The organism is Aliigemmobacter aestuarii (assembly GCF_004799285.1).
GTDB classification, from domain to species: Bacteria; Pseudomonadota; Alphaproteobacteria; order Rhodobacterales; family Rhodobacteraceae; genus Aliigemmobacter; species Aliigemmobacter aestuarii.
The window spans coordinates 673741-729569 of the sequence record NZ_SSND01000001.1 but is presented as its reverse complement, the minus strand read 5'-3'; the positions used below and the strand labels follow the sequence as shown (position 1 = coordinate 729569).

Below are 55829 nucleotides of genomic sequence, written 5' to 3'. Positions count from 1 at the left end.
GGCCCGGTGATCTTGTCCACCGGGCGGATCGTTTCGGTGCCATAGGCTAGCGCCGCGATCGCCTGCGCGCCGCCGATGCGATAGACCTCGTCCACCCCGGCCAGTTCCGCGGCCAGAAGCACCAGCGGATTGACCGCCCCGCCCGGCGTCGGGCAGGCAATGGCCAGCCGTTCAACCCCGGCGACCTTCGCGGGAATGGCGTTCATCAGCACCGACGACGGGTACGAGGCCAGCCCGCCGGGCACGTAAAGCCCCGCCGCCGAAACCGCGCCCCACCGCCAGCCGAGGGATTCGCCATGCGGCCCGGTCCAGCGTTCCTCGCGCGGGGGCATCTGGCGGTCGTGATAGGCGCGGATTCGTTCGGCAGCCAGTTCCAGCGCGGCGCGGTCCTCGGGGGAAACGCGCGCCACCTCGGCCGCTATTTCCGCCGGCGTGAAGGCCAGGGTTTCGGGCGTCAGTTCCAGCCGGTCGAAACGCGCGGTCAGTTCGATCACCGCAGCGTCGCCGCGGGCGCGGACATCGGCGATGATCGCCGCCACGGCGGCATCCACATCGGGCGCATCCTCGCGCTTCATGCCCAGAAGGGCCGCGAAGGCGGCTTCGAAATCCCGGTCGGCGGCATTGAGGAACTGGGGCATGGTGCACTCCTTGTCTGCCCGCCCAATTAGCCTGCGCGGAACCGGGCGGCAACCCGCGCGCGTCATCTGCCGACCCCCGTCCGCCCCGCTCCCTCCCCGGTCCCGCCCCGGTACCTCCCCGGTCAGGCGTTCAGATCCTTGCGCATCGGATGGCCCACGATCCAGCGGCCCTGACGCGGCGGCGCGGCAACCTGCCAGCCGTGGGCAAGGTAGAAGTCGCGCGCGGTCGCTGTGGCGGTCAGGCTGGCCTCAGGGCGGCCAAGGCCCCGCAGGTCCGCCTCCATCGCGGCCAGAAGGGCCCGGCTGATGCCCTGACCGCGAAAGGCAGGGGCGACGTAGTTCAGCGTGATCTTGCCGGTGCCGGGCGGATGTGGATCGGCCTCGACCTCGCCCACGCCGACCACGGCGCCCCGGCACTCGGCCACAAAGACCCGCCCCGGCCCGGCGATCCGGGAGACGAGATGTTCGGGCGTCTTGTCGGCCAGCCAGCGCGACAGGATCGCCGGATCGCGGTGATGGTCTGCCTCGCACAGCATGCGGATCGAGGCGGCGACGGTTTCGGCGCAGGCGGCGGCATCGTCGGGCAGGGCGCGGCGGATCGTGAACGGGTCCATCCCCATCCCCGCCCCGTCAGTCCCGGTGTTGGGGCGCCTTGCGCGACGGCGCGGCATAGGGGCGGGTGACGTCCTTGAGCGTGACCTCGAGCGCCTCGACATCCACGGCGATCGCCCCGTCGCCCGCGAAGGTCAGGACGATCCGCCCGGTGCCGTCCTCGCCCGGTTGCCAGTCCAGCGCCAGAAGCGACAGCACGGTGTCCTTGTCGCCGGGCGCGATCCCCATCGACCGGACGGCCAGCACATCGCCGATCACCAGCAGCGCGCGGACCCGCTCATAACGGCGCCCTTCGCGTTCGGCGGCGCTGCGGTCCTCCCAGCGGAACCGGTTCAAAAGCATGGCGAACTGGCGCTTGCGGCGGCGGTAATCCATGTCGGCTGCCGTCAGGACCGCATCCTGAAGCAGCGCCGAAATCACCTTCAGGTCGTCGGCATCCTCGGCCCCCAGGTTGACCGGGCGTTCGCCGCCGTCTTCGAACCGCGCGTCGGTCATCGGCCTCTCCCGCTTTCCTACTGCCCCGAGATCCGTTCGATGCGGGCCCCGCAGGCGCCCAGCTTGGCCTCGACATGTTCATATCCGCGGTCAAGGTGATAGACCCGGCTGACCACGGTTTCGCCCTCGGCGGCCAAACCCGCAAGGATCAGGCTGACCGAAGCGCGCAGATCGGTGGCCATCACCGGCGCGCCGCGCAGCCGGTCCACACCGGTCACGGTCGCATGCCCGCCGTGCACGTCGATCCGCGCCCCCATGCGCATCAGTTCGGGCGCGTGCATGAAACGGTTCTCGAAGATGGTTTCCTCAAGCACGCTGACTCCGTCGGCAGTGCACAACAGCGCCATCATCTGCGCCTGAAGGTCGGTGGGAAAACCGGGGAAGGGTTCGGTGCGCACGTTGACGCCCCGGACCCGACCGTTCTTGCGTGCCACCTTGAGGCCGCGATCGGTTTCGGTGACCGAGATGCCCGCCTCGTCCAGCTTTTCGCAGAAGGCGCCGACAAGGTCGATGCGCCCGCCCAGGCAGGTCACCTCGCCGCCGCAGATCGCCGGGGCCAGCATGTAGGTACCCAGTTCGATCCGGTCGGTGACGACGGGATGGGTCGCCCCGCCCAGCCGGTCCACGCCCTCGACGGTGATCGTGCCGCTGCCTTCGCCTTCGATATGCGCTCCCATCCGGCGCAGGCATTGCGCCAGATCGACGATCTCGGGTTCGCGCGCGGCGTTCTGCAGGACGGTCGTGCCCTTCGCCAGCGTCGCCGCCAGAAGCGCGTTCTCAGTGGCTCCGACCGACACGAAGGGGAAATCCACCACCGCGCCCTTCAGCCGCCCGCCGGGGGCCTTGGCATGGACATAGCCATCGCGCAGGTCAAGTTCCGCCCCCATCGCCTCAAGCGCCTTCAGATGCAGGTCGACAGGGCGCGCGCCGATCGCGCAGCCTCCGGGAAGCGAGACCACCGCATGCCCGTCGCGCGCCAGCATCGGCCCGAGGACAAGGATCGAGGCGCGCATCTTGCGCACGATGTCATAATCGGCGGTGTGGTTGGTGATCCGGTGCGAGGACATCGCCAGCACCTGCCCACCCTGAAGCGAGGCGACCTCGGCCCCCAGAGATTGCAGAAGCTGCGTCATCGTGCGGATGTCGGAAAGCCGCGGCGCATTGGTCAGCGTCAGCGGTTCCTCCGACAGAAGCGTGGCGGGCATCAGCGTCAGGCAGGCGTTCTTTGCCCCTGCGATCGGGATATCCCCGTGCAGTTCACCGCCACCCCTGACCATAATCGAATCCATGCGCCTGCCTCACTCGTCCTCAGTTTTCGTTGTCGGTCCGGCCGCTGTCCGAGGCGCGCGCCCGCGCCTGGGCCTTGCGGCGGGCCATGTTCGCCTTGAGCGCGGCCTTGAGCCTGTCCTCGCGCGTGTCGCGCCCACCCTCGGGCGCGGGGTTCGCGCGCTTCGGGGGGCGATCGGGGGAAGGAGGGGCTGCCGGATCCTTGCTCATGGCCCCCTTCCTAACGCAGCCGCGAAAAAGGGTCCAGATTGCGCTTGCACGCCGCCGCGATTGCGTCTATCTCCCCGCCACACTGCGGATGACGACCCGTCCGCACAGCGGTTTGCTGCAGTAGCTCAGTGGTAGAGCACTCCCTTGGTAAGGGAGAGGTCGAGAGTTCAATCCTCTCCTGCAGCACCATACCTTCTTGTTGATTTGCAAGATCTTCCTGTCTTATCAGGGAGATGGCCCGCCCATCTGGTGCACAGGACGGGTGCACGTGGGTTTGAAAATGGCGACCCCTTGGAAGCATCCCAATTCGGGAATCTACTACCTTCTCGAACGTGTCCCTTCCAAGCTGGTAGACAACGCCAAATGCAGAACGGTCATCGTTCCCCTTGATGGTAAGCCTCATCCGATCAAGCGGGGGCATTGGGCCAAGCTGTCCGTGCGGACGAAAGACGCAACCGAGGCGAAGGGGCGCTACAAGGAAGCTGCAGCAGCCTTGCTGGAGCATTGGCGACTGATCGAACATGCCGGCATCGCCGGCAGGCCGATCCGCCGGATCAGTCGCATCGCGACCGGTTCCGGCAACAACCGCAAGATCCGTTTTGCACGGCGAAAAGTCGCGCTAGGATCATCGGAACTGACTGGAGCCGAAGATGCCCTTGATCCCGCCGCCACGCCCCTTTCTGGACTGGGCCGTCGATACCCGCCCCGATGACTGGGACATGGTGGAAACCGCGATCATCGGTCTGCCCCTCAGCGAACATTATCCGGGCGAGCCGCGCCCGAACGATCAGGCCGCCGCGCCCGATGCGATCCGCGCGCAATCCGGCCAGTTCTGCGACGGCCCGGCGCATTGGGATTTCGACATCGGCGCGCCCCTGTCGCGTCTGCTGCCGTCGGGCGGGCGCGATGCCGGCAACCTGATCGAGGGGGATGCCGCGTTCGACGCGCATTTCGCCGAAAGCATTGCCGTGATGAAACGGCACATCGCCACCTCGCGATTTTCGGCCGTTCTTGGCGGGGATCACGGCGTCACAATCCCGACCCTGCACGCGCTCGAGGTTCTGGGAAGACCGGTCCATCTGGTGCAGATCGACGCGCATATCGACTGGCGCGACGATGTCGGCGGCGTGCGGCGCGGCTATTCCAGCCCGATCCGGCGGGCCTCGGAACTGCCGTGGATCTCGGGGATCACCCAGATCGGCATTCGGGGAACCGGCAGCGCCCGCAGCACAGAGTTGGAGGCCGCGCGCGATCATGGCGCGACAATCTTCACCGCCCATGCGATTCACGACGAAGGGCTTGCCCCGGTGCTGGCGCATCTGGCCGGGCGCGGCCCGTTTTTCCTGACGGTCGATGCCGACGGGCTTGACCCGTCGGTCATGCCCGCGGTGCTTGGCCCGGTGCCGGGGGGCTTGCGGTTCGAACAGGTGCGGCGCATCCTTTGCCACCTTGCGGCTGAAGGCGGGCTCAGGGCCATGGATGTGGTCGAGGTCGCGCCGTCGGTCGATCTGCCCAACGCGATCACCTCGGTCACGGCGGGTCGCCTTCTGATCAACGGGATCGGCGCGGCGCTTGGCGGCACGGCCTGACGGGGCGACGGGGCGCGCCAGGGCCGCAACATCGGAGATGTGGATGCGACGCTTGTCCTGTCTTTTCCTTGCCGTGCTGCTGGCCGCATCCTTCGATGTGCCTTCCGCGGCCCAAACCTTGGTGATCGAGGATTTCCGGATGCAGCCCGAAACCCGCTGGCGTTTCTTCACCGATCAGGTCATGGGCGGGGTCTCCACCGGCAGGGTCGAGTTCCTGCAAGAGGACGGACGCCCCCATGCGCGCATGACCGGGCGTGTCAGCACCGAAAACCGGGGCGGGTTCATCCAGATGCGGATGGACCTTGCCAGCTCGCCCCCCGAAGGTACCACCGGATTGCGCCTTGTGGTGCGCGGAAACGGGCAGCGGTATTTCGCGCATCTTCGCACCAGCGGCACGATCCTGCCCTGGCAATACTATCAGGCCGGGTTCGACGTGACCGGAACCTGGGCCGAGGTGCGCCTACCCCTTGAGGCCTTCAAGCCCTCGGGCAGCCTTCTGCGCCGCGTTCCGTCGGCACCGGCCCTGACCTCGGTCGCGGTCGTGGCCTTCGGGCGCGATCACGACGCGGAAATCGAGGTGCGCGAGGTCGGGTTCTACTGACCGGCCCGGCGCGATGCGGTGCGGTGCGGCTCAACGGGCCTGCAGCCTGTGAACCAGCAGCCGGTCGATCCGCCGCCCGTCAAGGTCGATCACCTCGATCCGCCATCCCGCGATGTCCACATGGTCGCCAAGCCGGGGCAGCATGCCCATCCGGTCGATTACGAGGCCGGCGACAGTTTCGTAGTCGCGGCCCTCTTCCAGTGCAAAACCAAGCTGTTCGGCGAATTCGTCGACCGGCATCCAGCCTGCCACCAGCAGGCTGCCATCCGCGCGTTCGGCGATCTTGGCCTCGGCCTCCTCGCCCTCGATGAAGTCGCCCGCGATACCCTGAAGCACGTCCATCGGCGTGATGATCCCTTCGAAATGGCCGTATTCGTCATAGACCAGAACCATATGGGCGGGGGCCTTGCGCAGGGTGTCCAGCACGTCCAGCGCGGCCATTCCGTCACGTACGACCGGCGCCTCGACGACCAGTGCCCGCGGGTCGGGCGCGGATCCTGACCGTCCGGCGTTCAGGAAATCGCGCGACTTCAGCACCCCGATGATGGTGTCCGGCCCGCCATCCCGGACCGGAAGCCGGGAATGGCCGGTTTCCCGGAATCGCCGGATGATCGCGGCGGGCGGATCGGTCACTTCGACCGTCTCGACCTCGTGGCGTGGCACCATCAGTCCCCGGGCACTGCGGTCGGCGATTCGCATGACGCCCGCGATCATCTCGCCCTCGGCCTTTTCCATCACCCCGGCGGATTGCGCTTCGGACAGCACCAGCCTGACCTCTTCATCGGTGACGCTGCGGTCGGCCGCGCCGGACTGGCCCAGCAGGGCCAGCACCACGCGACCGGACCGGTCCAGCACCCAGACGACCGGCGCCGCCACGATCGAGATCATGTTCAGAAGCGGGGCGATGCGGGTCGCGGCGGCTTCGGGCGCGCGCAACGCGATCTGCTTCGGCACGAGTTCCCCGAAGACAAGCGACAGGTAGGTGATCCCGACGACCACGCCACCCACCCCCAGCGTCTGCGCAAGTCCGGTGCCCATCCCTGCCGCGGCCAGCGCCTCGGCCAGCCTGACCCCCAGCGTCGCCCCGGAGAACGCCCCTGAAAGGACGCCCACCAGCGTGATCCCGATCTGGACGCTGGACAGGAACCGGCCCGGATCGGCCGCCAGTTGCATCGCGATGGCCGCGCCCCGGCTGCCGTTGTCGGCCATCACCTTCAGTCGTGCCGTGCGGGATGAGACGATGGCCAGTTCGGACATCGCCAGCACGCCGTTCACAAGCGTGAGGGAAAGGACGATCAGAAGTTCGGCAAACATGGGTTCAGGTTCCGGTGCGGTTGGGCGTTGGCGATCGGACGATCAGGCGGGCAGGCGGGCAGGGCGCGGGTGCGGCGGGTTTGGCCGGCGTGCGGGGGCGGGTCGTCAGGCGGCCACCGGGAAGGTTGGCGCGCCTTCCAGCGCACAGGTCGCCCGCCGAAATCCGGCGCAACTTCGCGTCGCCGCGTCGGTCGTCGTCGCCATGATCACCGCCCTCACCAGCCTCACCAGCCTGCGGGCCGTCATCGGGAAGGGCCGGGCGCGCGGCGCGGGGGATGCTTTCGGGGGCCATGACACTGTTTCTGCACTCGTCCCGAAGATAGGATGACAAGGCCCGGTCGCCAATCTTTTGCGTCCGGAAAATGTGAACGGCTGCGCGGGGGGCTTCCATCCGCCGCGTGTCAGCCGCGCAGCACCCGCAAGACCGAAAGCGCCGCGTCCCACAGGTCGAAGACTCGGACCAGCAGATGTTCCCTGGCGACGAAGGGTCCGTCCCGGCGCCCGCCGGTTTCGGCCTCCAGCGTCTCCATCAGGCGGATCAGACGCCGCCGATGGATGCCCAGCCGTGCCTGGACCGGATCGGCAAGGATGCCCGCGAAGGCCGCGACCACCGCCCCGGCCATCACGAGGCAAAGAACCGTTGCGGCGACCATCCAGGGTTCGGGACCCACCGGAAAGACCCCATACCATGCGCTTCCCAGGGTCCGCCCCAGCGGAAAGCCCTCGATCGCCGCGCTATGCGACAACGCCCCGGCCACGCCCGGCGCCATCGAGATGACGCCCGGCGTGAGCGCCTGAAAGGCGATGGCCCCGACCGCAAGGGTGAAAAGCGCCGTGGTGAATTCGGAGATGGCCGAACGCGTTCCGGCGTAATCCCCGATCGCAGCGACGATCCGGTCCGACAGGGCGCGCGCCGCTTCGGGGCTGCCCTGCCGGCGAAAGACGTCACGGTATCGGGGCGCGGCCAGGATCGCAATGGACAGCGCCTCGCGGTCCGGGGCCGCTGCATGCGGCGGCAGGGGAACGCGCAGAAGATCGGTGACAACCAGCGCCTCGACCCTGGCCGCGACCGAAGTGCGCAGGATGATCTGCCTGCGCCCAAGCCAGTCGGCTGCCCCGCGCAGGCGCATGCGCCTGAAAAGCCACGCCGCAAGCCGGGTCAGCAGGAAAACCGGCGACAGGATGACGTTCACGGGTGCTCTGAGGATATCCCAGCCAAGCGCGTGCCGGTGCAGGCGGATCGTGCCGGGCCAGGTCAGGTGGCGCGAAACGAAGGTGTCGGCCGCGGCCCTCTGCTGATCGCCCGCGCCCTTTTCCATCGTCTCCGTCGCGGTGATCCGCACCTGTCTGCACCCCCCCGGTCGCGCCGGTCCCGCGCCCGTGGCGGGTTGGCCCGATCCATCGCACATGCACCCTGACCCGAAGATGTGGATGCCCCGACACGGTGCAACCCCCTGGCCGAAAGATTCGCGGTAAACCTGTCTTTTCTGCGCCCTGCGTCTTTGCAACGGCGCGAAACTACCCATCTGGGCGACAGGCGATGCGGCATCCGCATCCGGGCTGGCAGGGGACGTGGCGTGCAGGATCTGGTGTTCGATCTGGTGGAGCGGGGCGGTTATGCCGGGGTCGCGTTCCTGATGTTCCTTGAAACCGTGTTCCCGCCGATCCCGTCCGAAGTGATCATGCCCGTCGCCGGAATCGTCGCAGCCTCGGGCGGGATGACCCTGACCGGCGTGATTCTTGCGGGGACCCTGGGCGCGATGCTGGGCAACACTGCCTGGTATTTTCTGGCGCGGATCACCGGGATCGACAGGTTCCAGCCCCTGATCCTGCGGCATGGCCGCTGGCTGACGATCGACTGGCCCGATGTGGAACGCGCGCAGGCGGCCTTCGGGCGGTTCGGCGGCGCGATCGTGTTCCTTGGCCGGATGATCCCGACGATCCGCTCGGTGATCTCGATCCCGGCCGGAATCCTCAGGATGGAACTCGGGCGTTTCCTGATCTGGTCGACGGTCGGAACCGCGATCTGGAGCGCGGGCCTTGCCGCTGCGGGATGGGCGGCGGGCCTGCACTTCGACCGGATCGAGGCGGTGATGGGGCCTGTGTCGCTTGCCGTGATCCTGGCCATCGCGGCGCTTTATGTCTGGCGGCAGCTGACCTGGACCCGAAAGCGGACGCAGGGGCGCCCCTGACATCGCCAAACGCACCGAAGGATCGGGCAGCGGCCCCCGGTCGGGGCGATCCGTGGCGAAATCCTGCGCGGCACTATGCGCCGCCTTGCCAAGAGATTGGGCGCCCGAAGGCTGCAAGTGCTGGCATTTTGCGCACTTGGGCATAGCGTTCCGTCTGCACGCGGGGACCGGACGACCGGCAACCCCGTGGCCGATTTCGGCGCGGGACCACCCCGCGCCCGTCTTTCCGGAGGAGGAAACCATGACGAAACTTGCGACGACCCGCCGGGCGTTCTGCCTTGGCACCGTGGCGGCGGCGGCCCTGTCGGCGGCCCCGATGGCGGCAGAGGCCGAGGAATTCATCAACATCCTGACCGGCGGCACCTCGGGTGTCTATTATCCGGTGGGGGTGGCCCTGTCGAAGATCTACGGCGACAACATCCCCGGCGCGCGCACCCAGGTGCAGTCCACCAAGGCCAGCGTCGAGAACCTGAACCTGCTGCAGCAGGGCAAGGGCGAGCTGGCCATCGCCCTTGGCGACAGTGTGAAATATGCATGGGAAGGCAATGCCGATGCCGGTTTCTCGGCGCCCCTGGGCAAGCTGCGCGGGATCGGCGCCGCCTACCCGAACTTCATCCAGATCGCGGCCTCGGCCGACAGCGGCGCGGCCACGCTGGCCGATCTCGCAGGCAAGTCGATGTCGGTGGGCGCGGCCAAGTCGGGCACCGAACTGAACGCCCGCGCCATCCTGTCGGCGGCCGGCATGACCTATGACGACCTCGGCAAGACCGAATACCTGCCCTTCGCGGAATCGGTCGAACTGATGAAGAACCGCCAGCTCGATTCCACGCTGCAATCCGCGGGTCTGGGCGTCGCCTCGCTGAAGGATCTGTCGACCTCGATGCCGACGACGATGGTCGCCATTCCCGCCGAAATCGCCGAAAAGCTGGGCGCGCCCTATATCGCGGCCACGATTCCCGCCGGCACCTACGAAGGCCAGACCGCCGACGTGCCGACGGTCGCCGTGATGAACTATTTCGTCACGCATGAGGATGTTTCCGAGGAAACCGCCTATCAGATGACGAAGCTTCTGTACGAAAGCCTTCCCGACCTTGCCGCCGCTCACAATGCCGCCGCCGCGATCACGCTGGAAAATGCCCTGTCGGGCATGCCGATCCCGCTGCATCCTGGCGCCGAGCGCTATTTCAAGGAAAAAGGCCTGATGTAAGGCCTTCTGCGGGTCTGACCCGAGGGGCGGAGCCTGTCTCCGCCCCCGTTTTCGTATAACATGACGGGGAAGGGGAGGGGGCCATGCAAAAGCCCGGAGATCATCACGACATGCCCGAAGGCGCGGCCGACCTCGGCCTGCATGATCCTTTGGCCGACAGCTTTCCGGGCGGGCGCGAGGGGCGCATCCTGTTCTGGATCGCGGTGGCCTTCTCGACGTTCCAGATCGTCACCGCCGCGCATCTGGTCGACATGACAAGCCAGGTCGCGCGCGCCTTCCACGTGGGCTTTCTGGGGCTTCTGGGCTTTCCGCTGCTGGCGATCGCGAAGAAGAAGACCGGGGCGGTGAAATGGGCCGCCTGGGGCGCTGCCGTGCTGGCGGTGTCCGTCGCGGCCTACCAGTGGTGGGAATATGTGCCGCTGCTGATGCGGGCGGGCGACCCGCTTTTCCGCGACATCGTCATGGGGGTGATCGCGCTGGCGCTGGTCTTTGCGGCCGCCTGGGCGCTGATGGGGCCGGCCCTGCCGATCATCGCGGGGATGTTCCTGGCCTACTGCCTGTTCGGCCAGCACCTGCCAAGCCCGCTGAACCATCGCGGCTATGACTTTGCGCAGGTGATCGACCACATGGCCTATGGGACCGAAGGCATCTACGGCATCCCGACCTATGTCTCGTCGACCTTCATCTTTCTGTTCATCCTGTTCGGGGCCTTTCTGGAAAAGGCCGGGATGATCAAGCTGTTCACCGATGTCTCGCTGGGGCTTGTCGGCCACCGGATGGGGGGGCCTGCCAAGGTTTCGGTCCTGTCCTCGGGGCTGATGGGCACGATCTCGGGGTCGGGGGTGGCCAATGTGGTGACGACCGGGCAATTCACCATCCCGCTGATGAAATCCTTCGGCTACCGCCCGGCCTTCGCCGGCGGGGTCGAGGCGACGGCCAGCATGGGCGGCCAGATCATGCCCCCCGTCATGGGCGCGGTCGCCTTCATCATGGCCGAAACCCTGGGGGTCGATTACGTCGAGGTGGTCAAGGCCGCGCTGATCCCGGCGATCCTCTATTTCGCCTCGGCCTTCTGGATGGTCCACCTGGAAGCCGGGCGCATGGGCCTGCGCGGCATGGCGCGCGAAGACCTGCCCTCGCCGCGCCGCGCGATCCGCGAGGGATGGCACCTTGTCCTGCCGCTGGCGGTCCTCGTGTGGCTGCTGTTTTCCGGCTACACGCCCCTGTTCGCGGGCACCGTCGGGCTGGCGCTGACCGCGCTTCTGATTCTTGGCGCATCGGTGGCCCTGGGGCTGCCCGACGGCGCGATCCGCTACATCTTCTGGATCGGGCTGGGGCTGGTGGCGGCATCCTTCCTGCAGTTCGGGATCATGGTGGTCGTGGTGGCGCTGGCGGTGCTGATCGGCTGGAACGCGCTGTCGAAGGGCGGACGCGAAACGCTTGTGCTGTGCCGCGACAGCCTGGCCGACGGGGCCAAGACGGCGCTTCCGGTCGGCATCGCCTGTGCGCTGGTGGGCGTGATCATCGGCACGATGACCCTGACCGGGGCCGCCAATACCTTTGGCCAGTTCATCGTGGGCGTGGGCGAAAGCAGCCTGTTCCTGTCGCTGGTGCTGACCATGCTGACCTGCATCGTCCTGGGCATGGGGATTCCCACGATCCCCAACTACATCATCACCTCGTCGATCGCGGGGCCCGCGCTTCTGGAACTGGGCGTGCCGCTGATCGTCAGCCACATGTTCGTCTTCTACTTCGGCATCCTCGCCGACCTGACGCCGCCGGTCGCGCTGGCCTGTTTCGCGGCCGCCCCGATCGCGAAGGAGCGCGGGCTGACGATCAGCCTGAACGCGGTCAAGATCGCGGCAGCCGGGTTTGTCATCCCGTTCATGGCGGTCTATTCGCCCGCGCTGATGCTGCAGCCCGGTGGGCCGGTGGCCGAAGCGATCGGCCTTGTTCCGGCGGTGGCCTATGTGGTGGTCAAGGCCGCGCTGTCGATCGGGCTTTGGGGTGTGGCGGTGATCGGATGGCTGGGCAGGCCGCTGGCCCTGTGGGAACGCGGGCTGGCGATGGCCGCTGCCTTCACCCTGGTCGCCGCACTGCCCCTGACCGACGAGATCGGCTTTGCCCTGGTCGCGGTCTTTGCCGGGCTGATGTGGTTCACCCGGCGCAAGGGGGCCGTGGCTTGAGCCTGTGCCTTTTCTCCGGTGCGGCGGTCCTGTTGACGCTGGCCGCGCCGGAGATCACGCTGTCCTGGCGCCATTCGGTCGAGCATGTCGAGTGGCGCGAGGATTGGCGCGCGGTTCCCGGCGGGCTGCGTCTGATCCGCGCGGCGGTCAGGGGATCGGGCGCGGGGATGGAACCGGGCGAGGGCGCGCGGATCGAGGACGGCTGGTGGGTCTGGGCCCCGGATGGGCCGGAGGTGCCCGAACTGTGGCTGGCCTCGTCGGGGGCGACGGGTGCCGGTTGGACCTTGTGCAGCGCGGGCGAATGCCATGAAGTGGGGAAGGCGCCGGGTCAGGCCCTGCGCCTTGCCCCCTGCGGAGAGTAGGATGGAACGGACGGCGGATGTCATCATTCTGGGCGGCGGCATCGTCGGGCTTGCCACGGCGCTGGAACTGCAACGCCGCATGGGCCGCGCCCGCCTGATCCTGATCGAGAAGGAGGCCGCCGTCGCCCTGCATCAGTCCGGGCGCAACTCGGGCGTGATCCATGCGGGCGTCTACTATGCGCCGGGCAGCCTGAAGGCACGGTTCTGCCGGGCCGGCGTGGCGGCGACGCGTGATTTCTGCGACGAACACGCCATCCCCCACCAGACCTGCGGCAAGCTGATCGTGGCGACCGACGCGAACGAGGTGGTGCGGATGCGCGCGCTTCAGGACCGGGCCGAGGCGAACGGCATCCCGATCGAGCCCCTGACGGGGGCCGAGGCGCGGGCGCTGGAACCCAACATCCGGGCCGAGGCGGCGCTGCTGTCACCCAGCACCGGCATTGTCGATTATGCCGCCGTGGCCCGGCGGATGGCCGAGCTTTTCACAGCCCGTGGCGGACAGATCCGCACCGGCCTGCGCGTCACGGGGGGCGGCGACCTGCCGGGCGGGGTGATCCTGCGCACCGATCAGGGGGCGCTGACGGCGGGCAAGGCGGTGATCTGCGCGGGGCTTCACGCCGACCGCCTGGCCCTGGCCTTCGGCGCGCAGACGGATACCGGCGCAGCCTTCCGCATCATCCCCTTCCGGGGCGAATACTTCCGCATCCTGCATCAGCCTGACAATCTGGTGAACCACCTGATCTATCCCGTTCCCGATCCTGACCGTCCCTTCCTTGGCGTCCATCTGACGCGCAAGATGGATGGCGGGTTCACCGTGGGGCCGAACGCCGTGCTGGCCGGCGGGCGCGAGGCCTATTCGCGGCTTGCCGTCGCGCCGCGCGACCTTGCGGGGTCGCTTGTCTGGCCGGGCTTCTGGCGGCTGGTGGCGCGCAATTTCACCCCCGCGATGGGTGAACTTGCTGCCAGCGCCTCGACCCGGCTCTATCTGGCCCGCGTGCGCAAGTATTGCGACCGGATCGCGTTGGCCGACCTCGCACCCTATCGCGCGGGCGTCCGGGCGCAGGCGGTGGCGCGCGACGGGCGGCTGATCGACGATTTCCTGTTCGCGCGCACGGCCAATTCGCTGCATGTCTGCAACGCGCCCTCGCCCGCGGCGACCGCCGCCATCCCGATTGCCGCCCATGTGGCCGACCGGCTTCTGGGGGATGCGGCGTGACCGGGATCCGTGCCCTTGCGCTTCTGGCCCTGGTCGGGCTGGCCGCCGCGCTCTTGGCGCATTTCGTGGCGCTGCGGGTCCTGCTGTCGGACCTCGACGCGCAGCTTGACCGGTCGCTGATCCTGTCGTCGCGCGCCGTCGAGGCCGAGATCGAACGCTTTCGCGCGCTGCCGGATGTCGCCGCCGAGGATGCCCGCATCAAGGCCGCCGTGGCGCGCCCGGCGGACCCCGATGCCATCGACACCGCGAACCGCTATCTGGAAACCGTGGTGCGCCATTCCGGTGCGGCGCAACTGTTCCTGCTGGATCAGACGGGCCTGGCGATCGCCGCGTCGAACTATGCCGCGCCTGACAGTTTCGTGGGCGAGGTTTATGCCTTCCGCCCCTATTTCCGGCAGGCGCTGGAGGCGGGTCGCGGCACCTATTTCGCGATCGGGGTGACGACCGGGCGGCCGGGCTATTTCCATTCGGTCCGCATCCCGGACGCGGGGGCGGGGCCGGGCGTTCTGGTCGTCAAGATCGAACTGGAGGCGCTTCAGGGCGCCTGGCAATCGGCCGAACAGGCGACCGCCGTGGCCGACCGTGACGGGGTCGTGTTCCTATCCGGGGCCGAGGAATGGCTTTACCGCCCGCTGGCGCCTCTGGCGACCGAGGCGCTGGTGCGCCTTGCGTCGGAACGCACCTATGACGGCGTGGCGCTGGAACAGGCCGCGCCGCTTCTGGCCGATGGCCGGCTGACGCTGGCGGGGGCTGGTGCGATGCGCCACCGGCTTGCGCCCCTGCCGCGCGAGAACTGGCAGCTCATCGCCGCTGCGCCCCTGGCTCCGGTCCAAGGGGCGGCGCAGCTCTGGGCGTTGGGGGCCGCGCTGCTGGCGGCCCTTCTGACCGGGATCGCCAAGATCCGCCACCAGCGCCACGAACTGATCCAGCTGCGGCTGCGCCAGTCGGCCGAGCTTGAGGCGCGGGTCGCGGAACGCACCGCCGATCTGGCGCGCGAGGTCGAGGCGCGGCGGCGCACCGAGGCCGATCTGCGCGCCGCGCAGGACAATCTTGTCCAGTCCGAGAAGATGGCCGCCCTTGGCCGGATGTCGGCCGCCATCGTGCACGAGATCAGCCAGCCCCTGGCCGCGATGGAGGCGACGCTGGCCGCCGCCGAAATCGGCCTGCCCCCGGCGGATGCGCCGACGGCTGGGAGGATCGAAAAGGCGCGCGGGCTGGTGCGCCGGATGCAGCGGACGACAAAGCACCTGAAAAGCTTCGCCCGGCCCGATCGCGGCCAGCTTGACGTGATCGACCTGCGCGACGTCGCGACGAACGCGCTGGAACTGGTCGCGCCGCGCGCCCGCGCGGTGGGGGTCGCCCCGGCCTTTGCGCTGCCACCCCATGCCTTGCCTGCCCGTGTGGGTCCTGTGCGGATGGAACAGGTCTGCGTCAACCTTCTCTTGAACGCACTCGATGCGGTCGAGGGCCGGACGGCGGGCGAGGTGCGCCTGACGCTTGGGCCGGGTCCGGTTCTGGCAGTGTCCGACAATGGCCCCGGCATCGCCGAGGCCGACCTGCCCCGCGTGACCGAACCGTTCTTTTCCACCAAGGTCTCGGGCGAGGGGCTTGGGCTTGGCCTGTCGATCAGCCGCGCCATCGTCGAGGAATTCGGCGGCCGGATGGACATCGCCTCACGCCCCGGCGCGGGGACGACGGTGACGGTGCGCCTTCCCGACGTGGCTGAAAGCCGCGAGGCCGCCGAATGACCGCACCCGCCACCACCCCCGCCGCTACCACTCCCGCCGCCGCCCCGCCTGCTGCTGTCTTTGTCGTGGACGATGACGCCGATCATCTGGCGGCGCTGGCCGATCTGATCGGCGCGGCCGGATATCGCGCTACCGCCTTCACCGATGCCGAAAGCGCGCTTCAGGCTGCGCGCGCCACCCCGCCCGATGCGGTGATCACCGACCTCAGGATGCCGGGGATGGACGGGCTGGCCCTGACCTCGGCCCTGGGCGAGGCGGGGCTGGCCGTGCCGGTCATCATGCTGACCGGGCATGGCGACGTGGCCCATGCGGTGCGCGCGATGCGGGCGGGGGCCGAGGATTTCCTGGAAAAGCCCTATGACGCCGCGCATCTCCTGGCGGTGCTGGCCCGGACCCTGCGGGCGAAGGCGGCGCAATCGGAACTGACGCGGCTGCAAGCGCTGGTGCAGGCGCAAGAGGCGCACCGGCTTCTGGGGGAAAGCAGCGGCATGGAACGGCTGCGCGCGCGCATCGCGGCCTTGGCACCCCTGGATGTCGATGTGGTGGTGACGGGTGAGACCGGCACCGGCAAGGAACTGGTCGCCCGGGCCCTGCACGACCAAAGCCCGCGCGCGGCGGCGCCTTATGTGGCGGTCAACTGCGCGGCCCTGCCCGAGGCGATGGTCGAAAGCCTGATGTTCGGCCATGCCGATGGCGCCTTTCCCGGGGCAGGGGCCGCCAAGCCGGGAAAGATCGAAGCCGCCCACGGCGGCACGCTGGTTCTGGACGAGGTCGAGGCGATGGCCCCCGCGGTGCAGGCCAAGCTTTTGCGCGCGCTTCAGGAACGGCAGGTCGAACGGCTGGGCGAAAACCGGCTGCGGTCGGTCGATATCCGGGTGATCGCCACTTCGAAGGCCGATCTGGCCACGCTGGTGCGGCAGGGCGATTTCCGGGCCGATCTCTACTGGCGCCTGGCGGGCGCGACGGTGGAAACCGAACCCCTGCGCGCGATGGGACATGACATCGTGCTGATCTTCACCCATTACGCCCAGCTTGCCGCTCGCCGCTATGGCCGTCCCGATCCCGAGGTGGGCTTTTCCCTGCGCAAGTCGCTGCTGGCGCGGCCCTGGCCCGGAAATGTGCGCGAACTGAAGGCCGCGGCCGAGGCGCATGCCCTGGGTCTTGCACCCCTTGCCCAACCGTCCGAGACGCCGGGGGCCGCGCCCGCGGGCGGCAGCCTGCCCGATCGCGTCGCCGCCTTCGAGGCGCGCGAGATCCGTGCCGCGCTGGAGCGGTTTCGCGGCAACACCGACCTTGCGGCGAAGGCGCTTGGCCTGCCGCGCCGGACGCTGAACGACAAGATGAACCGCTACGGCCTGCGCGACTGAGGCCCCATGCGGCCCCAAGCGCGCGTCGCGGCGGGTTGCGCCGGGCCGCGCCTTGGCGCAGGTTGCGCGCGACATCGCGCCACGGGCGCGGCAAGGGCAGGAAGGGGCATCACATGGTCAGGATCGCGGCGGCGGCCTATCCGCTGGACTGGTTCGAGGATTTCGCGGCCTACGAGGCCAAGCTTTCCGCCTGGGTGGCCGAGGCCGCGGGCGCGGGGGCCGGGCTTCTGGTCTTTCCCGAATACGGCGCGATGGAACTGTCGAGCCTTGGTGGCCGCGCCGTTTCCGAGGATCTGGAGGCCGCCCTGCGTGAAGTCGCCCGCTGGAAGCCCGAGGTTGATCGCGTCCACGCAGGCCTTGCCGCGCGACACGGGGTGCATATCCTGGGTGCCTCCGGCCCCGTCTTCGAAGGCGCGCGCCCGGTCAACCGCGCGACGTTCTACGGCCCGCAGGGAATCATCGGCCATCAGGACAAGCAGATCATGACCCGCTTTGAACGCGAGACATGGGATGTCGTGCCGGGGCAGGACGGGCAGCGCGCCTTCGACACGCCCATCGGCCGGATCGGCGTGGTGATCTGCTATGACAGCGAATTCCCGCTTCTGGCCCGCGACCTGGTCGAAAAGGGCGCACAGATCCTGCTGGCCCCGTCCTGCACCGACAGTTTCGCAGGCTTCACCCGCGTGCGCGTGGGGTCGATGGCGCGGGCGCTGGAAAACCAGTGCGTTGTCGTCCATTCGCCCACGGTCGGCCCCTGCGATTTCTGCCCGGCGGTGGATGAAAATGTGGGCCGCGCCGCGATCTACGGCCCGCCCGACAGGGGCTGGCCCGAAACCGGTATCCTGGCTGAAGGCGGGCTGAACCAGCCCGGCTGGACCTTGGCCGAGGCCAGCCTCGAGGCCATCGCCGAGGTGCGCCGCGACGGCGGCGTTCTGAACCACCGCCACTGGGACGAACAGGCCGCGCGCATCCGGCGCGGATGATCCTGCACTTTTCCCTTGAATTGCGGCCCTTTCGGGCGCATATGCCGCCCCATGAGGCCTGCGCGTTGCGCGGGCACAACCCCTATTCGGAGTGACCATGGCCAAGGAAGACATCCTCGAATTCCCCGGCGTCGTGAAGGAACTCCTGCCCAATGCGACGTTCAGGGTCGAGCTTGACAATGGCCATGAACTGATCGCGACGATGGCAGGCAAGATGCGCAAGAACCGCATCCGCGTTCTGGCCGGCGACAAGGTGCAGGTTGAAATGACGCCCTACGACCTGTCCAAGGGGCGCATCAACTACCGCTTCAAGTAAGTGCGCCTGATCCTTGGATCTGGCAGCCCGCGCCGGAAAGAGATTCTGGCGCAACTGGGCATCGTGCCTGATGCCATCCTGCCCCCCGACATCGACGAGGACCCGCAGCGGGGCGAACTGCCGCGGCCCTATTGTGCGCGGCTGGCGCGGGAAAAGGCGCTGGCCGTCCCGGCGGGCGTGAACGATGTCGTTCTTTGTGCCGACACGACGGTGGCGCTTGGCCGGCGCATCCTTGGCAAACCCGCCGACGCGGGCGAGGCGGCGGCCTTCCTGACCCTTCTGGGCGGGCGGCGGCATCAGGTCATCACCGCGATCGCGGTCCGGCGTGGTGACCGCCTCTGGGCCCGCGACGTGATCACGGCCGTGAAGATGAAACGGCTGTCCGATGACGAATTGAACGGCTACCTGGCCAGCGGCGAATGGCAGGGCAAGGCGGGGGGCTATGGCATCCAGGGCCTGGCCGGGGCCTTCATCCCGTGGATATCGGGATCGTTCACCGCCGTGATGGGCCTGCCTGTCGCGGAAACCGCGCAACTTCTGGCCGCCGCGGGCTGGCCGGTCTGGAGGCAGGCATGAAGGGCCGGATCGTCGTTCTGGACCACCTGGAGGGGCGCGAGGCCGCGGCCCTGATCGTCGATGGCCGGCTGGAGGACCTGCTGGTCGACCCGGCCGACGACGCCCCCGTTCCCGGCGCGATCTACCGTGCCATCGCCGACCGCCCTATGAAGGGGCAGGGCGGCATGTTCGTGAAACTGCCCGGGGGCGAAACCGGCTTTCTGCGTCAGGTGTCGGGGCTGGCTCCGGGCAGGCCCGTCCTTGTGCAGGTGACCGGGGCCGCCGAACCCGGCAAGGCGGTGCCGGTGACGACCCGGCTTTTGTTCAAGGGGCGGTACGGCATCGTCACGCCCGACGCGCCGGGCCTGAACATCTCGCGCCGGATCCAGGACGAGGACCTGCGGGCCGCCCTTCAGCCGCTGGCCGAGGCGGTGATGGAAGGGGCCGATGCCCGGCTGGGGCTGATCCTGCGATCGGCCTCTGCGCTGGCCGAAGAGGACGAGATCGGCGAAGAGCTGATGGACCTCCGCAACCTCGCGCAATCGGTGCTGGCCGATCTTGAGGGCGGGCCCGAGCTTCTGGTCGATGGGGCCGGGGCCTGGACCGCCGCCTGGCGCGACTGGGCCGATCCCCCGCCCGATGAGGTGGCCGAGGGCGAGGGCGCCTTTGCCGCGCATGGCGTGGCGGAACTGGTCGATGACCTGCTGTCGCCCCTCGTTCGCTTGCCGGGTGGCGCGTCGATGACCATCGAACCCACGCGCGCCCTTGTGGCGGTGGATGTGAACACCGGTGCCGATACCTCGCCCGCGGCCAGCCTGAAGGCCAATATCGCTGCCGCCCGCGACCTGCCGCGCCAGTTGCGCCTGCGCGGGTTGGGCGGGCAGATCGTGGTGGATTTCGCGCCCATGCCGAAACGCGACCGCACGCCGCTGGAACAGTCGCTGCGCGCCGTCTTCAAGGGTGAGGCCGCGGAAACCAGCCTGGCGGGATGGACGACGCTTGGCCTGTTCGAGCTTGTCCGCAAGCGTGACCGCCTGCCTCTGGCCGAAGTTCTGGGGCGCACGCCATGACCTGCCCGATCTGCGGCAAGCCCGGCGATCCGGCCTATCGCCCCTTCTGTTCGCGGCGCTGCGCGGATGTGGACCTTGGCCGCTGGCTGACCGAAGGCTATCGCGTCCCTGTCCGCCCCGAGGAAGAGGACGAGGCCGAACGCCCCGATCTGCCGGACGATCCCCCGCAGGGCCGACCGCACTGAACCCGCCGATGCCGCGCGGCCCATCCGGTCCCGCGCCGTTCCCCGCGCGCAGGGCAAGGGGCGGAAAAATTTGCCCGAACCCTCTGGACAGCCCCCGCGCCGTCGCATAATACCGCCCCACCAACGCGACGCGAGTTGCAAACGGTGCCCAGATAGCTCAGTTGGTAGAGCAGCGGATTGAAAATCCGCGTGTCGCTGGTTCGATTCCGGCTCTGGGCACCACTTAAATCAACAAGATCAGTGCATTAGCTGTGGCACAGTTTTAACTTCGTGCGTTACACACTCATCGCACAGTTTTTGCGTGCGTTGAACTGGCGCTGGGCTGGCTGAAAAAGCTGTGTCGAACACTGTGTTTGGAATCAATGTGTTGGCCACAGCAAGTGCGACACAGCGTTTGCCCCACAGTAACTCGAACACAGTTCTTGCCCACAACGTTTTGGACACAGTCGATGGCAGCGCCTTGTCACACCGCACAAGATTTGCAAGACTTTAACTGAGAGGTCGAAGAGGCCGGTCAGATGCCAAACTCAAGGATCACCAGTCGATTATTCGCTGCGCTTGTGGTCTTGACCCTCGCAGTTCAGTGTTTCGCTGGCGTTGCGCGGGCAGACACGCCCTCGGGCTTCTACGTTGGCAAGAACTCCGGAGTGGCTCCGAAATGGAAGAACGGCGAAGTGACCTTCGTAATGCGTCGCGGCGATTGCCAGAAGCGGACTTATGGTGACGGACGCGGTGAAAGTGATTGTTTGAACGGGAATAGTCGCTCGCAGCTTAATGCGCGAAATCAGCAGCGGATGGGGCGCTCTTACGAGTATGCGATGGAAATCTGGGTTGCTCCCGGCTTTCGCTACAATGGTCGTGGTTGGGGGTCTGTGAACTACCGCAGCCGCCTGTGGATCGCCGAATGGCAAAGATCGAACACGATCAAGAACCATATGTACGAGATGTACCTGGACTCTTCAAAGGGCGCGACATTCGAGGACAAGACTTGTTTTACGCCACGTCAATTCGGCAAGTGGAACAGTGTGGTTATGCGGGTGAAGTGGTCAAATGGCAGTGATGGGTTCCTGCAGGTGATCTGCAACGGAAAACTAGTTTATTCGGTTAATGGACCAAACGTCATCCCTCCTGGCTGCGGGACGGAAGCAAAATTGCAATGCAAACCAGAGCTTCAGGATCTCAAGAAACCGATCTTGTGGTCTGTAGGTCCAAGCTTGAAAGGGCATGGCATGAATTACCGCGGCTTTGGATTTCCGAGTCCGTTTCCGCCGTTCCCAGACTCCGGAATCACTATGAAGATGCGCAATCTCTATGTTGGGGGGATCCGTTCCTGAGGGGGCGTGGCTGATCCTTCTCGGGGCAGCTGTAGGAGGGAATTCGATTGAGTTGACACGCCGAGCAGCCTTTGACGTTTCACTTGGGCGGCGGCGTTATCATGTCAGGGATTGAAAATCCGCGTGTCGCTGGTTCGATTCCGGCTCTGGGCACCACTTAAATCAAAAAAATCAAAATGCTTGCAAGCGCGGGGTTCTCGCTTGCCGCGCTTAGCAGTCATCGCAGTTTTTTTGTGTGCGTTTGGCGGGCACCGGGTGGGCTAAAGGAGACTGGGTTGGTCACAGTGTTTTGTTTCGATGCGTGGGTCGCAGAAAGGCGAACCAGTCATCTCCCCATTGTAGCTTGAACGCTGGGCTCAGACCAGGTCCCTTCCCGATGCAAGACGACGATCATCGCCCCTGAGAGGCGGCGCATGCGTCAAGACCGGCCGAGGTCTTGATGGATGCGGGGCGGCAAGGGCGGGAAGCGAACGGGCAACCGGTGCGGATTGCGCCTTCAATGGGGTTCACTCCATCGCCCCAATGCCTTTGCGCGTCATGACGAGCCGCTCGATCCACAGGGCGGCAAGGTAGAGTGCCACCGACAGCATAACGCTCACCACCGCGACGGTCCAGATCATGCCGAAATCCAGATAGCCACGCGATTGGTTCAGCAGGTTGCCCAATCCCCGCCCCGTGGCCAGCCATTCCGCGATCATCACGCCCAGAAGCGCACGCGGAGCGGTCAGCCTCATCGCTGCAAAGAGCCACGGCAGCGAGGCGGGCAGCGTGACCAGCCGTAACTCGCGCCAGCCGCTCGCCCCGTAGGCGCGCGGCAGTTCCAGCGCGGCGCGCGGAACCTGTGCGATGCCCTGTGCGATCATCACGTAGGCCGGGAAAAACGTCACCGATATAGTGATCCACAGCGTCACCGCGGTGCCCCGCCCAAGCAACAGCACCAGAAGAGGCGTGAGCGCGACCAGGGGCATCGTCTGCGTGACAATTGCAACGGGCAGGAAAACCCGCGTGAAGGTCGGCGTCAGCCGTCCTGCGACGGCAAGGCCGAACGCAAATGCCAGTCCCGCCGCCATGCCCGCCAGCGTGATGGGCAGCGTCTCGGCCAGCGCCGCCAGAAGCCGCTCGCGAGCCACCGGTGCACCCTCGGCAAGGAACAGGTAGTCGAAGACCCCCCAAGGCGTCTTGCCAAGCATCTCGGGCACCCGCATCACCCAGAGGATCACCCACCAAAGCACGAAGGGCATCGCCACCGCCCCCAGACCGATCAGTGGCGACATCCGTCCGCCTGCCTCTGCCTCCGGTCCGGCGGGATTCAGGCTCAGCGAGAGCGATGCGCCCAGCATCCGTCGCGAGATCACCGCGAAGACAGCATAGGAAAGCCCGGCGATCAGTGTCGCGGCCAACCCGATCCCCCAGAGCCGGTCCGGCTCTCCGCGGCCCAGGGAACCAAGAAGGTAGGCGCCAAGACCGAACCGCCCGCCTCCACCGAATTCCGCAAGGATCGCGCCCAGAACGGCATTGGGGGCCGCGACACGGAATCCGGAAAGGATCGCCGGAACCGCGCCCCGCACCCGCACCAGACGCAGCACCGCGCCGCGACCGCCGCCATAGGCACGCACCACATCAGCCGCGCGACTGTCATATTGCGTCAGGCCCGTCACCGTCGCCTGCATGGTGACGAAATAGACACCCAGAGCCGCCAGAACGATCCGTGGTGTCATGCCATCCAGCGTCAGCGTCAGGATCGGCGCGATGGCAATGGGGGGCAGGGTGAAGATGGCGATGTTCACGCCCCGCGCCAGCCGCTCGGTAACGGGCGACAGGACAAAGATCAGACCCGCCAGCACGGCCAGAGCATTCCCGATCACGAACCCCAGGCCAGAGGCAGCCAGCGTTGCCGACACATGCGCGGGGTAATCCGCCCGGTCCTGCCAGAGCCGCGAAAGGATTTCTGAAAGCGCCGGAAGCGCGCCAGAGGCGACAAGGTCCAGCCGCCCGGCGACTTCCCACGCCAGCAGCAGCAGGACGGGGGGCAGCCATCGGCGCAGGTCACCCGCCATGCAGCACCCCGGCAATCCGGTCGCACAACTCGTGGAAATGCGGTGCCGAAAAGAGTGACGGTTCCCGTGGCCGGGGAAGATCGATTTCGATGACCTCCACGATGCGTCCCGGGTTGGCTTGCATCACCGCAACCCGGTCGGCCAGAAAGACCGCCTCGTCGATCCCGTGGGTGACAAGCAGCGTTGTCGCCCCGGTCTCGGCCCAGATGCGCTGCAACTCGATGTTCATCTGGCGCCGAAGGATCTGGTCCAGCGCACCGAAGGGTTCGTCGAGGAACAAGACACGCGGTTCGCTGACCAGCGCACGGGCGATGGCCACGCGCTGACGCATTCCGCCAGACAACTCGCCGGGCAAGGCGTCTTCGTAGCCGCTCAGGCCCACCAGGGTGATCAGGTCGCGGATGCGGCCCGTGGCGGATCCGACGTCCCGCCCCAGAACCTCCAGCGGCAGGGCGATGTTCCGCGAAACACTGCGCCAGGGCAGAAGCCCCGCATCCTGAAAAGCGACGCCCGTAAGCCCGGCGGCGGTCGCCTGCGCCGGGGGGCGTCCGGCGATCTCCACCCTCCCCGTATCAACTGGCTCCAGTCCAAGAGAGGCGCGCAGGATGGTGGACTTGCCGCAACCCGACGGCCCGATCAAAGCGGTGAAGCTGCCGGGCGGACAGGTCAGGGTTACATCCCGCAGGGCCTCAATCCGCTTGCCTCGACCCGTGAAGGTCTTTGACAGGCCGGACAGCGCGATCCCTGCGGGTGCCGTCATCAGATTTCTTCCAGAAGCGTCGTGTCGAACATGTCGCGCGTGGCCTTGATGCCGACCTTGGACAGCGCCTCGATATTCGCCGCGATGCCTTCCTCGCTCATCGCAAAGATGCCGCCATCGGCGACCATCAGCGGCTTCTGCGCGGTGTTGAAGTAGACCTCGTTCTCGATCGTCCGGCCCGTACCTGCGAAATGGGTCTCGGACCATTTCGGCGGCCATGCGGCGGGATCGATGAAGTTTTCGTCCCAGCCTTTCCGGCTGGCCCGGAGCCACGCGACCAATTCCTTGCGCTTGGCCGCCAGAACATCCTCGGTCACGACCACCGTGTCGTTGTAGATCGTGTAGCCGAAATCATAGAGCAGGAAGGACGTCGCCTCCTCGCCAGCCTGCGCGATGCTGTAGGGGACGTTTGTCGTGAAATCGAGGCTTGCGTCGATCTCGCCCTTGATGAGCGGGGTCGGGTCGTAGGCATAAGGCACGATGTTCACACTCGCCCGGTCGATCCCGTTGGCGGCCAGCACCGCCTCAACGCTGATCGTGTTGACGGGCGGGACGGCGATGGTCTTGCCCACCATCTCGGCGGGGCTGGTGATCGGGGCCTTCTTCAGGCTGACGATGCCGATCGGGTTCTTCTGATATTGCGCGCCGATGATCTTGAATTTCGCGCCCTGATCCGTGATCGCCTTGACCGTCGTGTCGGGCGTTGTCAGCGCGAGGTCGGCACGCCCTGCCACGATGGTGCTTTCCGGAATCACATCCGGCCCCCCCGACAGATAGGTCAGATCGAGCCCCTCGGCCGCGTAATACCCCTGATCCATCGCAAGGAAATATCCCGCGAATTCGGCGTCGTTGATCCATGCCGCCTGCATCGTCAGGGGCGACGCGGCTCGGGCCATGCGCGGCAGCATTGGCAGGGCCGAAGTGGCGGCGGCTGCGGATAGGAACGAACGGCGGGACAGTGAGACTCTCATGGCAGCGGTCCTGTTGTTTGTGGAAAGGGGAAGGGGTCTTCAGGCAATTCCTTGAATCCGCTGCAACTCCTTCAGCGGCGGCGTTTCTGCGATCTGCTGAGGGTCCAGCAGGTTCCACTTCACGCCCGACGGGCGCTTTGCACGGCGTGCCACCTTGTGCAGTCCCGACGGAGTGGCGATCCAGTCCACGAGGATATCTGTCTCGGATGGGGTCAGTGTCTCCTGCACCATCTGGCAGTCATGAACGACGGCCACGACCGGGGTCGTCTCGTCCACCAGACCCAGGTCGGTGAACATTCCCCATTCAAGGTCAAAGAACCCATGACCTTTGCCAAAGCGCACCCCGTCCACCGACACCGCCGAAGCCCCGGTGACCATGAAATCGAACCGCCCCCGCTGTGCAATCTCTTCCAGGGTGATGGGTCTGCCGAAATGCTCCATCCCGTCCAGCCAGGCGGCATAGAGTTCGGCCCCCTCGGGCACCATCCCCGGTTCCATCAGCAGGAAGCCGCGGTAGATCCCGTAGGTCGACATCACGAATGGCTTTCCCTCGGCGATCATTCGGCGGCGCAGATCGACAAGGCAATTGTCCGGTGTGATGAAGGCGAAACGCGTATCCCGATAAGCCGGCATCGCCACCAGATGGTCGGTCGCCGTCTCGGAGCCTTCGAAATCGGGGATCACCTCGGCAAAATTCAGGTGAAACCGCGTGTCGGGCTTGGCTACATGGTGGAGCTTCGACCAAATCTGCTGGCGGATGATCTTCGATTTCGACATGATCGACCTGTGCCGTTTCAGTGTTTCATCAGATTGAAACGGTAGTTTCATTAAATCAAGAGCGCAGATGCGCAACAAAAAGGCACATGGCGACGCGGCTAACGCTCAGAATTCAGGAACGAATTTCTCGGCTGACGAAGTCCGAGCAAAGTTTGGCCGTTCTCCTGCTTGAGAATCAGACGCTGATAGAAACCCACAGCGCGACCGAGCTTTCGTCGCTCGCCGGGGTCTCCAAGGCCACGACCGCGCGGTTTTTCCGCAACCTCGGCTATACCGATTTCGACGAAGCCCGAACCCAGGCGCGCGAAGAGAGGAACCGCACCCAGCCCTACGCCTATTCCCAGACAGCGGCCGAGCCGGGCGCATTGGGCAGGTCGATCGCCGACCATCTGGAACTGGAAGTGCTGAACCTGACCCGCACATTCGAAGAGATGCGCCCTGACCTTCTGACAGAGGCAGCGCGCTTGATCCTGGATGCGCCCCGTGTCTGGTGCATGGGCTTCGGGGCGGAGGAGGGGCTCGCGCGTCTTGCTCGCGTCACCTTTGCGCGGCTGCGGCCCGATGTGCATATGCTGGCGGCCAGCCCGGGCGCATGGGCCGAAGACCTGGCGATGACGGGGCCGCGCGACGTGCTCTTGCTGCTGACGCTGGAACCGCGGCCAAAATTCCAGTCGGCGCTGACCGCCTATGCCCGCACCTCGCGGATGAACGTCATCACGTTGACGGACCATCGCTACCTCGCCCGCGCTCAGCGCTTTTCCCGGTTGGTCATCGGCAGCCATGTCGCGACCTATGGCGCGGTTCCAACGCATACGACGCTGACAAGCCTTCTGCGGTTGCTGGCCGTGGCCTATATCGGGCAGGCCGGAGAACCTGCACTGCAGCGCCTTTCGGTCATCAGCGAGATCAACGAAGAGATTGACCTTTTCGATTGAACAGCATCGGCCGGCACACAAACCTTGCCGCCAGCTTTGGCCTGATGGCATCTCCGCCCGGCGACTGGAAGGGGGCGCTGGCAGCCGTGCTGCGCTGTCCCCTTCCGGCGCTCGATATCCGGTACGATCCTGAAATCTGGTGTCGAATTCTTTGAGTGTGCACCTGACCCGGGCGATGCGGCGCAGCCGTCGCCAGACCACCTTGAAGGCAATATCCCCTATCGCGGCCCGGACAGCCCCTTGTGCGAAGTACCGGGGCAGGTCGCGGCCGACCAGACGCCGCCGCGCCGTGCCGGTTTCGGATACGGTCGTGGACTGAGCGAAAGCTGTCCACTCGATCTTGCCCGCTACCCGTCAGCGGGCCAGATCGAACCGCAGGTCGAACCGGACAAGATCCGCGCGCACCGTCCGCGAAAGCGGCACCTGCATGGCGCTGGCCAGCGCTTCCACGATCGAAAGCCCGAGGCCCGCGCCGGATGATCCGGGGCCGCGCGCAAAGCGTGCCTCGGGCAGGTCGGGCCGGGACGCGGGGTTCTCGATCGCCATGCGCCCGTCGGCGAGGACGGTGATCCGCACGTCCCCCGTGCCGTGTTCCAGCGCGTTCTCGATCAGGTTGCGCAAGAGGATCGCCAGCGCGTCCGGGTCTGCCGCGACTTCCAGCCGGTCCAGGTCCGAGTCGTCCAGCCGGATCGCATGGCCCGCGCGGGGGGCCAGTTCGTCGACCAGCAACCGCAGGATGCGGATCAGGTCGGCAGGCCCCCGGCCCAGGCCAAGCCCCGCCTCAAGCCGCGACACCTGCAATAACCGTTCGACCCGCCGGGTCAGCGCATCGACCATGCCGATGGTCGCCTGCGCCTCGGGATCGGAGGACAGGAGCAGCCGGTTGCGCAGCCCGGCCAGCGGCGTGCGCAGTTCATGCGCGGCATTGGCGATGAAATCGCGTTCCGATTGCCGCAGCGCCCCGATCCGGGCGAGGTAGGCGTCAAGCGCGGCGGCCAGGGGGCGAAGCTCTTGCGGCAGCCCGTCAGCACCCGTCGGGGACAGGTCATCCGGGCCGCGCGACGCGACCTCGTCGGCCAGCCGCACCACGGGTGCCGTCGTCCTCGTCACGATCCGGCTGAGACCCCAGAGCAGAAGCACGATCAGCGGAACCGCCAGCGCGAGGAAGGCCGAGGCCGCCTCCAGCATCTCTTCGCGCCGCCATGTGGTGGCGTGGGCGGCTTCGATCACCACACCCTCGGCGCTGATGCGCAGGATGCGCCAGCCGGGCGCGTCATGGAACCCATCGCCCGCAAGCGCGGGCCATGGCGCAGGCGCGGCGGCGCGTCCGGGCGAAAGGATGCGCAGCACGCGTTCGCCGTCGTTCGTTTCCACCCCCAGCGTGCGCGGGATCGAGCCCCCCTGCGCCGTGTCGAGATACAGGACCGTCGTTTCGACCAGGGCCCGCAGCTCTTCGTCGAACATCTCGTCCATCTCGTGTTCCAGCACGAAGGCCGAAAGGACGACGGTGGCGATCCATCCACCCAGCACCAGCGCCAGCACACCCCCTGTCAGGCGCCGGCGCAAGGACCAGGGACGGGCGCGCGCTGTCATGGCAGGATATACCCCAGGCCCCGGCGCGTCTCGATCACGCCTTGCCCAAGCTTGCTGCGCAGCCGCGAGACATAGACCTCGACCGCGTTGCCCTCGATAACGGCATCGAAGCCCTCCAGCACCTCCTCCAGCGCGGGTTTCGGCAGCACGCGCCCCCGCGCCCCCAGAAGCGCGTCGAACAGCGCCCATTCCCGCGAGGTCAGGCGGATTTCGCCGCCATCGCGCCAGACGCGGGCAGCCGCGCGGTCCACCTCAAGCCCGGCGATCTCGACCCGACTTTCGGGCGCCCCCTGACCGCGCCGGGCATGGGCACGGATGCGGGCGGCGAGTTCGTGCAGATCGAAGGGCTTGACCACATAATCATCGGCCCCTGCGTCCAGCCCGGCGATCCGGTCGCTGATCTGGTCGCGGGCGGTGGCGATCAGGACGGGCGTGCGCCTGCCGGCCCGGCGCCATGTCTTCAGCAGGTCAAGCCCGGACCCGTCGGGCAGGCCCAGATCCAGGATCACGCAGGCATAGTCGGCCACCGCCATCGCCTCGATCGCCGTCGCGGCATCGGGGGCGTGGTCCACGGCATGTCCCTCGGCCCGCAGGAACTGCAGGACGGATCGGGCAAGTTCGGCTGTGTCCTCGACCAGAAGAAGGCGCATGGCCCTTTCTATCCCGGCACGACATCCGGCGCGAGGGGGCGCTGTAAGCCTGCTGCAAGGTTCGGCGCGCCAAAGGGGGGCGACGATAACCCGAGCAGGCGGCAGACCGGCCGCAACAGGACAGATGACCGATACGAACATTGCCCCCGTCAGGCTTTTCCGCCCGACACTTTCGCAGCTTGGCCTCAACCTTGCCGTGGCCAGCTACATCATGGCCGCGCTGAACACGGGGTTCTGGCAGCGTCTGGCCGATATTCTGGGCGACAGCCCGGCCCGGATGGCCCTGTTCGCGCTGGCCATCTTCGCGCTGACGGTGCTGACGCTGGAATTCTTCGGCCCCGGCCGGTTGCAGAAACCCGTGGCGGCCGCGCTGATCCTGATCGCGGCCGCGGCCAATCACTTTGAACAGAGCTTCGGGGTGCTGATCGACCGCGAGATGGTGCGCAACGTCTTCGAAACGACAGTCACCGAATCGCGCCATCTGGTCACGCCCGCGGCGGCGGGCACCATCGTGTTGACAGGGGTCCTGCCCGCGGCACTGGTGTTCTGGCCGCGGATCGACAGGGTATCGCGCTGGCATCACCTGTGGCGCTGGCCGCTGGGGGTGGCGCTGTCCTTCGCCGTCCTCGCGGGCGGGCTGTTTGCCGATTTCAAGACCTTTTCGGCCGTGCTGCGCGAACGCAAGGAACTGATGGCCTCGTATCAGCCGGGGGCGACGATCGGGGCGCTTGCCCGCTATGGCAAGCAACAGTTCGCCGCCGAGGCCGCCGTACTGCATCCGGTCGGACCCGACGCAAGGCCGGGCCCGCATCTGGCCGGTGCGGAAAAGCCCGTTCTGCTGGTGCTGTTCGTGGGCGAAACGCTGCGGGCCCAGAACTTCGGGCTGAACGGATATGCCCGCGACACGACACCCGAACTGGCGCGCCGCGAGGTGATCAACTTCCCCGATGTCGGCGCCTGCGGCACCTCGACCGCCGTTTCACTGCCCTGCATGTTCTCGCCCCTGGCGCAGGCAGGCTATTCGCGGGACCGGTTCCTGTCGCAGGAAAACCTGCTGGACGTGCTGGCGCGCGCGGGGTTTGCGGTGCGTTGGGTGGACAACAACACCGGCGACCAGAAGATCGCGACCCGCACCGGATGGGACCGGGTCGATGCCACGCTCGACCCCGAAGCCTGTGCCGTCGAATGCACGGACCGGGTGTTCCTGCCCCTGATCGAACGGACGCTTGACACGATCACGCAGGATACGGTCCTCGTGCTGCACATGATCGGCAATCACGGTCCGGCCTATTTCCTGCGCTATCCTCAGGATCAGGCCGTCTTCACCCCGGATTGCCGGACCGCCGAATTCGCCAAATGCGAGGTTGCCGGGATCGTGAATGCCTATGACAACGCGGTGCTGGAAACCGACCGGGTCCTGGCGCGGACGATCGACATGCTTGCGGCCAGCGACAAGGCGGATGCCGCGATGGTCTTTCTTTCGGATCATGGCGAGTCGCTGGGGGAGGGCGGGCTTTACCTGCACGCGGCGCCCCTGTTCATGGCCCCCGAGACCCAGACAAGGGTGCCGATGGTCATGTGGCTTGGCGAGGGTTTCCGGCGGACGATGGGGCTGGACGCAGCCTGCCTTGGCGACAAGGCCCGCGCCCCGGCCAGTCACGACAACCTGTTTCACAGCATCCTCGGCCTTTTGGATGTCACGACGACGGCGCGTGACCCGGCGCTGGACCTGACGGACGGTTGCCGCATCCAGAGGGCAAGCTGATGGCGGGGGATCGCGGAGACCCGGACCGGAAGGTCATTCCGCCGCGAAAGGGCCTTTTGCATGTGGTGGATGCCGCCAGCTATTCGCTGGCCGGGTTCAAAAGGCTTTGGGCCGAAACCGCCGCGCGGCTTGAAATCGGCGGCGCGGTGCTTGTCGCGCTGGCCTTTCTCTGGCGCGGGGCAGAGGCGTGGCACTGGCTGACGGCCCTGCTGCTTCTGGCGCTGATCCTGGTGGTCGAGGCGCTGAACACCGCCATCGAGGTGCTGACCGACCGCATCTCGCCCGAATGGTCCGAAATGGCGCGGGATGCCAAGGATCTGGGATCGCTGGCGGTGGGGCTGATGCTGCTGGTCGCGGGTGGGTTCGTCGCGGCTGTCCTTGCGCGGCTGATCTGACGGCGGCGTTGGCCCGATCTTCCCGCACTCGGGCGGGCGCTTCAGGCCCGCGCGGCCGGAAGGACGAAACGGACGGAAAAGCCATCCTGCCGCCCCGGACGGGGCGAGGCGATCCGAAGTGTGGCGCCGCTGCGTTCGGCAATGGCCGTCACGATCGCGAGGCCAAGGCCGCTGCCCGGCTCGGTGCCTGCCCGCACGAAGCGGCCGGTCAGCCCCTCAAGGGCCTCGGGCGGAATGACCTGGCCTTCGTTTTCGACCACCAGCGCGCCATCCGCGGTCAGCGTAACGCTCACCGGGCCGTCCGCCCGGCCATGCCGCAGCGCGTTTTCCGTCAGGTTGCGCAGAAGGATGGCAAGGGCATCGGGATCGAGGTCCGACAGCACCGGCGTTTCCGGAAAGGACAGGATCAGCCGGCCCCCATCCTGCTGGCGGGCGATGTCGTCCAGCACCAGCCGCAGCACGGGGCGGATATCGCTTGCCCTGTCCAGCCGAAGCCGCCCGCCCTCCGCACGGGCAAGTTGCATCAGCCGTTCGGACACCCGTGTCAGGCGCTTCAGCGTCGCCTCAATCTCGCCCGCGCGGGTCCTCGCCACGGAGTCCCCGGTTTCGGCCTGCAACCTTTGCGCCTGCGCGATGGCCCCAGCCAGGGGCGTGCGCAACTCGTGCGCGGCGTTGGCGGCAAAGCTGCGTTCGGCCTCGAAGGCGGCGGACAGGCGGGACAGAAGGCCGTTCATCGTCTCTGCCACCGGGGCGACCTCGGAGGGCAGGCCGGTCAAGGCCACCGGGCTCAGATCGCGCGCGCCCCGCGCGGCCAGCCCGTCGCGGAATTGCCGCAGCGGTGCAAGGCTGGCCCTGACCCCCAGGGCGATCACCAGAAGCGCGACCGGCAGCACGATCAGAAGCGGCAGGCCAAGGCCCATCTGCAATTCGCGCGCGACCCTGGCGCGGTGGTCCAGGGGTTCGGCCACCGTGATGCGGATCGTGCCCTGCACGGCCTCGTCATTGAACATCCGATGCGTCGCGGTCTGCCGAAAGCCGATCCCGTCCCAGGCCGGAAAGATCGCCGGATCGGCGGCATGGGATTGCAGAAGGACACGCCCCCGGTCGTCGCGCACGACGTAGGTGAAGAACTCGTCATGCGCGCGGATCGCGGACAGGCGCTGGCTGATGCCCTCTTCCTCGCGGTTCAGGATGTCGATCACGGCCAGCGGCAGGATACGCTGCGCCGTTTCCTGCAGGGCGGCGTCGAAAACCTCTTCCATCTCGGCCCGTGCGATCAGGGCCGTCAGGCTGGCCGCTGTGATCCAGACCAGCGTCAGCGCCAGGCCCAGCCACAGCCCCAGCCGCCCCTGAAGGCTTCGCGGCGCCCTCATCCGCGCCCCAGCCGATACCCGAGGCCGCGTTCCGTCTCGATGATCCCTGCGCCGAGTTTCTTGCGCAGGCGGCTGACGTGAACCTCGATCGTGTTGCTTTCGACCTCGGCATCGAAGGCATAAAGCTTGTCTTCAAGCTGCGCCTTCGAAAGCAGTTGGCCCGGACGGGACAGGAACGCCTCGAACAGCGCCCATTCCCGCGCGGTCAGCGTCACCGGGCGACCGTCGCGGTGGATGCTGCGGGCGGCAAGATCGATTTCCAGAGGCCCGTGCGCAACGATCGGGTTCGGGTTGCCCGCATAACGCCGCGCGACCGATCCGATGCGGGCGGACAGTTCCGCCAGATCGAACGGCTTGACCAGATAGTCGTCGGCCCCGGCGTTCAGCCCCTCGATCCGGTCGCTGATCTGGTCGAGCGCCGTCAGGATGATGACCGGCGTCACATCGCCCCGCGTCCTCAGCCGGCGCAGGAAGGGGATGCCCCTTCCGTCGGGCAGCATCAGGTCCAGAAGGACAAGGTCGAAGGCCGCGCCCGCCAGGGCATCCCCCGCCGCGTCGAGCCGCTGCACCCAATCCACCGAATGGCCATCGGCGGCGACCTGATCGCGCACGGCGGCCCCCAGGACGGTGTCATCCTCGATCAGCAGGATTCGCATGGTTCACATCGTTCCCTCGGCTCGGTTCGGTTCGCGCCCCGATTGACGGGACTGCCTGACAAGGGCCTGAAGCGGACGGAAAGCGGGCTTCAGGCTCCTGTAAGGTTTCACCGGCATCACTTCCTGCGGACAGGCCCTGACACGGAGTGTGGCCCATGCGAAAGACACTGACAATTCTTGCTTTCCTCGCGGGTCTTCCCGCCGGGGCGGCCTTTGCCGATGATGATTGTTACGTCCCCATGGCAGACTGGCAACCGCGCGAGGCGGTCGCGGGCCTTGCCGCCGAACAGGGCTGGACGGTGCGGCGCATCAAGATCGACGACGGCTGCTATGAAATCGACGGCCGCGATGCCACGGGCCGCGCGATCGAGGCCAAGGTCGACCCCGGCACGCTGCGGATCATCGAACTCGAATACGATGATGGCGAGGCCCCGCCCGTCCGCGAACGCGAACGCGAACGTGAACGCGAGGTCAGGGACGATGACTGACGTGCAGGCCGCCCGTGGCGGCAGGCCCGCCGGTGCGGGCGTCCGGGGCGCGGCGTTCGCACCGTGGGTGCGGCTGAACCTCGCCGGGCCCGGTCTTGCCGCCCTGGCGGTGATGGCCGGAGCCGTCCTTGGCTTTGCGGCCTATGCGCCCTATCGCGTGGACACGGCGCTTGGCATTGCCTTCGGTGCCGCGTCCATCGTTGCCATGGGCCTTGCGCTGATCCTGGCCGCCCGGCCCCCTGTGGCCGAACCGCTGTGCGGCGGGCTGGACCGGATGTACCGGCTGCACAAATGGCTGGGCATCGCGGCACTGGCCCTGATGATCGCGCACAACATGATCGAACCCGAGGTCGAGGATTTCGTGCGCGAAACCGATCTGGGCGACTTTGCCGGGGATGTGGGCGAATTTGCCCTGAACGGATTCATCGGTTTGATCCTGCTGTCCTGGATCAAGCGCATCCCGTTCACCCGGCTGGAACTGCCCTGGCCTCTGTGGCGCTTCACGCACCGCTTCACCGGGCTGCTGTTCGCCATCGCCGCCTTTCACCAGCTGGCCATCGACAAGCCCGCCGGAATCGACCCCGCGCTTGGGCTTTATCTGAATGCCTTCAGCCTGGCCGGGCTGGCCGCATGGCTGTTCACCCAGTTCGTGGCGCTCGTCCTGCGGCCCAGGGCCCATGTGCTGGACCGGATCGACCGTCACGGCACCACGACCGAGATCATCCTGCGCCCGACCGGACGCCCGATGCGCTGGCGCCCCGGTCAGTTCGCCTTCGTCTCGGCCCCCGATGCCGGCATGGCCGAGGCGCATCCCTTCACCATCGCCGCGGCCCCGCATGGCGACGGACGGCTCCGCTTCGGGATCAAGGCGCTCGGCGACTGGACATCGCGCCTGCCGGAACGCCTTGTTCCGGGGCAGGGCCTGCGGGTCGAGGGGCCGTATGGCCGCTTCCTGTTCCGTCGCCGGGTCCCGCGTCAGGTCTGGCTGGCAGGCGGGATCGGGATCACGCCCTTCCTTGCCTGGGCCGAGTCCCTTGTCGAAACCGACCGGCAGCAGATCGCGCTGGTCTGGGCCGTGGCCACCCCGGACGAGGCCTTTGCCGCCGGACGCCTGAAGGCCATCGCGGATCGTCATCCGGGCCTGACGGTCCAGGTCGTGGCTAGCAAGACCGACGGGCGCCTGACCGCGGCGCGGCTGGCGGCCATGGTGCCCTTCGACATCGCGCAGTCCGAACTGTTCTTCTGCGGGCCGACCGCCCTGCGCGCCTCGATCCTTGCGGGCCTGCGGGAGATGGGGAAATCCCCCCGCCGCGACCATTGCGAAGCCTTCGAGTTGCGCTGAGCCCACCCGTTCCGCGTCCCGGCGCGCCGGATCGAGGCGCGGTTTTCCTGACGGCAGGCTGAAGCAGATCCCGCGCCGCCGTCAGCAAGCGATCAGCCGGGCGGATCAGGATCGGCCCATCCACGAAAGGAGAACCCGAGATGAAATCGACTTTCGCCGTTCTTTTAGCCACCACCGCCGTTGTCGGCGCACTTGGCCTACCCGCCTTGGCCGCCATGCGCGGGACGGGCGATCCGTCCGGTTTCTGCACCGCCGGCCTTTGCGCCGCCATGTTCGCAGACGCGGGGAACGCGGCACCCTTGATCCGCATCAGCGGTAACGACGATGATGACGACGACGATGACGACAACACCCGCCGTCGCCGCAGCCATGACGACGACGATGACGACGACGACGACGATGATGATTGCGATGACGATGACGACGATTGCGCTGGCGCCCGCGCAAATCCGGCCCCTGCCGGAACCGTCGCCCCGCCCGCGAACGGCCTCTTCGGCAACGGTGCGCCCCCCAGGGCCGTCACCAACTGATCCGGGAGGCCGATCCTTCGCCCGCCCGATCCGAACCCGCGTTTCCAGTCAAAGGACATCCGATGAAATCCCGTCTTGCCACGCTTGCCCTGACCACCGCCCTGACCACCGCAGTGGCCCTGCCGGGTCTGGCCATCGCCCGCCCGGTCACCATGACCACAACGCTGACCGAATACGGCGGCGACGGTGCCTATCTGGTGCTTTACGTCACCGATCCGTCGGGCCGCTACGTGGGCAGCCTCTGGATGGCAGGAGGCAAGTCGAAATACCATGAACACCTGAGCGACTGGTATGCCGCCACCGGTGGCGACCCGGCGCAGATCGACGGCATCACCGGTGCCAGTGTCGGCGCGGGGCGGTCTTTGGAAATCACCCTCGATCTGGCGGATGCGCTGTTCGATGCGGGCTATACGCTGCACATCGACGCCGCGGTCGAAGACATGCGCGACAGCCCCAACGAGATCGCGGTGCCCCTGACCGCCGCAGGCGCGGGCACGCCGGTCGCCGGTCGCCGTTACGTTGCCAGTTTCACCTACAGGTAAGGGCCTGGTTCATGGTCCGCGTGCTTCACCGTTGGCCGGGGCTGGTGGCGGCCCTGCTTCTGTCCATCCTTGCGCTCAGCGGTGCGGCGCTGTCTGTCTTTCCCACGGCCGAACGACTTTCGGCACCACAACCCGTGGCGGGACAGACCGTCGCGGAACTTGCGAGCCTGGTCCTTGCCCGGCATCCGGGGCTTGAGGAGATTCGCCGCTCGCCGTCGGGCAGGATCACCGCATGGTGGTTCGATGGCGGAAAGCCGGGGTCGGCGGTGATCGACCCGGCTACCGGGGCGGATGTCGGCCCGGCTGATCCGAATCCGACCAAACGCTGGCTGACCACCCTGCACCGGTCGCTCTTTCTGGACGATGCCGGGCGCCTGGTCATGGCGTCGGGGGCTGCGGCGATGCTGGTTCTGGCGCTGTCAGGCGCGGCGCTTGTGGCGCGTCGCAACGGCGGCTGGACGAGATGGTTCGCCCGCCTGCGCGGGCCAGGGGCCGGTCGTCTGCATGTGGCCATAGCCCGGATCGCCGTTCCGGGGCTGATGCTGTCGGCGTCGACCGCGCTCTGGATGACGGCCTCGACCTTCGATCTTCTGCCCGATGGCGGGTTGCGCCCGCCCGCGCCTGCGGCGGTCAGCAGCGAGACCGGACTTTCCCCCAGCCAGATGGCGGCGCTGCGGGATGTCCCGGTGGACAGCTTCCGCAAGCTGGGCTTTCCCTATGCCGGCGATGCGCAGGACGTGTTCACACTGTCCACCGATGCGGGCACGGGCCTTGTTGACCAGGGCACCGGGCGGCTGCTGTCATGGGCCGATCCGACGCCCTGGCAACGGATGTCCGAGACGATCTACATGCTGCACACCGGCCAGGGGGCGGCGGTGCTGGGGCTGATCCTCGGTCTCATGGCGCTTGCCGTGCCGGTGATGGGGGCGACGGGCGCCCTGATCTGGGTGGCCGGGCGGCGGGGCCGCCCCGTGCTGCGCGACAATGCCCCGGCCGCGCGGGCGCGGACGGTGATCCTTGTCGGCTCCGAAGGCGGCAGCACCTGGGGCTTTGCCGCGACGCTGGCGCGGGCCCTGCGGGAGGCCGGTCAATCGGTGCATGTGGCCCCGATGTCAGGCTTCGACCCTGCGCACCATCCCTGCGCCGAACGTTTCCTGATCCTCGCCGCCACCTATGGCGAAGGCGCAGCCCCCGCTTCGGCCAAAGGGTTCCTGGACCGGCTGGCGCGGCTGACCAAGGTTCCGGCCGCCCCGCTGGCCGTTCTGGGTTTCGGCGACCGCAGCTTTCCCGCCTTCTGCGCCTTTGCCGCCGAGGTGGAGGCGACCGCCCGTGCCATGGGCTGGGCCTCCCTTCTGCCGCTGGACATGGTGGACCGCCAGTCGCCGCAGGAATTCGCGCGCTGGGGCCGGGCGCTTGGCGATGCCCTGGGCATCACGCTGGAGCTTGACCACCGGCCCGGCCGCCCCGCCGCCGAAAGCCTGACCCTGGCCACGCGCCGCGACCTTGGGGCAGAGGTGCAGGCCCCGACCGCGATCCTGCGTTTTGCCCTGCCGAAGGCGTCCCTTTGGGCGCGGCTGACGGGCCGGGGCCTGGCGCGGTTTCAGGCGGGCGATCTTCTGGGCATCCTGCCCGAAGGGTCATCCATTCCACGGTTCTATTCGCTGGCCTCCGGCAGCCGTGACGGCTTTGCCGAGATCGTGGTGCGCAGACTTCCCGGCGGCCTTTGTTCGGGCCAGCTGATGTCGCTCCAACCCGGCGACCGGGTGCAGGCCTTCCTGCGCCGCAATCCCGATTTCCATGCCGGGCGGGACCGCGCGCCGCTCATCCTGATCGGGGCGGGCACCGGGATCGGGCCGCTGGTCGGGTTCATCCGCGCAAACGACCGCCGCCGACCGATGCATCTGTTCTTCGGGATGCGCCATCCCGGCAGCGATTTCCTTTACCGCGAAGATCTGTCCCGATGGCGGGCCGAGGGGCGGCTTTCCCGTCTCGTCACGGCCGTATCGCGCGGCGAGCGGCCCGGCTATGTGCAGGATGCCCTTCGCGCCGAGGCGGTGCAGGTCGCGGCCTTGCTGGCCGGTGGGGCCAGGGTGATGGTCTGCGGTGGCCGCGACATGGCGAAAGGCGTCGCGCAGGCCCTGGATGAAATCCTTTTGCCCGTGGGCCTCACACCCGCCATGCTGAAGGCCGAGGGGCGCTATGTCGAAGACCTCTACTGACCCGATCCGCCACGCCCTGAACGGGCCGACGATGGGCACCCGCTGGTCGGCGCTCTATTTCGCGGCGCCCGATGACGGCCCGGACCCGGTGACCCTGTCGGCTGCGCTGCAGGCGGCGGTGGACAGCGTGGACAACCAGATGTCCACCTGGAAGCCCACGAGCGACCTGATGGCGCTGAACCGGGCGCCGGTGGGCGACTGGGTTGAGGTTCCGCCCGATCTGGCGCGGGTCCTGGCGATGGCGCTGGAAATTGGCCGCGCCTCGGGCGGGGCGTTCGACATCGGGATGGGCGATGCGGTGACGGCCTGGGGGTTCGGCCCCGGCGCGGCTGATCCGCAGGCCATCCGTGCGGCCCTCGATGCCGCGCGTCGTCCCGTCCACGAGTTGCTTCAGATCGACGGTTCGCGCGTCCGCAAGTCCGCGCCGCTTGTCCTTGACCTGAACGGGATCGCCAAGGGCCACGGCGTCGACCGGCTGGCCGAAGTTCTGGCCGGGCATGGCATCGCCAACGCCCTTGTGGGCATCGACGGCGAGATGCGCGCCATGGGCCTGCGCCCTGAGGGGCGGCCCTGGACCATCGCGGTGGAGGCCCCCGATCCGGATCGACGGGCGCCCCATTCCATCCTGACCCTGCAGGACGCTGCCGTGGCCACATCCGGAGACTACCGCCATCAGGTCATCGTGCAGGGTCGCCCGCTGTCGCACACGATGGATCCGAGGCGGGGCGCACCGCTGGTCGCCTCGCCCGCCTCGGTTACCGTGGTCGCGGCCACCTGCGCCGAGGCCGATGCCTGGGCGACGGCGCTGATGGTCGCCGGTGCGACCGAAGGGGCGCGGATGGCCGGACAGATCGGCCTTGATGCGCTGTTCCTGCTGCGCGATGAACAGGGGGGCGTGCAAGGTCGGCCGGTGGGCCGGATTTTCGCGGGCAGGGCCACGGCAGGCGGCCCGACCACTGGAGGCTAGACCTTGGACACCGCAGCGACGGACCGTTTCAAGACACTGCTTCTTGCCATCGCGCTTGCCGGTCTTGCGGGCGGGTTGGCGCTCAGTCTCAGCGGGCGGGGCGCGGTTGCGCAGACGGTCTGGTTCGCGGGCGTCGTCCCCGTTCTGGCGGCCCTCGTCGCAGAGATCCTGCGCAGCGTTGCGCGGGGCGAGGTAGGCCTTGATATCGTGGCCGCGCTGTCGATGTCGGCGGCGCTGACCTTCGGCGAGACGCTGGCCGCGGCGGTGGTGGCCGTGATGTATTCGGGTGGCACCTTTCTGGAAGCCTATGCCGAAGGCCGCGCCCGCCGCGAGATGCGCGATCTCTTGTCCCGCGTGCCGCGCACCGCCACCCGCCACCGCAACGGCGGGCTGGAAGAGGTGTCGCTGGATGACCTTGCCCCCGGTGACCGTCTGCTGATCCGGCAGGGGGATGTCGTGCCGGTCGATGGGCTGATCCTGTCGCAGACGGCCTTCCTTGACACATCGGCGCTGACCGGGGAATCCCTGCCCGTGCGGTTGGAACGCGGCGCCGGTGCGATGAGCGGTTCGACGAACGCGGGCGAGGCCTTCGACCTTGAGGCCACGCATGAGGCGAAGGACAGCACCTACGCCGGGATCGTGCGGCTGGTGGAGGAGGCGCAGGCATCGAAGGCGCCGATGGCGCGTCTGGCCGACCGCTGGTCGCTGGGGTTTCTCGCCGTCACCGTCGCGCTGGCTTTTGCCGCATGGTGGTTCACGGGCGATCCGATCCGTGCGGTGGCGGTGCTGGTGGTGGCCACGCCTTGCCCGCTGATCCTCGCCGTGCCGGTCGCGCTGGTCGCGGGGCTGTCGCGCGCGGCGCATTTCGGGGTGCTGGTGAAGGGCGCGCGGCCTCTGGAGGCGATGGCCCGCATCCGCACCCTGATCCTCGACAAGACGGGCACCCTGACCGACGGGCGGCCGCAGATCGTGTCGATCGACAGTGCGGGCGCCAGAGCAGGCGCCGGTTCGGGCGACGGCGCGGGCGTGGGACAAGATCGGATGGCGCCGGAAGACATCCTTCGCTTTGCCGCGGCGCTGGATCAGGCCTCGAAGCATCCTGTCGCGCAGGCCATCGTTGCCGCCGCGAAAGACCGTGGCCTGACCCTGCCGATCCCCGTGGGCGTCGCCGAAATCCCCGGCGAGGGCGTCATCGGCTTCATCGACGGGCGGCAGGTGATCCTGGGCGGCGACCGGTTCGTCGCGCAGCGCGTCGGCCGCGGTCCGGGCGATCATCCGGAACTGGCGGCGGGATCGGTCATGGTGGCCGTGGCCGTGGACGGCCGCCTCGCCGGTCATCTGGTGATGTCCGACCCCCTGCGCGAAGGGGCGGGCGACATGCTGGATCACCTGCGGCGGCAAGGGATCGGCCGCATCCTGCTGGCCACCGGCGACCGGCCCGAGGTCGCCCGCCGCGTCGTCCGTGGCCTGCGCCTTGATGGCATAAGGGCGGGGCTGACGCCGGACGAGAAGGTCCTGCTGGTCCTGAGCGAACGCAAGAACGGCCCCGTCATGATGGTGGGCGACGGCGTCAACGATGCCCCGGCACTCGCGGCGGCGGATGTCGGCGTTGCCATGGGCGCGCGCGGTGCCGCGGCCAGCGCCGAGGCGGCTGACGTGGTGCTTCTTGTCGACCGGGTCGACCGGATCGCGCCGGGTGTCGAGGTCGCGCGCCGGTCGCGGCGGATCGCACTGGAAAGCGTGGTTGTGGGCATCGGCCTTTCGGTTCTGGGGATGATCGCGGCGGCGCTTGGCCATCTCAACCCCGTCCAGGGGGCGCTGATCCAGGAGGCGATAGACGTTGCCGTGATCCTGAACGCGCTGCGTGCCCTGCGCATCGCGCCCGAGGGAATGACGCGCCCGGAACCCCGCGCACCGGGCCTGTCGGGCTGACGGGGGCGGGCGCTGCCTGAGGCGAACGGCCCACCCGATCCGGCCCGCCCGATCATGCACTCTTCACGCGGGCTTGACTTTTGTCCGGTCGGCTTTGGTGGTTCCCTGCTATGAACGCCTTGCCCGAACCGGCACCGCGAAGGAGACCATCATGAACCATCCCCTCGTATCCCGTCGCCACCTTCTTGTCGGTGGAGCCGCCGTGATCCTGGCCGGAGCTGCCCCGGCCCTTGCCCGTGCCGCCGCCCCCGCGATCCATGTCGTGAAGGACCCCGATTGCGGCTGCTGCGGCGCATGGATCGACATCCTTGCGCAAGAGGGGTTTGGCGTGACGACCGAACACCTCGGTGCAGATGCGCTGCAGGCCTTCAAGCGGGAAAACGGCATCCCCCCGTCGATGGCCTCCTGCCATACCGCCCGGATCGAGGGCTATGTGATCGAAGGCCATGTTCCGGTTGCGGACATCCGCCGCCTTCTGGAGGAACGCCCCGACGCCGTCGGCCTTGCGGTGCCCGGCATGCCCTATGGCGCACCCGGCATGGGACCGGAGGATGAACGCGACGCCTATGACGTTCACCTGATCCTGCGCGATGGCCGGACCCGGGTCTTTGCCAGCTACAAGGCCGCCTGACGATCCGCGCGCCGCTTTCCGGCCCCCCCAGTAACGGAACCCCCAGTGCCGGAACCCCCAGTGCCGGAACCCTGACTTCCGAAACTGCTGTCCCGGCCTCGGGATGCGCCAAGGCCTGTCCGGTCCCGGTGCTTGCCCCCGCCGGATGGCTCGGGCATGTTGGGATGCTAGTCGGAGGAACGCCATGACCGCCAACGGATCGCCGTTCCGTTTTCTGGCGTCGGTGTCGGCCCTTAGCCGCGCGGCCCTTGCCGTCGCATGCCTGTCGCTTTTTTCGGTCGAGGCAGAAGCCGGCGACGCCTGCCTGCCAGCCCCCTGGGACGCCGCAGCCGCGCAACAGGCCGCCATCCCCGAACTTGCCGCGCTGGCGCTCTGGGTCGAACCGGTTCTGGCCGCGGCCCCTTCGATGGAAAAGGCGCTAAGAACCGTCGCGCCGGACCTGTGCCTTTCGACAAGGCTGTTCGGGGCCAGGGGGTATCTGGATGTCGAAGGGCCGCGGATCGTGATCGACCTGCGCGTTCCGGTTTCGCTGCGGCGGGGCATCCTGCTGCACGAGTTGCGCCATCTCGATCAACTTCTGCGCGGCTTCTGTCCGGCCAACGATCTTACACCTCTCGACAATTCCCGCGCGACCTATGCGCTTGAAGCCGATGCCAGCGCGGTCAGCCTGCTTCTGGCATGGCAACTGCGTGCCAAAGGCGATGCAACCGCATGGGAGGCGCTGGCCGCCTGGCCGCAACAGGCCGACATCGCCGCGCAGTTCGCGGCCGCGGCAGAGGCGGGGGCGGACCTTCCCGCGGCTGCGGCTCTGGCCTTTGCGCAGTGGTATGCCGGGCAGGAACGGCGCGAACTCTACTACCTGTCGAGTTGCAGCGACTATCTTGACCGCGAGGACCGCGGGCATCTGTTGCGGGGGTCAGCCCGACTGTCCGGCGATTTCTTTCAGCGGCTCTGCGTCCTGCCGGACGGGCGGCCCTATCGCTGCGCCGAGCCGGGCCTGTCGCTACCGTGATAGGGGGGCGGCCCGACCGGCGGCCGAGCGTCAGCCCGCAGCGCCAAGCGTGATGGCGGCAAGGGCCGCATATCGCCCGAACTTCGCCAGCGTGACGACGATCAGGAACCGCCAGAGCGGCTCGCGCATCAGGCCGGCGGCCAGCGTCAGCGGGTCACCCACGACCGGCAGCCACGCGCCGAACAGGCTGATCCATCCCCAGCGGCCATACCAGCCCTGCGCCCGCGCGACCTGCGTTTCGGAAAAGGGAAAGCGGGGATGCCCGGCAAAGCGCATCATGAAGCGTCCGATCACCCAGTTGACGACCGAACCCAGCACATTGCCCACCGTCGCGACGGTCAGCAGCAGCCACAGAGGGTGCCCGCCCGCAACGATCAACGCGACCAGAACCGCCTCGGACTGCGCGGGGATCAGCGTGGCGGCAAGAAAGGCCGCCGCGAACAGGCCGGACAGCGCCAGCATCCGGTCACGCGACCCCTGGCCGGTGGCGGTCCGGGGCATCCCGGAACGGCGGCATGGCCGGACGCGACCGGGCTTTCGCAGCGCGACCGGGCGAGCCGGGGCAGGGTTTGGGCGATCGGTGGATCATCGGGGCAGCATATCCGCGCGCCGGGATATCTCAAGCAGGGGCGGGGCACGGAACCATGGTCCTGTCCGGTCCGTGATCTGCGGGACCGGGCGTTGTGGATCTGCAGGGGCGTGACCCTGCGTCGCGTTGCTGGCGCAGGCCCCGAGTGCCAGACGGGCTCTGACAGGGTCGCAGCGCGCCCGGTCGGCGCCTGGACTTGACAGATGTCAAAGCCCACGCCCATCATATGCGCTATTTTGCATATGTTGTCGCGCGGGCGGGGGTATCGTTTTCACGGAGCCGGTCGCCTGCGCCGCAATGGGCGCCCTGGGCCGGATCGGGACCGTGCCGACGGAACCACGGCGCTGCGGCGTTCAGGATGCGTGTCCGCACAACCATGTGCGGGCCGTGAAAAGCGCGGGCGATGACCCGACCAAAGCGGCCGCGCAAGAGCGGCGAAAGAAGAAGCGAAAGACACTGATGACCGACCCTGCCAAGACAGACCTGCCGCTTGACCTGCCGCTGGATACCGGCCCGAAATCCGCGCAGCGCCGCTGGTTCCGCAAGCGCTATCTGCTGGTTCTGCTGATCCCGGTCTTCATGTTCACGGGCGCGGTGCTCGGCCTTTATTTCCAGCCGCCGGGTTTGCAGAAGTTCTATGCCCTGACCGGCCTGCAACCCGGTGCCGGGTCGGATGCGCCCATTGCGCTCCCGCCCGAAATCGACCTGCCGCCGAAGATGGCCGAAACCATGCTGCCCACCGATGTCGTCGGCTTGGCCCGCGTGATGCCGCGCGGCGATGTCTCGGTCGTGGCGGCGCCCTATGGCGCGGGGGATGCGCGGGTGGCCGAAATCCTTGTCTCGGTCGGGGACAGGGTGGAAAAGGGCGCGGTTCTGGCGCGGCTTGACAATGCCACGGCGCTGGAAGGCGCGGTTTTGATGGCCGAGGCGAACCTCGCCGTGCGCGAGGCCACGCTGATGCAGACCCGCGCCGCCGTTCAGGCCAGCCGGGACGAGGCGCAGGCGGCGCTTGATCAGGCCGTGGCGAACGCGTCCGAGGCGGGGGCGACGCTGGCCCGGACGGAAGAACTTTTTTCCCGCGCTGTGGCGACCGAGGCCACGCTCGATTCCGTCCGCACCGCGGCCGAGGGCGCGAAACTGGCCGTGGCGCGGGCCGAGGCGACGCTGAAACGGTTTTCGGCGGTCGCGCTGGACGATCAGCCCGACGTGATCGTGGCGACCCGCAATGTCGAGGCCGCCCGCGCCGATCTGGAGCGCGCGCGGCTGGACATGGCCCGGGCCGAGGTCGTGGCCCCGATCGCGGGCACGGTCCTTGACATCCATGCGACACCCGGCCAGCGCCCGCCCGCGCAGGGCATCATGGATATGGGCGACACCGGCCAGATGATGGCCGAGGTCGAAGTCTGGCAGGACCGGATCGGTTCCGTGCGCGAGGGCCAGGCCGTCGAACTGGTCGCCGCCGCGCTTGGGACCACGCTGCAGGGCAGGGTGGAAAGCCTTGGCCTGACCGTGGGGCGGCAGGGGTTGATTTCCGACGACGCCGCCGAAAACAAGGACGCCCGCGTCATCCGGGTTCTGGTCGCGCTTGATGCGGCCTCGTCGGGGCTTGCGGCGCGCTTCACCAATCTCGAGGTCATCGCACGGATCGACACCACGGCGCGGGGCACGCCGTGAGCCGCCTGTTGCAAGCACTGTTCGGGCGGCTGCCGATCGGCTGGCTGCAACTGTCGCACAACCGCACCCGCTTTGCCGCGGCGCTGGCGGGCGTGGCCTTCGCCAATGTGCTGGTCTTCGTGCAACTGGGCATCATGAACTCGATGGGCGCGGCGACCCTGCGGCCCTACGATTTTTTTCAGGCTGACGTGATGATTTCGGCCGGCGACGCGAACGCGTTGGCCGATGGCGGCAATGTCGCGCGGCAATGGCTGTTGCAGGCGATGGCCGATCCGGACGTGGCCGACGGCACGGGGCTTTTCATCGCCAATGTGCCCTGGGACCGGGGCGAGAAGGACATCAGCCTGACGACCTTCGGCGTCGATCCCGCGAAACCGGGCTTTCTGTCTGCGGAAATCGCCGGCGATATCGGGCTGTTGCAGGTGCAGGACGCGGCCATCCTCGACCGTCTGGCGCGCGGTCTGGGCAAGGAAGAGGCCGCCGCGATCCGCCCGCAGTCGCCGCTGGCCTTCGAAACGCAGGGCCGCACCGTCACCGCCTATGCCACCTTCGCTGGTGGCGGCGGGTTCGGCGGCGATGGCTACATGCTGGTGTCGGACCAGACGTTCCTGTCGCTTTTTCCCGCCCGCGCCTCCGCCGCGCCCGACCACATCCTTCTGACCCTGCGGCCCGGCGCCCGGCCCGAGGCCGTGATCGCGCGGCTGAAAACGCTGATCTCGGACCCGTCCCTGCGCATCCGGACCTACACTGCCGCCGCCGAGGACGACCTGCGCTATCAGCAGACGAAGCGCCCGACCGGCATCATCTTTGGCTTTGGCGTGCTGATCGGGGTGCTCGTCGGGCTGGTGATCGTCTATCAGGTGCTTTCCACCGATGTGGCCGACCACCTTCGCGAATACGCGACCTTCAAGGCGATGGGTTACGGCCCGCGCTTCTTTCTGGGGATCGTCTTCGAAGAGGCGCTGGTTCTCGGCATCATGGGCTTTGTCCCCGGCCTGATCGTGGGCACAGCGATCCTGACGCTGATGGGGGCGATCACGACCTTGCCGCTGGCCATGACACCGTCGATGGCGGTCAGCGTCTTTCTTGGCACGGTGGTCTTTTCGGCGGTCTCGGGGGCCATCGCCACCCGCCGCCTTGCCGCCGCCGATCCGGCCGACCTGTTCTGAGGAGCATCATGGACAGCGATACCATAGTCGAGGCGCGCGGCCTGAACCATTGGTTCGGCAGCGGCGAAGCCAGAAAGCAGGCCCTGTTCGACGTGAACCTGACGCTGAAGCGCGGCAGTTTCACGGTGCTGATGGGGCCGTCGGGATCGGGCAAGACGACGGTCCTGACGCTGATCGGCTGCCTGCGTGCGGTGCAGGACGGGTCCGTGCGCCTGCTGGATCACGAACTGAACGGCGCGGCCGAGGCGGAGCTGGTGGCGCTGCGCCGCCGTCTGGGGTTCATCTTCCAGGCGCATAACCTGCATGAAAGCCTCACCGCCGCGCAGAACGTGATGATGGGGGTGCAGGTGCATGGCGGTGTGCCCGACGGATTGGCCCAACAGGCCGCGATCCACGCGCTTGGGCTTGTCGGCCTGTCCGACCGCACGACCTATCTGCCTGCGAACCTGTCGGGCGGGCAGAAACAGCGCGTGGCGGTGGCACGCGCGCTGGTCGCAAGCCCCGCGCTGGTGCTGGCCGATGAACCGACCGCCGCGCTGGACAAGGACAGCGCCGCCGAGGTCGTGGACCTGCTGAAACGAATGGGCGAGGCGCGCGGCACGACGACGCTTCTCGTCACCCACGACAACCGCATCCTTGACCGTGCCGACCGGATCCTGACGCTGGAGGACGGGCGCATCGTCAAGATCGAGGAACGCGGCTGACGGGCCTTGCGCCGCGCGATCAGCCCTTCGTCGAAAGCTCCTTTTCGGCGGCGGCGACATGCGTCTTGACCGCAAGGAAGCTGTCGGGCGTGACCGAGATGGAATCGATCCCCGCCTCGACCAGAAGGCGGGCGAAGGCCGGATCGTTGCTGGGCGCCTGCCCGCAAAGCCCCACCTTGGCGCCCGCCGCATGGGCCTTGGCGATCACCGTTTCGATCATCCAGCGCACCGCCGGGTCACGTTCGTCGAAAAGGCCCGCCAGCTCGGCGGAGTCGCGGTCCACCCCCAGCGTGAGCTGCGTCAGGTCGTTCGACCCGATCGAAAAGCCGTCGAACCGCCGGGCGAATTCCGTGGCCAGGATGACGTTCGACGGGATCTCGCACATCACATAGACCTCAAGCCCGGCGCGGCCCCGTTCCAGCCCCGCCGCGGCCATCACCTCAAGCACGCGATCGGCTTCGGCAAGTGTCCGGCAGAACGGGATCATCACGATGACGTTGGAAAATCCCATCTCTTCGCGCAGCTTGCGGATGGCGCGGCATTCCAGTTCGAACCCGTCCCGATAGGCGGGCGCATAATAGCGCGAGGCGCCCCGGAACCCGATCATCGGGTTTTCCTCGTCCGGCTCGAACTGCCTCCCGCCCAGAAGGCCAGCATATTCGTTCGTCTTGAAATCGCTCATCCGCACGATCACGGGCCGGGGGTGGCAGAAGGCCGCGATGCGCGACAGGCCCTGCGCCAGCCGTTCCACGAAATAGTCGCGCTTGTCGGCATAGCCGCGCGTCAAGGCGGCGATCGCCTCTCGGTCGGCCTCGTCCTTCAGCTGGTCGAACCGCGTCAGGGCAAGGGGATGCACCTTGATCGCGTTCGAGATGACGAATTCCATCCGCGCCAGTCCCACGCCATCGACCGGAAGCCGCCACCAGCGATAGGCAGCCGCCGGATTGGCGAGGTTCAGCATGATCTTGGTTCCGGTCTGCGGCACCGTTTCGGGGTGCAGCTCCTCGACCTCGAAGCTGGCGCTGCCGGCATAGACGATGCCTTCGTCGCCTTCGGCGCAGGAAACCGTCACCTCCTGCAGGTCGTGCAGGATCTCGGTCGCGTTGCCCGCGCCCACGATGGCCGGAAGGCCAAGCTCGCGGCTGACGATCGCCGCGTGCGAGGTCCGCCCGCCGTGATCGGTGATGATCGCGGCCGCGCGCTTCATGATCGGCACCCAGTCGGGGTCGGTCGTGGGGGTCACGAGGATCGCGCCATCCACGAAACGGTCGATGTCGCGCGCGCTTTCGATCAGGCAGACCTGGCCCGATACCACCGCCTGCCCGACGCTGAGCCCGCGCAAGAGTTCCGGCCCGTGCGACGTGACCTGATAGGACAGAAGCGCCGTGCCTTGCCGCGATTGCACCGTCTCGGGCCGGGCCTGCACGATATAGATCAGGCCGGTTTCCCCGTCCTTCGCCCATTCCATGTCCATCGCCTGCCCGTAATGGCGTTCGATCACCACGGCCTGTCGCGCCAGATCGAGGATATCCGCATCCGACAGGACGAACTTCGCCCGTTCCGCCTTTGAACAGGGCACGGTGCGGGTGGCCCCGCCCTCGGCCCCGGCATAGATCATCTTGTGTTCCTTCGATCCGCATTTGCGTTCGAGGATCGGCATCAGCGCGGGATCGTCCAGAAGGGGCTTGAAGACCTGGTATTCGTCGGGGCTGACGGTGCCCTGTACGACGCTTTCGCCAAGGCCCCAGGCGGCATTGATCAGCGCCACCTTGTCAAAGCCCGATTCCGTGTCGATCGAGAACATCACGCCCGCCCCGCCGATGTCGGAGCGCACCATCAGCTGAACCCCGATCGACAGAGCGACGCGCTGGTGGTCGAACCCCTTCAGCCGCCGGTAGGTGATCGCCCTGTCGGTGAACAGCGAGGCATAGCAGCGGCGGCAGGCTTCCAGCAGCGCGGCCTCGCCCCGGACGTTCAGGAAGGTTTCCTGCTGGCCTGCGAAACTGGCGTCGGGCAGGTCTTCGGCCGTGGCGCTGGACCGCACGGCCACGGCGACCTCACCCCCGCCGCTCCGGGCCGACAGGTCGCAATAGGCCGAAAGGATGGCCGTGCGGGTGTCATCGGGGAATTCGCCCGCGATGATCGCCTCGCGGATCGACCGGCCCGCCGCCTGAAGCGAGGTCCGCCCCTCGGCCAGCCGGGCCAGCGTGTCGCCGATCATGTCGTCCAGCCCGTTCGCGGCCAGATAGCCCCGGAACGCCCCGGCGGTGGTGGCAAAGCCGGGCGGCACGCGGATGCCCTTTGCCCCCAGGTTGGCAATCATCTCGCCCAATGAGGCGTTCTTGCCCCCCACAAGGGCCACATCCCCCCGGCCCAGTTCCTCGAAACCGATCACGGCGCGCTCTGCACGGTCCATCCGACTTGCCTCCCCCGGTTGTCCGATCCAGACTGGACGCACCCGGCGGACGGGGCCTTGACCTGCATCAATGTCAGGTGCGGCAGGGCCTGTAGCGTATCTGTTGCGGGCTACCGCGATCCGGCCCGTGGGGCGGATTGCGACAGGAAAGGAAGGCAAGGATGAACCACGAGGCGATCACGATGCTGGCACGGTCGATCGAGACCGGGGCCGCCGACCAGCCGGAGTTCGTGCAATCGGTCATGGCCGGGTTGCAGGCCGTCTTTCCCGACGCCGGGGTGGATGCCGCCACGCTGACATCGGCCGAGGCGGCGCTTGCCCTTGCCGAAAGGGCGTTTCCCGCGTGGCGGATCGAACTGCACGGCCAGGCCGTTTCGCAGGCCGGATCCTGGGCCTGCACCATCCGCGAAGGCGGCACGCGCGACGACGACGAGGTGATCGGCATCGGCCGTGGCGCGACGATCCCGCTGGCTCTGGTGGCCGCGATGCTGCTGGCCGCAGCGCGACATGCGCAGGGCTATGTCTGATCCCCTGCCAGTCCGGCATGCCCACACCTGCACAGGGTGCGCCGCGGTCCCGTCTTGACCGGGGCCGGGCGATGGGGTGAGCCTTGCGTGCCCCGAGATGGCCTCGAAAGACGCAAACGATGACCACCCTGAAGCTGCGCATCCTTTTTGCCGACGCGATGCTTGGACCCGGCAAGGCCGACCTGCTGGAGCGGATCGCGCGCACCGGGTCCATCTCGGCCGCCGGGCGCGAGATGGGCATGAGCTACAAGCGCGCCTGGACGCTGGTGGAAGAGATGAACGCCGCGTTTCGCGAACCGCTGGTCGCCAGCACGCGCGGCGGGCCGGGCGGCGGCGGCGCGGCCCTGACCGAGGCCGGGGGCCGGGTGCTGGCCCTTTATCATCAGGTCGTGGTGCGGGCGGCCGAGGCCGTGGCGGAACCCGTCGCGGAACTGGAAGCCATGCTGCGGGGACCGGAAGAAAGGGATATATCCGCCTGAAAATAACGCTTGTCGCCCTCGGCGCGCGGGGGATATGTTTTGTGAAACATATCGACAGGACCGATCATGCCCCGCCGCATTTCCCGCCTTGCCTTTGCGTCCGCCGTCGTCCTGTCATCGGCGCTGCCCTCCGTCGCAGAAGAGGTCGTCGTCTTTGCGGCGGCTTCGATGAAGACCGCGCTGGACGAGATTGCCGCCGATTTCGAGGCCACCACCGGGCATGACGTGACGATCAGCTATGCCGGTTCGGGGCAACTGGCCCGGCAGATCATCGAGGGGGCGCCGGCGGACATCTTCATCTCGGCCGCTGCCGACTGGATGGACGCGGTCGCAAAGGCGGGCCTTTTGGCCGATGGAACCCGCACCGACATTCTGGGCAACAGCCTGGTCCTGGTTGCCCACGGCACCGGGGCCGAACCGGTCGAGATTGGCCGCGACCTTGATCTGGCGGGCCATCTGGGCGAGGGAAGGCTCGCCATGGCGCTGGTCGATGCCGTCCCGGCCGGCCAGTACGGCAAGGCGGCGCTGGAAAGCCTCGGCCTCTGGTCGCAGGTGGAAACCCGCGTTGCCCAGTCCGATAACGTGCGCGCCGCTCTGGCGCTTGTGTCGATGGGCGAGGCGCCTTTGGGGATCGTCTATGCCACCGACGCGGCAGCCGATGATGCCGTCACCGTCATCGGCACCTTCCCCGCCGACAGCCACCCGCCCATCACCTATCCCGCGGCCGTCCTGACCAATGCGGCCGACGCGGCCGACAGGGCCTTTTTCGAGGCCCTGATGTCCGATAAGGGGGACAGGACGTTCGCCGAACAGGGGTTCGTCATCCTGAACTGAGGTGGAAGGCCGGATGCTGCACGCGCTTACCCCCGAGGAATGGCAGGCCGTTGGCCTGTCGCTGCGCGTGTCGTTCTGGGCCACGCTTGTCAGCCTGCCGTTCGGCGTCCTTGCGGCCTATGCGCTGGCGCGGTGGAGTTTCCGGGGCAAGCAGATCCTGAACGGGTTGATCCACCTGCCTCTGATCCTGCCCCCCGTGGTGACGGGCTATCTGTTGCTGCTGACCTTCGGGCGCAGGGGCTATGTGGGCCAGGTCCTTGACCAATGGTTCGGGATTGTCCTGGCGTTCCGCTGGACGGGGGCGGCGCTTGCCGCGGCGGTGATGGCCTTTCCGCTGATGGTCCGCGCGATCCGGCTTGCGATCGAGGCGGTCGATCCCCGGCTGGAACAGGCCGCCTCGACCCTTGGCGCAAGCCGCCCCTGGGCCTTCGCCACAATCACGCTGCCGATGATCCTGCCCGGCATCGTCGCCGGGGCGATCCTGGCCTTCGCCAAGGCCATGGGCGAATTCGGTGCGACGATCACCTTCGTGTCGAACATTCCCGGCCAGACCCAGACCTTGCCATCGGCGATCTATGCCTTCCTTCAGGTGCCGGGCGGCGAGGCGCAGGCCTTCCGGCTGGTGCTTGTGGCGGTCGCGGTCGCCATGGGCGCGCTGTTCCTGTCGGAATGGATCAGCCGGGCCATTGCGCGCAGGATATCGGGCCAATGACGCTTGAGGTTTCGCTTGGCCACCGTTTTGCGGGCTTCACGCTGGACGTGGCGTTTCAGGCCCCGGCGGGGGTGACCGTGCTTTTCGGTCGGTCGGGGTCGGGCAAGTCCACGGTGGTCAATGCCGTGGCCGGGCTGTTGCGCCCCGAACGGGGGCGCATCGCGGTTTCGGGCAGCGTCGTTCTGGATACGGATGCCGGCGTCATGCTGCCCCCGCACCGGCGCCGGATGGGCTATGTCTTTCAGGACGGGCGGCTTTTCCCGCATCTGACGGTGCGGCAGAACCTGCTTTACGGCCGCTGGTTTGCACCGCAAGGCGCCCGGGGGGCAGAGTTCGACCGCGTCGTTGCGCTTCTGGGCATCGGCCCGCTGCTGGACCGCCGCCCCGGCGCGCTGTCGGGGGGCGAAAAGCAGCGCGTCGCCATCGGCCGGGCGATCCTTTCAGACCCGCGCCTTCTGCTGATGGACGAACCGCTCGCCGCGCTGGACGAGGCGCGCAAGGCCGAGATCCTGCCCTATCTGGAACGGCTGCGCGACGAGGTGAACCTGCCCATCCTTTACGTCAGCCATTCGATGGCCGAAGTGGCGCGGCTGGCGACAACCATCGTCGTGCTTGAGGCCGGGCGGGTGGCCGCCTGCGGACCGGCGGCCGAGGTGCTGTCCGACCCCGGCGCCGCGCCCGCACTGGGGCTGCGCGAGGCGGGGGCGGTGCTGACGGCGCGGATGGCCACACAGGAGGATGACGGGCTGTCGCGCGTGGATACGTCGGCCGGCCCGCTGTGGCTGCCCCGGATCGAGGCCCCACCGGGCGCGCCGATCCGCCTTCGCATCATGGCGCAGGACGTGATGATCGCCACCCGTCGGCCGGAAGGGATTTCCGCCCTGAACATCCTGCCCGCCACCGTGGCCGACCTGCGGATGGGCGAGGGGCCGGGGGCGCTGGTGCGGCTTCGGGCGGGGGAGGATCTGTTGATCGCCCGGATCACCCGCCGGTCGGCAACCGCGCTGGCGCTTCGTCCGGGCGCCCCGGTCTTTGCCGTGCTCAAGGCCGTATCCGTCGCGCGCGAGAATGTGGGCGGCGGTCTCTGAAAAGGTCAGGCGGGCGCGCCATCAGCCCGATACCGGCAGGATCAACTCATCGGCGACCCAAGCGCCCAGTTGCCGGGCGACATCGGCGGCGATCCGCGCCGGGTCGGTATCTGGGAAGGCTTCGGCCAGCGCGCCGACGATCTCGGTCCCGCGGACAGGCTCTTCCAGAACCGACCACAGCGCGATGGCGGTGGGGTTGAGCCTGTATCCCCGGAAATCGGGATGCCACAGGAACCCCTCGTCGCCCATGCGGCGCAGGACGGGGCCGGGGACGCGTTGCCAGAGCCGGTCAAGGTCCGCAGGCGGGGCGGCGGCGGGCGGCGGCGCGTCCGGCGCGGGGTCATCATCGGCAACCGCGCAATCGGGCGCGGGCCAGACCTCGCCGGAAAAGGCGCGGCGGATCAGGGCGACGGCCTCTTCCAGATCGGAATAGACCAGCCGCAGGCAGGTCAGATCGCGCGTCAGGGCGTCGATGCGGGCGACCTCGGTGCCGATATCGGCCATATCCGCCATGTTCTGCAACAGCATCGTCTGCATTGCGCGGGCGCGGTCAAGCCGTGACAGGCGCGCCGGGGCGCCGGGTTCCCGCGACAGCAGGACGACGGCGCCAAGGGGCGCGGTCTGGCCATGGGCGGCAAGGCTCTCGGTCACGACATAGCCATACCTGTCGTCCCGCAGCGCAAGCGCGCCCTTCACCCCCGCGCGGAAGGCGTCGGACACCCCGTCAGGCAGCGGCAACCGCAGCCGGGGCGCGCATCCCAGGGCCACGCCATGGCCCTGCGGATCCACCGGCAGCACGTCGTCGCAGAACACGGCCATGCCGGGTTCGAAGGCCAGCCGCGCGATCAGCGTGCTTTTCCCCGCCCGCGCCGGGCCGGTGAAGGCCACAAGGCGACCGTCGATCCGGACCGCCCCGCAATGCAGCGACAGGTGGTCGGGCCGGTCGGCGGAATACCCCTGCGCCAGGTCCGCGATCAGCGCGCAGGTGGCGCTGGCCACCGGCAGATCGGCCAGCGGTTCGTCAAGAAAGGGGGAGGCGACGGAGTAATGCCCCCCGGCCCCGGACACCTCGGACAGCGCGCTCACGCGGCCCTGCGCGGTGGCTGGAACGGGCGTCGGCTGCCAGCCACGGGTCACGCGGGCAAGCCCCTCTTGGACGGGTCGCGCATTGCGAAAGATCACCGGGGCAGAAAGTCCCGCGAAACGGACCATGACGGAAGGGGGCAGGGTGATCCTGCCCCCGGCCGGGGATTTCGGCGAAAGCCGGTTCATCCCGCCCGTCCCTTACCGCGAGGGACGCGATTTCGCGATCCGGCGGCGGGCCGGGCGCGACGGGCGCGACTTGCGGGCGGGGCGCGACGGACGCGACTTGCGGGCCTTGCGCGGCTTGCGGGCCGGGCGCGAGGGGCGCGACTTGCGCGCGGGCCGGGCCGGGCGCGAGGGCTGCGACGGCGCCGAGGGAGCCGAAGGGGTCGAGACGCCCGAGGCGGTGCCCGCTTCGGCGGCATCGAGCTGCACCATGGCCGGCGCGACATAGACGGCGCCGACGGCAAGGCCCATCCGGGTCAGCAGGGCGCGGCGCGACAGTTTCACGGTTTCGGTCTTGTCAGTCATGGATAAGTCCTTTCCTGTTTCTCCTGCACCCTCTCGTGGTGTGCATGGTTGAAGAACGGGTGGCTTTGCCGATTATTCCCCGCTCACGGAAAAAAGTTGTTCATCCCCCGCAACGCATTGATCGGCCTGCATGATCAGGCCATGTCCATAGATCGGATCGAACCCGGCTTCGCCCAGGTCGCGGGCGCAGCCGATCATCCGGTCCAATGTTTCCTGCCGGCTTTCCGCTGGCCGCCGCACGCGTTCGGCTGCCAGAACCGCCGTGACAAAGGGCACCGCATAGGAGGTGCCTGACTTCAGCCGCCCGCCCGAGATCGAGGCCGCCGTCCACACCCCCACGCCCGGTGCCGCAAAGGCGATGTAGGGGCCCTGGTTGGCCTGTCGGTAGATCCGCTCGCGGCTGTCCACCGCCGTCACCGCCACCACATGCGCCCAGGCCGCCGGGAAGGCCGGTTTCGCCCCCGGCCCGCCATTGCCTGCCGCCGCCACAAGGAGGATGCCCAAGTCATGCGCCTCGCGTGTCAGGTCGCGCAGGACGGCATTGTTCGGCCCCGAGAACGACATGTTGATCACCGAAACGCCCGCGTCGATCAGGATCTCGACCGACTCGGCCAGCGAATAGGCATCGGCCGCCTCGCCCACGGCAGACTGGTGGAAGGCCTCGACCGCGATCAGTTCGGCCATCGGCATAAGTCCCGGTGTGCGGCTGTCGGCCCGGCCGACCAGAAGTGCTGCGATGGCCGTTCCATGCCGCCGACCGGCGGCCGAACGATCCGCCAACTCCACCTGATGCACCGTCAGGTTCCGACCCGCGAAGGCGTCATGGTCGACGTTCACGCCGGTGTCGATCATGCCGATCCGGGGCGCCAGGGCCGAGGGCCAGCCCGACCACCCGATCATCTCGTGGCTGTCGCAGCTTCCGTCACACAGGAAGTCGTCGGGCTGGTAAAGCGTGTTGCGG

56 protein-coding genes and 2 tRNA genes (2 of these 58 only partly in view) are annotated in these 55829 nt (G+C 67.9%); 38 read left to right on the top strand and 20 right to left on the bottom strand.

The window, feature by feature from the left end:
* The 5 genes from hisD to E7811_RS03455 all read right to left on the bottom strand — a co-directional run.
* A protein-coding gene (gene hisD, locus E7811_RS03475) for a histidinol dehydrogenase (RefSeq protein ID WP_136393178.1) crosses the window boundary here: on the bottom strand, window positions 1-638 show its 5' end (the start). The gene continues 673 nt to the left of window position 1, outside the view; 638 of the gene's 1311 nt are visible here — the first part of the coding sequence; its start codon is at window positions 636-638; its stop codon lies beyond the left edge, outside the window.
* Window positions 639-760: 122 nt separating this feature from the next.
* Window positions 761-1252: a GNAT family N-acetyltransferase gene (locus tag E7811_RS03470; protein ID WP_136393177.1), complete on the bottom strand. Its 492-nt coding sequence runs from the start codon at window positions 1250-1252 to the stop codon at window positions 761-763.
* Window positions 1253-1268: 16 nt separating this feature from the next.
* Window positions 1269-1745, bottom strand: coding sequence for a DUF2948 family protein (locus tag E7811_RS03465; protein WP_136393176.1), 477 nt, complete (start codon window positions 1743-1745; stop codon window positions 1269-1271).
* 17 nt (window positions 1746-1762) lie between these two features.
* A complete protein-coding gene (murA, locus tag E7811_RS03460) occupies window positions 1763-3034 on the bottom strand; it encodes a UDP-N-acetylglucosamine 1-carboxyvinyltransferase (RefSeq protein ID WP_136393175.1) in 1272 nt (423 codons plus the stop codon).
* Between the two features lie 19 nt (window positions 3035-3053).
* The gene (locus tag E7811_RS03455) at window positions 3054-3242 is read right to left on the bottom strand and encodes a hypothetical protein (RefSeq protein ID WP_136393174.1); all 189 of its coding nucleotides are present in this window, start codon (window positions 3240-3242) and stop codon (window positions 3054-3056) included.
* A gap of 114 nt (window positions 3243-3356) precedes the next feature.
* Between E7811_RS03455 and E7811_RS03450 the strand changes: the two genes are divergently transcribed.
* The 4 genes from E7811_RS03450 (at window position 3357) to E7811_RS03435 (ending at window position 5432) form a co-directional block, all read left to right on the top strand.
* A tRNA-Thr gene (locus E7811_RS03450) sits at window positions 3357-3431 on the top strand.
* Window positions 3432-3510: 79 nt separating this feature from the next.
* On the top strand, window positions 3511-3954 hold the full coding sequence (locus E7811_RS03445) for a DUF6538 domain-containing protein (protein ID WP_136393173.1): 444 nt from the start codon (window positions 3511-3513) through the stop codon (window positions 3952-3954).
* Window positions 3893-4831 carry an arginase family protein gene (locus E7811_RS03440; RefSeq protein ID WP_136393172.1) on the top strand — a complete coding sequence of 313 codons (939 nt, stop codon included), beginning with the start codon at window positions 3893-3895 and terminating at the stop codon, window positions 4829-4831. Before E7811_RS03445 ends, E7811_RS03440 begins: the two co-directional genes overlap by 62 nt.
* 43 nt (window positions 4832-4874) lie before the next feature.
* Complete coding sequence (locus E7811_RS03435) at window positions 4875-5432, top strand: CIA30 family protein (protein ID WP_136393171.1); 558 nt, start codon at window positions 4875-4877, stop codon at window positions 5430-5432.
* Window positions 5433-5462: 30 nt separating this feature from the next.
* Here the strand turns inward: E7811_RS03435 and E7811_RS03430 are convergent, their stop codons facing one another.
* Together E7811_RS03430 and E7811_RS03425 are read right to left on the bottom strand one after the other, a co-directional pair.
* A complete protein-coding gene (locus E7811_RS03430) occupies window positions 5463-6746 on the bottom strand; it encodes a hemolysin family protein (RefSeq protein ID WP_136393170.1) in 1284 nt (427 codons plus the stop codon).
* 401 nt (window positions 6747-7147) lie between these two features.
* Window positions 7148-8089, bottom strand: a complete 942-nt coding sequence (locus tag E7811_RS03425) for a DUF6635 family protein (protein ID WP_136393169.1) — start codon at window positions 8087-8089, stop codon at window positions 7148-7150.
* A 234-nt stretch (window positions 8090-8323) separates the two neighbouring features.
* Between E7811_RS03425 and E7811_RS03420 the strand changes: the two genes are divergently transcribed.
* The 14 genes from E7811_RS03420 (at window position 8324) to E7811_RS03355 (ending at window position 21467) form a co-directional block, all read left to right on the top strand.
* Window positions 8324-8938 carry a DedA family protein gene (locus tag E7811_RS03420; protein ID WP_211092079.1) on the top strand — a complete coding sequence of 205 codons (615 nt, stop codon included), beginning with the start codon at window positions 8324-8326 and terminating at the stop codon, window positions 8936-8938.
* Window positions 8939-9179: 241 nt separating this feature from the next.
* Window positions 9180-10145 (top strand): TAXI family TRAP transporter solute-binding subunit, encoded by a 966-nt coding sequence (locus tag E7811_RS03415; RefSeq protein WP_136393168.1) that lies wholly within the window; start codon window positions 9180-9182, stop codon window positions 10143-10145.
* Between the two features lie 110 nt (window positions 10146-10255).
* Window positions 10256-12331 (top strand): TRAP transporter permease, encoded by a 2076-nt coding sequence (locus tag E7811_RS03410; RefSeq protein ID WP_136394213.1) that lies wholly within the window; start codon window positions 10256-10258, stop codon window positions 12329-12331.
* Window positions 12328-12693, top strand: coding sequence for a DUF1850 domain-containing protein (locus E7811_RS03405; RefSeq protein WP_136393167.1), 366 nt, complete (start codon window positions 12328-12330; stop codon window positions 12691-12693). The genes E7811_RS03410 and E7811_RS03405 overlap by 4 nt, the downstream gene beginning before the upstream one ends.
* Window position 12694: 1 nt before the next feature.
* Window positions 12695-13909, top strand: a complete 1215-nt coding sequence (lhgO, locus tag E7811_RS03400) for an L-2-hydroxyglutarate oxidase (RefSeq protein ID WP_136393166.1) — start codon at window positions 12695-12697, stop codon at window positions 13907-13909.
* Window positions 13906-15657 carry a sensor histidine kinase gene (locus tag E7811_RS03395; protein ID WP_136393165.1) on the top strand — a complete coding sequence of 584 codons (1752 nt, stop codon included), beginning with the start codon at window positions 13906-13908 and terminating at the stop codon, window positions 15655-15657. Before lhgO ends, E7811_RS03395 begins: the two co-directional genes overlap by 4 nt.
* The gene (locus tag E7811_RS03390) at window positions 15654-17024 is read left to right on the top strand and encodes a sigma-54-dependent transcriptional regulator (protein WP_136393164.1); all 1371 of its coding nucleotides are present in this window, start codon (window positions 15654-15656) and stop codon (window positions 17022-17024) included. Before E7811_RS03395 ends, E7811_RS03390 begins: the two co-directional genes overlap by 4 nt.
* 113 nt (window positions 17025-17137) lie before the next feature.
* Window positions 17138-18007 (top strand): carbon-nitrogen hydrolase family protein, encoded by an 870-nt coding sequence (locus E7811_RS03385; protein WP_136393163.1) that lies wholly within the window; start codon window positions 17138-17140, stop codon window positions 18005-18007.
* 97 nt (window positions 18008-18104) lie between these two features.
* Window positions 18105-18323 (top strand): translation initiation factor IF-1, encoded by a 219-nt coding sequence (infA, locus tag E7811_RS03380; RefSeq protein WP_023664579.1) that lies wholly within the window; start codon window positions 18105-18107, stop codon window positions 18321-18323.
* Window positions 18324-18899: a Maf family protein gene (locus E7811_RS03375; RefSeq protein WP_136393162.1), complete on the top strand. Its 576-nt coding sequence runs from the start codon at window positions 18324-18326 to the stop codon at window positions 18897-18899.
* On the top strand, window positions 18896-19948 hold the full coding sequence (locus E7811_RS03370) for a ribonuclease E/G (RefSeq protein WP_136393161.1): 1053 nt from the start codon (window positions 18896-18898) through the stop codon (window positions 19946-19948). Before E7811_RS03375 ends, E7811_RS03370 begins: the two co-directional genes overlap by 4 nt.
* Window positions 19945-20133, top strand: a complete 189-nt coding sequence (locus E7811_RS03365) for a DNA gyrase inhibitor YacG (protein ID WP_136393160.1) — start codon at window positions 19945-19947, stop codon at window positions 20131-20133. The genes E7811_RS03370 and E7811_RS03365 overlap by 4 nt, the downstream gene beginning before the upstream one ends.
* A gap of 146 nt (window positions 20134-20279) precedes the next feature.
* Window positions 20280-20355: transfer RNA gene (locus E7811_RS03360), tRNA-Phe, on the top strand.
* A gap of 425 nt (window positions 20356-20780) precedes the next feature.
* Window positions 20781-21467 carry a heparin lyase I family protein gene (locus E7811_RS03355; RefSeq protein WP_136393159.1) on the top strand — a complete coding sequence of 229 codons (687 nt, stop codon included), beginning with the start codon at window positions 20781-20783 and terminating at the stop codon, window positions 21465-21467.
* 506 nt (window positions 21468-21973) lie between these two features.
* Here the strand turns inward: E7811_RS03355 and E7811_RS03350 are convergent.
* From E7811_RS03350 to E7811_RS03335, 4 genes are read right to left on the bottom strand one after another with little or no spacing between them, the layout of a single operon-like run.
* Window positions 21974-23524, bottom strand: a complete 1551-nt coding sequence (locus E7811_RS03350; protein WP_136393158.1) for an ABC transporter permease — start codon at window positions 23522-23524, stop codon at window positions 21974-21976.
* Complete coding sequence (locus E7811_RS03345; protein ID WP_136393157.1) at window positions 23514-24284, bottom strand: ABC transporter ATP-binding protein; 771 nt, start codon at window positions 24282-24284, stop codon at window positions 23514-23516. The genes E7811_RS03350 and E7811_RS03345 overlap by 11 nt, the downstream gene beginning before the upstream one ends.
* Window positions 24284-25255, bottom strand: coding sequence for an ABC transporter substrate-binding protein (locus E7811_RS03340; RefSeq protein WP_136393156.1), 972 nt, complete (start codon window positions 25253-25255; stop codon window positions 24284-24286). Before E7811_RS03340 ends, E7811_RS03345 begins: the two co-directional genes overlap by 1 nt.
* Before the next feature lie 39 nt (window positions 25256-25294).
* Window positions 25295-26032: a 5-formyltetrahydrofolate cyclo-ligase gene (locus E7811_RS03335; RefSeq protein WP_136393155.1), complete on the bottom strand. Its 738-nt coding sequence runs from the start codon at window positions 26030-26032 to the stop codon at window positions 25295-25297.
* 86 nt (window positions 26033-26118) lie between these two features.
* On the opposite strand from E7811_RS03335, the gene E7811_RS03330 reads away from it, so the two are divergent.
* Window positions 26119-26967 carry a MurR/RpiR family transcriptional regulator gene (locus E7811_RS03330; protein WP_136393154.1) on the top strand — a complete coding sequence of 283 codons (849 nt, stop codon included), beginning with the start codon at window positions 26119-26121 and terminating at the stop codon, window positions 26965-26967.
* Between the two features lie 354 nt (window positions 26968-27321).
* On the opposite strand, the gene E7811_RS03325 is transcribed toward E7811_RS03330, so the two are convergent.
* Together E7811_RS03325 and E7811_RS03320 are read right to left on the bottom strand one after the other, a co-directional pair.
* On the bottom strand, window positions 27322-28560 hold the full coding sequence (locus E7811_RS03325) for an ATP-binding protein (protein WP_136393153.1): 1239 nt from the start codon (window positions 28558-28560) through the stop codon (window positions 27322-27324).
* Window positions 28557-29210, bottom strand: a complete 654-nt coding sequence (locus E7811_RS03320; RefSeq protein WP_136393152.1) for a response regulator transcription factor — start codon at window positions 29208-29210, stop codon at window positions 28557-28559. The genes E7811_RS03325 and E7811_RS03320 overlap by 4 nt, the downstream gene beginning before the upstream one ends.
* 124 nt (window positions 29211-29334) lie before the next feature.
* On the opposite strand from E7811_RS03320, the gene E7811_RS03315 reads away from it, so the two are divergent.
* Window positions 29335-30975: a phosphoethanolamine transferase gene (locus E7811_RS03315; protein WP_168732913.1), complete on the top strand. Its 1641-nt coding sequence runs from the start codon at window positions 29335-29337 to the stop codon at window positions 30973-30975.
* The gene (locus E7811_RS03310) at window positions 30975-31370 is read left to right on the top strand and encodes a diacylglycerol kinase (protein WP_136393150.1); all 396 of its coding nucleotides are present in this window, start codon (window positions 30975-30977) and stop codon (window positions 31368-31370) included. Before E7811_RS03315 ends, E7811_RS03310 begins: the two co-directional genes overlap by 1 nt.
* A gap of 41 nt (window positions 31371-31411) precedes the next feature.
* Here E7811_RS03310 and E7811_RS03305 read toward each other — a convergent pair whose 3' ends face one another.
* Window positions 31412-32743: an ATP-binding protein gene (locus E7811_RS03305; protein WP_136393149.1), complete on the bottom strand. Its 1332-nt coding sequence runs from the start codon at window positions 32741-32743 to the stop codon at window positions 31412-31414.
* Window positions 32740-33399 (bottom strand): response regulator transcription factor, encoded by a 660-nt coding sequence (locus E7811_RS03300; RefSeq protein ID WP_136393148.1) that lies wholly within the window; start codon window positions 33397-33399, stop codon window positions 32740-32742. The genes E7811_RS03305 and E7811_RS03300 overlap by 4 nt, the downstream gene beginning before the upstream one ends.
* Before the next feature lie 155 nt (window positions 33400-33554).
* Here E7811_RS03300 and E7811_RS03295 point away from each other — a divergent pair, with 155 nt between their 5' ends.
* The 9 genes from E7811_RS03295 to E7811_RS03255 all read left to right on the top strand — a co-directional run bounded on the left by E7811_RS03295 (window position 33555) and on the right by E7811_RS03255 (window position 43062).
* Entirely contained in the window at window positions 33555-33887 is a 333-nt protein-coding gene (locus E7811_RS03295) for a PepSY domain-containing protein (protein ID WP_136393147.1), read from the top strand.
* Complete coding sequence (locus tag E7811_RS03290; RefSeq protein WP_136393146.1) at window positions 33880-35229, top strand: ferredoxin reductase family protein; 1350 nt, start codon at window positions 33880-33882, stop codon at window positions 35227-35229. Before E7811_RS03295 ends, E7811_RS03290 begins: the two co-directional genes overlap by 8 nt.
* Before the next feature lie 140 nt (window positions 35230-35369).
* Window positions 35370-35759 carry a hypothetical protein gene (locus E7811_RS17865; RefSeq protein WP_168732912.1) on the top strand — a complete coding sequence of 130 codons (390 nt, stop codon included), beginning with the start codon at window positions 35370-35372 and terminating at the stop codon, window positions 35757-35759.
* A gap of 62 nt (window positions 35760-35821) precedes the next feature.
* The gene (locus E7811_RS03280) at window positions 35822-36301 is read left to right on the top strand and encodes a DUF2271 domain-containing protein (RefSeq protein WP_136393145.1); all 480 of its coding nucleotides are present in this window, start codon (window positions 35822-35824) and stop codon (window positions 36299-36301) included.
* Between the two features lie 11 nt (window positions 36302-36312).
* Window positions 36313-38520, top strand: coding sequence for a PepSY domain-containing protein (locus tag E7811_RS03275; protein WP_136393144.1), 2208 nt, complete (start codon window positions 36313-36315; stop codon window positions 38518-38520).
* The gene (locus E7811_RS03270; RefSeq protein WP_136393143.1) at window positions 38501-39487 is read left to right on the top strand and encodes an FAD:protein FMN transferase; all 987 of its coding nucleotides are present in this window, start codon (window positions 38501-38503) and stop codon (window positions 39485-39487) included. Before E7811_RS03275 ends, E7811_RS03270 begins: the two co-directional genes overlap by 20 nt.
* Before the next feature lie 3 nt (window positions 39488-39490).
* On the top strand, window positions 39491-41419 hold the full coding sequence (locus tag E7811_RS03265; protein WP_136393142.1) for a heavy metal translocating P-type ATPase: 1929 nt from the start codon (window positions 39491-39493) through the stop codon (window positions 41417-41419).
* A 151-nt stretch (window positions 41420-41570) separates the two neighbouring features.
* On the top strand, window positions 41571-42050 hold the full coding sequence (locus tag E7811_RS03260) for a DUF411 domain-containing protein (RefSeq protein WP_136393141.1): 480 nt from the start codon (window positions 41571-41573) through the stop codon (window positions 42048-42050).
* Window positions 42051-42234: 184 nt separating this feature from the next.
* Window positions 42235-43062 (top strand): DUF6782 family putative metallopeptidase, encoded by an 828-nt coding sequence (locus E7811_RS03255; RefSeq protein WP_136393140.1) that lies wholly within the window; start codon window positions 42235-42237, stop codon window positions 43060-43062.
* A 30-nt stretch (window positions 43063-43092) separates the two neighbouring features.
* On the opposite strand, the gene E7811_RS03250 is transcribed toward E7811_RS03255, so the two are convergent.
* Window positions 43093-43563: a YqaA family protein gene (locus E7811_RS03250; protein WP_246020195.1), complete on the bottom strand. Its 471-nt coding sequence runs from the start codon at window positions 43561-43563 to the stop codon at window positions 43093-43095.
* 547 nt (window positions 43564-44110) lie between these two features.
* Between E7811_RS03250 and E7811_RS03245 the strand changes: the two genes are divergently transcribed.
* Genes E7811_RS03245 through E7811_RS03235 form a run of 3 tightly spaced genes read left to right on the top strand, consistent with a single transcriptional unit; the run spans window position 44111 to window position 47198 of the window.
* On the top strand, window positions 44111-45325 hold the full coding sequence (locus E7811_RS03245) for an HlyD family efflux transporter periplasmic adaptor subunit (RefSeq protein ID WP_168732911.1): 1215 nt from the start codon (window positions 44111-44113) through the stop codon (window positions 45323-45325).
* Complete coding sequence (locus tag E7811_RS03240; RefSeq protein WP_136393138.1) at window positions 45322-46494, top strand: FtsX-like permease family protein; 1173 nt, start codon at window positions 45322-45324, stop codon at window positions 46492-46494. The genes E7811_RS03245 and E7811_RS03240 overlap by 4 nt, the downstream gene beginning before the upstream one ends.
* A gap of 8 nt (window positions 46495-46502) precedes the next feature.
* Window positions 46503-47198, top strand: a complete 696-nt coding sequence (locus E7811_RS03235; RefSeq protein ID WP_136393137.1) for an ATP-binding cassette domain-containing protein — start codon at window positions 46503-46505, stop codon at window positions 47196-47198.
* 19 nt (window positions 47199-47217) lie between these two features.
* On the opposite strand, the gene ppsA is transcribed toward E7811_RS03235, so the two are convergent.
* The gene (ppsA, locus tag E7811_RS03230; RefSeq protein ID WP_136393136.1) at window positions 47218-49614 is read right to left on the bottom strand and encodes a phosphoenolpyruvate synthase; all 2397 of its coding nucleotides are present in this window, start codon (window positions 49612-49614) and stop codon (window positions 47218-47220) included.
* A gap of 161 nt (window positions 49615-49775) precedes the next feature.
* Between ppsA and E7811_RS03225 the strand changes: the two genes are divergently transcribed.
* The 5 genes from E7811_RS03225 (at window position 49776) to modC (ending at window position 53254) form a co-directional block, all read left to right on the top strand.
* Complete coding sequence (locus tag E7811_RS03225) at window positions 49776-50141, top strand: hypothetical protein (RefSeq protein WP_136393135.1); 366 nt, start codon at window positions 49776-49778, stop codon at window positions 50139-50141.
* A gap of 119 nt (window positions 50142-50260) precedes the next feature.
* Entirely contained in the window at window positions 50261-50620 is a 360-nt protein-coding gene (locus E7811_RS03220; protein ID WP_136393134.1) for a winged helix-turn-helix domain-containing protein, read from the top strand.
* A 66-nt stretch (window positions 50621-50686) separates the two neighbouring features.
* Window positions 50687-51454, top strand: a complete 768-nt coding sequence (modA, locus tag E7811_RS03215) for a molybdate ABC transporter substrate-binding protein (protein ID WP_136393133.1) — start codon at window positions 50687-50689, stop codon at window positions 51452-51454.
* Between the two features lie 13 nt (window positions 51455-51467).
* A complete protein-coding gene (gene modB / locus E7811_RS03210; RefSeq protein WP_136393132.1) occupies window positions 51468-52166 on the top strand; it encodes a molybdate ABC transporter permease subunit in 699 nt (232 codons plus the stop codon).
* Window positions 52163-53254, top strand: a complete 1092-nt coding sequence (gene modC, locus E7811_RS03205) for a molybdenum ABC transporter ATP-binding protein (protein WP_136393131.1) — start codon at window positions 52163-52165, stop codon at window positions 53252-53254. The genes modB and modC overlap by 4 nt, the downstream gene beginning before the upstream one ends.
* Before the next feature lie 21 nt (window positions 53255-53275).
* Here the strand turns inward: modC and E7811_RS03200 are convergent, their stop codons facing one another.
* The 3 genes from E7811_RS03200 to E7811_RS03190 form a co-directional block, all read right to left on the bottom strand.
* Complete coding sequence (locus tag E7811_RS03200) at window positions 53276-54526, bottom strand: PqqD family protein (RefSeq protein WP_136393130.1); 1251 nt, start codon at window positions 54524-54526, stop codon at window positions 53276-53278.
* A 12-nt stretch (window positions 54527-54538) separates the two neighbouring features.
* Entirely contained in the window at window positions 54539-54868 is a 330-nt protein-coding gene (locus E7811_RS03195; RefSeq protein ID WP_136393129.1) for a hypothetical protein, read from the bottom strand.
* 72 nt (window positions 54869-54940) lie between these two features.
* On the bottom strand, window positions 54941-55829 hold the 3' portion of the coding sequence (locus E7811_RS03190; protein ID WP_246020193.1) for a S8 family serine peptidase. It continues 497 nt past the right edge of the window; the window shows 889 of its 1386 coding nt (coding positions 498-1386); the start codon falls outside the window, past its right edge; it ends in the stop codon at window positions 54941-54943.

Coding starts and splice junctions, on each gene's coding strand:
- E7811_RS03470 (WP_136393177.1), bottom strand. CDS start 1,252: ATGGACCCGTTCACGATCCGCCGCGCCCTGCCCGACGATGCCGCCGCC.
- E7811_RS03465 (WP_136393176.1), bottom strand. CDS start 1,745: ATGACCGACGCGCGGTTCGAAGACGGCGGCGAACGCCCGGTCAACCTG.
- murA (WP_136393175.1), bottom strand. CDS start 3,034: ATGGATTCGATTATGGTCAGGGGTGGCGGTGAACTGCACGGGGATATC.
- E7811_RS03455 (WP_136393174.1), bottom strand. CDS start 3,242: ATGAGCAAGGATCCGGCAGCCCCTCCTTCCCCCGATCGCCCCCCGAAG.
- E7811_RS03440 (WP_136393172.1), top strand. CDS start 3,893: ATGCCCTTGATCCCGCCGCCACGCCCCTTTCTGGACTGGGCCGTCGAT.
- E7811_RS03435 (WP_136393171.1), top strand. CDS start 4,875: ATGCGACGCTTGTCCTGTCTTTTCCTTGCCGTGCTGCTGGCCGCATCC.
- E7811_RS03430 (WP_136393170.1), bottom strand. CDS start 6,746: ATGTTTGCCGAACTTCTGATCGTCCTTTCCCTCACGCTTGTGAACGGC.
- E7811_RS03415 (WP_136393168.1), top strand. CDS start 9,180: ATGACGAAACTTGCGACGACCCGCCGGGCGTTCTGCCTTGGCACCGTG.
- E7811_RS03410 (WP_136394213.1), top strand. CDS start 10,256: ATGCCCGAAGGCGCGGCCGACCTCGGCCTGCATGATCCTTTGGCCGAC.
- lhgO (WP_136393166.1), top strand. CDS start 12,695: ATGGAACGGACGGCGGATGTCATCATTCTGGGCGGCGGCATCGTCGGG.
- E7811_RS03390 (WP_136393164.1), top strand. CDS start 15,654: ATGACCGCACCCGCCACCACCCCCGCCGCTACCACTCCCGCCGCCGCC.
- E7811_RS03385 (WP_136393163.1), top strand. CDS start 17,138: ATGGTCAGGATCGCGGCGGCGGCCTATCCGCTGGACTGGTTCGAGGAT.
- infA (WP_023664579.1), top strand. CDS start 18,105: ATGGCCAAGGAAGACATCCTCGAATTCCCCGGCGTCGTGAAGGAACTC.
- E7811_RS03370 (WP_136393161.1), top strand. CDS start 18,896: ATGAAGGGCCGGATCGTCGTTCTGGACCACCTGGAGGGGCGCGAGGCC.
- E7811_RS03365 (WP_136393160.1), top strand. CDS start 19,945: ATGACCTGCCCGATCTGCGGCAAGCCCGGCGATCCGGCCTATCGCCCC.
- E7811_RS03350 (WP_136393158.1), bottom strand. CDS start 23,524: ATGGCGGGTGACCTGCGCCGATGGCTGCCCCCCGTCCTGCTGCTGCTG.
- E7811_RS03345 (WP_136393157.1), bottom strand. CDS start 24,284: ATGACGGCACCCGCAGGGATCGCGCTGTCCGGCCTGTCAAAGACCTTC.
- E7811_RS03340 (WP_136393156.1), bottom strand. CDS start 25,255: ATGAGAGTCTCACTGTCCCGCCGTTCGTTCCTATCCGCAGCCGCCGCC.
- E7811_RS03335 (WP_136393155.1), bottom strand. CDS start 26,032: ATGTCGAAATCGAAGATCATCCGCCAGCAGATTTGGTCGAAGCTCCAC.
- E7811_RS03330 (WP_136393154.1), top strand. CDS start 26,119: ATGGCGACGCGGCTAACGCTCAGAATTCAGGAACGAATTTCTCGGCTG.
- E7811_RS03325 (WP_136393153.1), bottom strand. CDS start 28,560: ATGACAGCGCGCGCCCGTCCCTGGTCCTTGCGCCGGCGCCTGACAGGG.
- E7811_RS03320 (WP_136393152.1), bottom strand. CDS start 29,210: ATGCGCCTTCTTCTGGTCGAGGACACAGCCGAACTTGCCCGATCCGTC.
- E7811_RS03315 (WP_168732913.1), top strand. CDS start 29,335: ATGACCGATACGAACATTGCCCCCGTCAGGCTTTTCCGCCCGACACTT.
- E7811_RS03310 (WP_136393150.1), top strand. CDS start 30,975: ATGGCGGGGGATCGCGGAGACCCGGACCGGAAGGTCATTCCGCCGCGA.
- E7811_RS03305 (WP_136393149.1), bottom strand. CDS start 32,743: ATGAGGGCGCCGCGAAGCCTTCAGGGGCGGCTGGGGCTGTGGCTGGGC.
- E7811_RS03300 (WP_136393148.1), bottom strand. CDS start 33,399: ATGCGAATCCTGCTGATCGAGGATGACACCGTCCTGGGGGCCGCCGTG.
- E7811_RS03295 (WP_136393147.1), top strand. CDS start 33,555: ATGCGAAAGACACTGACAATTCTTGCTTTCCTCGCGGGTCTTCCCGCC.
- E7811_RS03290 (WP_136393146.1), top strand. CDS start 33,880: ATGACTGACGTGCAGGCCGCCCGTGGCGGCAGGCCCGCCGGTGCGGGC.
- E7811_RS17865 (WP_168732912.1), top strand. CDS start 35,370: ATGAAATCGACTTTCGCCGTTCTTTTAGCCACCACCGCCGTTGTCGGC.
- E7811_RS03280 (WP_136393145.1), top strand. CDS start 35,822: ATGAAATCCCGTCTTGCCACGCTTGCCCTGACCACCGCCCTGACCACC.
- E7811_RS03275 (WP_136393144.1), top strand. CDS start 36,313: ATGGTCCGCGTGCTTCACCGTTGGCCGGGGCTGGTGGCGGCCCTGCTT.
- E7811_RS03270 (WP_136393143.1), top strand. CDS start 38,501: ATGTCGAAGACCTCTACTGACCCGATCCGCCACGCCCTGAACGGGCCG.
- E7811_RS03260 (WP_136393141.1), top strand. CDS start 41,571: ATGAACCATCCCCTCGTATCCCGTCGCCACCTTCTTGTCGGTGGAGCC.
- E7811_RS03255 (WP_136393140.1), top strand. CDS start 42,235: ATGACCGCCAACGGATCGCCGTTCCGTTTTCTGGCGTCGGTGTCGGCC.
- E7811_RS03250 (WP_246020195.1), bottom strand. CDS start 43,563: ATGCCCCGGACCGCCACCGGCCAGGGGTCGCGTGACCGGATGCTGGCG.
- E7811_RS03245 (WP_168732911.1), top strand. CDS start 44,111: ATGACCGACCCTGCCAAGACAGACCTGCCGCTTGACCTGCCGCTGGAT.
- E7811_RS03235 (WP_136393137.1), top strand. CDS start 46,503: ATGGACAGCGATACCATAGTCGAGGCGCGCGGCCTGAACCATTGGTTC.
- ppsA (WP_136393136.1), bottom strand. CDS start 49,614: ATGGACCGTGCAGAGCGCGCCGTGATCGGTTTCGAGGAACTGGGCCGG.
- E7811_RS03225 (WP_136393135.1), top strand. CDS start 49,776: ATGAACCACGAGGCGATCACGATGCTGGCACGGTCGATCGAGACCGGG.
- E7811_RS03220 (WP_136393134.1), top strand. CDS start 50,261: ATGACCACCCTGAAGCTGCGCATCCTTTTTGCCGACGCGATGCTTGGA.
- modA (WP_136393133.1), top strand. CDS start 50,687: ATGCCCCGCCGCATTTCCCGCCTTGCCTTTGCGTCCGCCGTCGTCCTG.
- modB (WP_136393132.1), top strand. CDS start 51,468: ATGCTGCACGCGCTTACCCCCGAGGAATGGCAGGCCGTTGGCCTGTCG.
- modC (WP_136393131.1), top strand. CDS start 52,163: ATGACGCTTGAGGTTTCGCTTGGCCACCGTTTTGCGGGCTTCACGCTG.
- E7811_RS03200 (WP_136393130.1), bottom strand. CDS start 54,526: ATGAACCGGCTTTCGCCGAAATCCCCGGCCGGGGGCAGGATCACCCTG.
- E7811_RS03195 (WP_136393129.1), bottom strand. CDS start 54,868: ATGACTGACAAGACCGAAACCGTGAAACTGTCGCGCCGCGCCCTGCTG.